At 56.1% G+C, this 46,753-nt stretch carries 53 protein-coding genes and 4 tRNA genes; 13 read left to right on the top strand and 44 right to left on the bottom strand.

The window, feature by feature from the left end; all coding sequences use genetic code 11:
* Positions 1-124: 124 nt before the first annotated feature.
* From EKM86_RS07875 to EKM86_RS07865, 3 genes are all read left to right on the top strand, one after another.
* Positions 125-1,405 carry a replication-associated recombination protein A gene (locus tag EKM86_RS07875; RefSeq protein ID WP_125756781.1) on the top strand — a complete coding sequence of 427 codons (1,281 nt, stop codon included), beginning with the start codon at positions 125-127 and terminating at the stop codon, positions 1,403-1,405.
* Positions 1,406-1,992: 587 nt separating this feature from the next.
* Entirely contained in the window at positions 1,993-2,271 is a 279-nt protein-coding gene (locus EKM86_RS07870; protein WP_125756779.1) for a hypothetical protein, read from the top strand.
* Positions 2,272-2,348: 77 nt separating this feature from the next.
* Positions 2,349-2,846 carry a universal stress protein gene (locus EKM86_RS07865; protein ID WP_125756777.1) on the top strand — a complete coding sequence of 166 codons (498 nt, stop codon included), beginning with the start codon at positions 2,349-2,351 and terminating at the stop codon, positions 2,844-2,846.
* Positions 2,847-2,909: 63 nt separating this feature from the next.
* On the opposite strand, the gene EKM86_RS07860 is transcribed toward EKM86_RS07865, so the two are convergent.
* From EKM86_RS07860 to EKM86_RS07710, 31 genes are all read right to left on the bottom strand, one after another.
* Positions 2,910-3,782, bottom strand: coding sequence for a helix-turn-helix domain-containing protein (locus EKM86_RS07860; RefSeq protein ID WP_125756775.1), 873 nt, complete (start codon positions 3,780-3,782; stop codon positions 2,910-2,912).
* Between the two features lie 268 nt (positions 3,783-4,050).
* On the bottom strand, positions 4,051-5,022 hold the full coding sequence (locus EKM86_RS07855) for a DUF2785 domain-containing protein (protein WP_125756773.1): 972 nt from the start codon (positions 5,020-5,022) through the stop codon (positions 4,051-4,053).
* A 12-nt stretch (positions 5,023-5,034) separates the two neighbouring features.
* Entirely contained in the window at positions 5,035-5,415 is a 381-nt protein-coding gene (locus EKM86_RS07850) for a DUF1694 domain-containing protein (protein WP_125756771.1), read from the bottom strand.
* Between the two features lie 131 nt (positions 5,416-5,546).
* Positions 5,547-6,983 (bottom strand): Fe-S cluster assembly protein SufB, encoded by a 1,437-nt coding sequence (gene sufB, locus EKM86_RS07845; protein WP_125756769.1) that lies wholly within the window; start codon positions 6,981-6,983, stop codon positions 5,547-5,549.
* Positions 6,976-7,419, bottom strand: a complete 444-nt coding sequence (gene sufU / locus EKM86_RS07840; RefSeq protein WP_125756767.1) for a Fe-S cluster assembly sulfur transfer protein SufU — start codon at positions 7,417-7,419, stop codon at positions 6,976-6,978. The genes sufB and sufU overlap by 8 nt, the downstream gene beginning before the upstream one ends.
* A complete protein-coding gene (locus EKM86_RS07835; protein WP_125756765.1) occupies positions 7,406-8,602 on the bottom strand; it encodes an aminotransferase class V-fold PLP-dependent enzyme in 1,197 nt (398 codons plus the stop codon). The genes sufU and EKM86_RS07835 overlap by 14 nt, the downstream gene beginning before the upstream one ends.
* Positions 8,595-9,617, bottom strand: a complete 1,023-nt coding sequence (locus EKM86_RS07830; RefSeq protein WP_125756763.1) for a SufD family Fe-S cluster assembly protein — start codon at positions 9,615-9,617, stop codon at positions 8,595-8,597. Before EKM86_RS07830 ends, EKM86_RS07835 begins: the two co-directional genes overlap by 8 nt.
* A complete protein-coding gene (gene sufC / locus EKM86_RS07825; RefSeq protein WP_125756761.1) occupies positions 9,610-10,377 on the bottom strand; it encodes a Fe-S cluster assembly ATPase SufC in 768 nt (255 codons plus the stop codon). Before sufC ends, EKM86_RS07830 begins: the two co-directional genes overlap by 8 nt.
* A 192-nt stretch (positions 10,378-10,569) precedes the next feature.
* Entirely contained in the window at positions 10,570-11,256 is a 687-nt protein-coding gene (locus EKM86_RS07820) for a methionine ABC transporter permease (RefSeq protein ID WP_125756759.1), read from the bottom strand.
* Complete coding sequence (locus EKM86_RS07815; protein WP_125756757.1) at positions 11,243-12,364, bottom strand: methionine ABC transporter ATP-binding protein; 1,122 nt, start codon at positions 12,362-12,364, stop codon at positions 11,243-11,245. Before EKM86_RS07815 ends, EKM86_RS07820 begins: the two co-directional genes overlap by 14 nt.
* 26 nt (positions 12,365-12,390) lie before the next feature.
* Positions 12,391-13,227 (bottom strand): MetQ/NlpA family ABC transporter substrate-binding protein, encoded by an 837-nt coding sequence (locus EKM86_RS07810; RefSeq protein ID WP_125756755.1) that lies wholly within the window; start codon positions 13,225-13,227, stop codon positions 12,391-12,393.
* Positions 13,228-13,626: 399 nt separating this feature from the next.
* Positions 13,627-14,841, bottom strand: a complete 1,215-nt coding sequence (locus EKM86_RS07805; RefSeq protein WP_125756753.1) for an FtsW/RodA/SpoVE family cell cycle protein — start codon at positions 14,839-14,841, stop codon at positions 13,627-13,629.
* Positions 14,842-14,896: 55 nt separating this feature from the next.
* The gene (locus EKM86_RS07800; RefSeq protein WP_125756751.1) at positions 14,897-15,124 is read right to left on the bottom strand and encodes a DUF2969 family protein; all 228 of its coding nucleotides are present in this window, start codon (positions 15,122-15,124) and stop codon (positions 14,897-14,899) included.
* Positions 15,125-15,133: 9 nt separating this feature from the next.
* Positions 15,134-15,403, bottom strand: coding sequence for a membrane protein insertion efficiency factor YidD (gene yidD / locus EKM86_RS07795; RefSeq protein WP_379909601.1), 270 nt, complete (start codon positions 15,401-15,403; stop codon positions 15,134-15,136).
* A 24-nt stretch (positions 15,404-15,427) separates the two neighbouring features.
* The gene (locus tag EKM86_RS07790) at positions 15,428-15,598 is read right to left on the bottom strand and encodes a DNA-directed RNA polymerase subunit beta (RefSeq protein ID WP_125756747.1); all 171 of its coding nucleotides are present in this window, start codon (positions 15,596-15,598) and stop codon (positions 15,428-15,430) included.
* Positions 15,599-15,611: 13 nt separating this feature from the next.
* Entirely contained in the window at positions 15,612-16,601 is a 990-nt protein-coding gene (gene mreB, locus EKM86_RS07785; protein WP_125756745.1) for a rod shape-determining protein, read from the bottom strand.
* Between the two features lie 60 nt (positions 16,602-16,661).
* Positions 16,662-16,892, bottom strand: coding sequence for a DUF1146 family protein (locus tag EKM86_RS07780; protein WP_054662028.1), 231 nt, complete (start codon positions 16,890-16,892; stop codon positions 16,662-16,664).
* 146 nt (positions 16,893-17,038) lie between these two features.
* The gene (locus EKM86_RS07775) at positions 17,039-17,479 is read right to left on the bottom strand and encodes a F0F1 ATP synthase subunit epsilon (protein WP_374706438.1); all 441 of its coding nucleotides are present in this window, start codon (positions 17,477-17,479) and stop codon (positions 17,039-17,041) included.
* Positions 17,480-17,491: 12 nt separating this feature from the next.
* Positions 17,492-18,958 (bottom strand): F0F1 ATP synthase subunit beta, encoded by a 1,467-nt coding sequence (atpD, locus tag EKM86_RS07770; RefSeq protein WP_125756741.1) that lies wholly within the window; start codon positions 18,956-18,958, stop codon positions 17,492-17,494.
* A gap of 24 nt (positions 18,959-18,982) precedes the next feature.
* Complete coding sequence (locus EKM86_RS07765) at positions 18,983-19,912, bottom strand: F0F1 ATP synthase subunit gamma (RefSeq protein ID WP_125756739.1); 930 nt, start codon at positions 19,910-19,912, stop codon at positions 18,983-18,985.
* Between the two features lie 11 nt (positions 19,913-19,923).
* The gene (gene atpA / locus EKM86_RS07760; RefSeq protein WP_125756737.1) at positions 19,924-21,438 is read right to left on the bottom strand and encodes a F0F1 ATP synthase subunit alpha; all 1,515 of its coding nucleotides are present in this window, start codon (positions 21,436-21,438) and stop codon (positions 19,924-19,926) included.
* A gap of 18 nt (positions 21,439-21,456) precedes the next feature.
* Positions 21,457-22,002 carry an ATP synthase F1 subunit delta gene (atpH, locus tag EKM86_RS07755; protein ID WP_125756735.1) on the bottom strand — a complete coding sequence of 182 codons (546 nt, stop codon included), beginning with the start codon at positions 22,000-22,002 and terminating at the stop codon, positions 21,457-21,459.
* Positions 21,989-22,480: a F0F1 ATP synthase subunit B gene (gene atpF, locus EKM86_RS07750; RefSeq protein WP_125756733.1), complete on the bottom strand. Its 492-nt coding sequence runs from the start codon at positions 22,478-22,480 to the stop codon at positions 21,989-21,991. The genes atpH and atpF overlap by 14 nt, the downstream gene beginning before the upstream one ends.
* A gap of 33 nt (positions 22,481-22,513) precedes the next feature.
* Positions 22,514-22,726, bottom strand: a complete 213-nt coding sequence (gene atpE, locus EKM86_RS07745) for a F0F1 ATP synthase subunit C (RefSeq protein WP_125585618.1) — start codon at positions 22,724-22,726, stop codon at positions 22,514-22,516.
* Between the two features lie 14 nt (positions 22,727-22,740).
* Complete coding sequence (atpB, locus tag EKM86_RS07740; RefSeq protein WP_125756731.1) at positions 22,741-23,463, bottom strand: F0F1 ATP synthase subunit A; 723 nt, start codon at positions 23,461-23,463, stop codon at positions 22,741-22,743.
* Between the two features lie 351 nt (positions 23,464-23,814).
* A complete protein-coding gene (gene upp / locus EKM86_RS07735; RefSeq protein WP_125756729.1) occupies positions 23,815-24,444 on the bottom strand; it encodes a uracil phosphoribosyltransferase in 630 nt (209 codons plus the stop codon).
* Between the two features lie 117 nt (positions 24,445-24,561).
* The gene (gene glyA, locus EKM86_RS07730) at positions 24,562-25,794 is read right to left on the bottom strand and encodes a serine hydroxymethyltransferase (protein WP_125756727.1); all 1,233 of its coding nucleotides are present in this window, start codon (positions 25,792-25,794) and stop codon (positions 24,562-24,564) included.
* Between the two features lie 171 nt (positions 25,795-25,965).
* Positions 25,966-26,985, bottom strand: a complete 1,020-nt coding sequence (locus EKM86_RS07725; RefSeq protein ID WP_125756725.1) for an L-threonylcarbamoyladenylate synthase — start codon at positions 26,983-26,985, stop codon at positions 25,966-25,968.
* Positions 26,986-27,007: 22 nt separating this feature from the next.
* Positions 27,008-27,838 carry a peptide chain release factor N(5)-glutamine methyltransferase gene (prmC, locus tag EKM86_RS07720; protein ID WP_125756723.1) on the bottom strand — a complete coding sequence of 277 codons (831 nt, stop codon included), beginning with the start codon at positions 27,836-27,838 and terminating at the stop codon, positions 27,008-27,010.
* Complete coding sequence (prfA, locus tag EKM86_RS07715) at positions 27,831-28,910, bottom strand: peptide chain release factor 1 (protein ID WP_125756721.1); 1,080 nt, start codon at positions 28,908-28,910, stop codon at positions 27,831-27,833. Before prfA ends, prmC begins: the two co-directional genes overlap by 8 nt.
* Positions 28,911-28,945: 35 nt before the next feature.
* Positions 28,946-29,527 (bottom strand): thymidine kinase, encoded by a 582-nt coding sequence (locus EKM86_RS07710; protein ID WP_125756719.1) that lies wholly within the window; start codon positions 29,525-29,527, stop codon positions 28,946-28,948.
* Positions 29,528-29,680: 153 nt separating this feature from the next.
* On the opposite strand from EKM86_RS07710, the gene EKM86_RS07705 reads away from it, so the two are divergent.
* Positions 29,681-31,039, top strand: coding sequence for a Mur ligase family protein (locus EKM86_RS07705; RefSeq protein WP_125756717.1), 1,359 nt, complete (start codon positions 29,681-29,683; stop codon positions 31,037-31,039).
* Positions 31,040-31,119: 80 nt separating this feature from the next.
* Here EKM86_RS07705 and manA read toward each other — a convergent pair whose 3' ends face one another.
* From manA to EKM86_RS07670, 7 genes are all read right to left on the bottom strand, one after another.
* Positions 31,120-32,091, bottom strand: a complete 972-nt coding sequence (gene manA / locus EKM86_RS07700) for a mannose-6-phosphate isomerase, class I (protein WP_125756715.1) — start codon at positions 32,089-32,091, stop codon at positions 31,120-31,122.
* A 68-nt stretch (positions 32,092-32,159) separates the two neighbouring features.
* Complete coding sequence (locus EKM86_RS07695; RefSeq protein WP_125756713.1) at positions 32,160-33,143, bottom strand: serine hydrolase domain-containing protein; 984 nt, start codon at positions 33,141-33,143, stop codon at positions 32,160-32,162.
* A gap of 69 nt (positions 33,144-33,212) precedes the next feature.
* Positions 33,213-34,067, bottom strand: a complete 855-nt coding sequence (locus EKM86_RS07690; protein ID WP_125756711.1) for a VOC family protein — start codon at positions 34,065-34,067, stop codon at positions 33,213-33,215.
* A 128-nt stretch (positions 34,068-34,195) separates the two neighbouring features.
* Positions 34,196-36,079: an ABC transporter ATP-binding protein gene (locus tag EKM86_RS07685; RefSeq protein WP_125756709.1), complete on the bottom strand. Its 1,884-nt coding sequence runs from the start codon at positions 36,077-36,079 to the stop codon at positions 34,196-34,198.
* Complete coding sequence (locus EKM86_RS07680; protein ID WP_125756707.1) at positions 36,079-37,809, bottom strand: ABC transporter ATP-binding protein; 1,731 nt, start codon at positions 37,807-37,809, stop codon at positions 36,079-36,081. Before EKM86_RS07680 ends, EKM86_RS07685 begins: the two co-directional genes overlap by 1 nt.
* The gene (locus EKM86_RS07675; protein ID WP_125756705.1) at positions 37,802-38,464 is read right to left on the bottom strand and encodes a TetR/AcrR family transcriptional regulator; all 663 of its coding nucleotides are present in this window, start codon (positions 38,462-38,464) and stop codon (positions 37,802-37,804) included. Before EKM86_RS07675 ends, EKM86_RS07680 begins: the two co-directional genes overlap by 8 nt.
* A 159-nt stretch (positions 38,465-38,623) precedes the next feature.
* Positions 38,624-39,325, bottom strand: a complete 702-nt coding sequence (locus EKM86_RS07670; RefSeq protein WP_125756703.1) for a histidine phosphatase family protein — start codon at positions 39,323-39,325, stop codon at positions 38,624-38,626.
* Between the two features lie 89 nt (positions 39,326-39,414).
* Here EKM86_RS07670 and EKM86_RS07665 point away from each other — a divergent pair, with 89 nt between their 5' ends.
* Together EKM86_RS07665 and EKM86_RS07660 are read left to right on the top strand one after the other, a co-directional pair.
* A complete protein-coding gene (locus EKM86_RS07665) occupies positions 39,415-39,735 on the top strand; it encodes a hypothetical protein (protein ID WP_125756701.1) in 321 nt (106 codons plus the stop codon).
* The gene (locus tag EKM86_RS07660; RefSeq protein ID WP_125756699.1) at positions 39,728-39,913 is read left to right on the top strand and encodes a hypothetical protein; all 186 of its coding nucleotides are present in this window, start codon (positions 39,728-39,730) and stop codon (positions 39,911-39,913) included. The genes EKM86_RS07665 and EKM86_RS07660 overlap by 8 nt, the downstream gene beginning before the upstream one ends.
* 25 nt (positions 39,914-39,938) lie before the next feature.
* Here EKM86_RS07660 and EKM86_RS07655 read toward each other — a convergent pair whose 3' ends face one another.
* Positions 39,939-40,136: a hypothetical protein gene (locus tag EKM86_RS07655; RefSeq protein WP_125756697.1), complete on the bottom strand. Its 198-nt coding sequence runs from the start codon at positions 40,134-40,136 to the stop codon at positions 39,939-39,941.
* A gap of 97 nt (positions 40,137-40,233) precedes the next feature.
* Between EKM86_RS07655 and EKM86_RS07650 the strand changes: the two genes are divergently transcribed.
* The gene (locus EKM86_RS07650; RefSeq protein WP_125756695.1) at positions 40,234-40,569 is read left to right on the top strand and encodes an ASCH domain-containing protein; all 336 of its coding nucleotides are present in this window, start codon (positions 40,234-40,236) and stop codon (positions 40,567-40,569) included.
* Between the two features lie 28 nt (positions 40,570-40,597).
* Here EKM86_RS07650 and EKM86_RS07645 read toward each other — a convergent pair whose 3' ends face one another.
* From EKM86_RS07645 to EKM86_RS07630, 4 genes are all read right to left on the bottom strand, one after another.
* A complete protein-coding gene (locus EKM86_RS07645; RefSeq protein ID WP_379909598.1) occupies positions 40,598-41,668 on the bottom strand; it encodes an FAD:protein FMN transferase in 1,071 nt (356 codons plus the stop codon).
* Between the two features lie 96 nt (positions 41,669-41,764).
* Positions 41,765-41,835: transfer RNA gene (locus tag EKM86_RS07640), tRNA-Gln, on the bottom strand.
* Between the two features lie 103 nt (positions 41,836-41,938).
* Positions 41,939-42,009 (bottom strand) — tRNA-Gln (locus EKM86_RS07635).
* Positions 42,010-42,112: 103 nt separating this feature from the next.
* A tRNA-Gln gene (locus EKM86_RS07630) sits at positions 42,113-42,183 on the bottom strand.
* Positions 42,184-42,355: 172 nt separating this feature from the next.
* On the opposite strand from EKM86_RS07630, the gene EKM86_RS07625 reads away from it, so the two are divergent.
* The 5 genes from EKM86_RS07625 to EKM86_RS07605 all read left to right on the top strand — a co-directional run bounded on the left by EKM86_RS07625 (position 42,356) and on the right by EKM86_RS07605 (position 45,972).
* Positions 42,356-43,789 carry a C69 family dipeptidase gene (locus tag EKM86_RS07625; RefSeq protein ID WP_125756691.1) on the top strand — a complete coding sequence of 478 codons (1,434 nt, stop codon included), beginning with the start codon at positions 42,356-42,358 and terminating at the stop codon, positions 43,787-43,789.
* An 80-nt stretch (positions 43,790-43,869) separates the two neighbouring features.
* Complete coding sequence (locus EKM86_RS07620; RefSeq protein WP_164506213.1) at positions 43,870-44,361, top strand: AAA family ATPase; 492 nt, start codon at positions 43,870-43,872, stop codon at positions 44,359-44,361.
* On the top strand, positions 44,354-45,004 hold the full coding sequence (locus tag EKM86_RS07615; protein WP_125756687.1) for a TMEM175 family protein: 651 nt from the start codon (positions 44,354-44,356) through the stop codon (positions 45,002-45,004). The genes EKM86_RS07620 and EKM86_RS07615 overlap by 8 nt, the downstream gene beginning before the upstream one ends.
* A gap of 46 nt (positions 45,005-45,050) precedes the next feature.
* Complete coding sequence (locus tag EKM86_RS07610) at positions 45,051-45,581, top strand: hypothetical protein (RefSeq protein ID WP_225419382.1); 531 nt, start codon at positions 45,051-45,053, stop codon at positions 45,579-45,581.
* 40 nt (positions 45,582-45,621) lie between these two features.
* Positions 45,622-45,972 carry a hypothetical protein gene (locus tag EKM86_RS07605; protein ID WP_125756685.1) on the top strand — a complete coding sequence of 117 codons (351 nt, stop codon included), beginning with the start codon at positions 45,622-45,624 and terminating at the stop codon, positions 45,970-45,972.
* A 128-nt stretch (positions 45,973-46,100) separates the two neighbouring features.
* On the opposite strand, the gene EKM86_RS07600 is transcribed toward EKM86_RS07605, so the two are convergent.
* Positions 46,101-46,172 (bottom strand) — tRNA-Glu (locus EKM86_RS07600).
* Positions 46,173-46,318: 146 nt separating this feature from the next.
* Here EKM86_RS07600 and EKM86_RS07595 point away from each other — a divergent pair.
* Positions 46,319-46,651, top strand: coding sequence for a DsrE family protein (locus EKM86_RS07595; protein ID WP_164506212.1), 333 nt, complete (start codon positions 46,319-46,321; stop codon positions 46,649-46,651).
* Positions 46,652-46,753 lie beyond the last annotated feature (102 nt).

Below are 46,753 nucleotides of genomic sequence, written 5' to 3'. Positions count from 1 at the left end.
TACCGATGCATGGCGTAACAGCCTAGACCACTATCAAGAATTCGTTATCATCGTTGCACTTGACTTGAAAATTGAGGTCCCCGAAAGAGCCTGCTAGACTGGAAGGATAGAAAGAAGGATGGATATGCAACAGCCACTCGCGTACCGCATGCGGCCGCGCAACTTGGATGAGGTCGTCGGCCAGCAACATCTAGTCGGGGAAGGTCAGATCATCCGCCGCATGGTCGTGGCCAAACGCCTGAGCTCGATGATTTTGTATGGTCCGCCCGGCACGGGCAAGACCAGCATCGCCAGCGCCATCGCCGGCGCGACCAAGTACGCCTTCCGCATGCTGAACGCCGCCACCGACACTAAGAAGGACCTGCAAATCGTCGCAGAGGAAGCGAAGATGAGTGGGACGGTCATCCTCTTGCTCGACGAGATCCATCGTCTCGATAAGACCAAGCAGGACTTTCTCCTGCCGCTGCTTGAATCGGGCCGAATCGTCATGATCGGCGCCACGACTGAAAATCCCTATATGAGTATCCAGCCCGCCATTCGCAGCCGCACCCAGATTTTTCAGGTGCATCCGCTGACCCCGGAAGACATTGGCACCGCCGTCGACCGGGCGTTGGCAGACGACGAACGCGGCTTAGGCAAGTATCCGGTCGTACTTGATGACAAGGCCCGCGACTACCTGACCACGGCAACCAACGGCGACCTGCGCTCGGCCCTCAATGCGCTGGAGCTCGCCACGCTGTCCACCCCTGAAAAAGCAGGCAAGATTCACCTCACCGCTGAAGTCATGCACCAGTCCCTTCAGCAGCGAGCGCTTGACGGTGACGCTGACGGTGATGCGCACTACGACCTGATCTCCGCCTTTCAAAAATCGATCCGCGGCTCGGACGTCGATGCCGCCCTGCACTACCTGGCCCGACTCATCGTCATTGGTGATTTGCCCAGCATTTTAAGGCGGCTGCTGGTGATTGCCTATGAAGATATCGGGCTTGCCAACCCGCAGACGGCCAGCCGCACGCTGACGGCGATTCAGGCCGCCGAGCGCCTCGGGCTACCCGAAGGCCGGATTCCATTGGCCAACGCGGTGATCGACCTGTGTCTGGCGCCCAAATCCAACTCCGCAATCAGCGCCATCGATGCGGCGATCGCGGATGTCACCGCAGGCAAGGCCGGCACGATTCCCGACGATCTGCGCGACGCCCACTACCAGGGCGCCAAAGCACTCGGCCACGGCGTCGGCTACAAGCTGCCCCACAACTACCCAGGCGGCTGGGTGAAACAGACCTACATGCCGGCTAACCTCAAAAACACCCATTACTACCAGCCGAAAACCACCGGCAAGTACGAGCAGGCCTTAAGTCAGCAACTCGCACGACTGCAGGCGCTGGCGCGTGGCAAAAAGGCGTGAGCGCAAGCGCTCACAACCGTGCTGCAGTGCATTTTACAGCGCTTTCTCTAGGCTGAATTCTTGCAAGTTTTGGCCGTCAGTGATAGAGTAAAAGCATGGAAGTACCTAAGGTGTTCGCGGTCCCCATCTATTAGTTGACCGAACAGTCTCAATACCTTGGGACCAGAAGTGGCAGGTGCCGTGCTGTTCTCTCACTGAATGGCTAACGCATTTGTCGTCCGGGCCCACTTGCCTAATCGCGGGTTTCAACAATTCGGGTACTCGACGGCACCATTTAGCCTTTCACAAAAGTCTTTGGACTTTGGCCGACGCAAATGTCGGTCTTTTTTTTCGTACCAAGGGGCGATGAACTGGCGGTTTGAGCGGAATCAGTGGCCTTGCTTCGGCCATTGCCGGGACATCACTGGCGCGACTCTAAGCGTGGATCGGCTGGTTCAAGCATCGAAAGCGACAAGTTGGCACGCGTGCAGCTAGCCGCCCTGCAGTGTCAGCCCGGCGCCCTGTGAGGCCAGGCTGTGAAAAATCCCCGCGCGGCCCCCGGCCAGATATGCTAGGATAGTACCATCAACAAGCAGAGGAGTGCCGTCATGTTCAGAATCATCTTCATCATCTTTGCCGTGATCTTATTCACCCTCGCCTATTACATCCGGACCCATCAGCGCCGAGGTTTTCTAGGCATCCCCAAGCTGGCTGAAGCCGCCCAGCGCGAACTGGGCCGGTTTGCGGTGCTGTTTGTCATCGCCGGGGTGTTGGCCGTGGCGGCGGCAATTTTCCTCACCGGCTGGCTGGAAGCGCTGGCCCTGATCATCGGCGCGCTGGCGGCAGGAATTTTGGGCTTGCGCGTACCACATTATTTGGCCGACTAGCCAAGCGCTTTGCCGGCGTGTGAAATCGTTTCACTTTGCCCCAGCATTCGGCTACAATGAAGTTAGAGGTGATGGGCATGTTACAACAATACAAGCACGTTCTAGTGGCGATCGATGGCTCCTATGAATCTGAGCTCGCCTTTCAAAAGGCGGTCGCTGTGACCAAACGCAATGGTGGCGAATTGTTCCTGATCCATATCGTGGATACCAGAGCCTTCAACAACGTCTCAAGCTTTGATTCTGCCATGGTCCAGCAAGTCGCAGACACGGCCAAGGAAACCATGGAGGGCTACATTGAGCAGGCGCACAAAGCGGGCCTCGACAAAGTCTCCTACTCCATCGAGTACGGCGCCCCGAAAACAATCATTGCGCGGGATATTCCAAAGCAGAAAAATATCGATTTGATCATGATTGGCGCCACCGGGCTGAATGCGGTGGAGCGCCTGCTGATCGGCAGTGTCACTGAGTACGTGACAAGAAACGCAAAGTGCGACGTACTCGTCGTGCGGACGGATCTGAACAATCAACCGGCGCTGTCTTCCACGAAGCGGCCAAAGGATAAATCAGCAAATTAGATAAAGGAACAGCGCCCAGCGATTCAATCGCCGGGCGCTGTTTTCGCCTGTCTTTGGTCGGACTTAAGCTGAAACCGCCGGATCAAGGTCACCCAAACTGGCAATGAGTTCGCTTTGATGGGTCACCCGCGCCAAGGCCAGCGCGATTGACTGCGACTGGGCGGCCTGCGCATCGGCCAGCCTAGTTTGGACGCGCGCCTGCAGCATGTAAAACTCCGCCAGCAAGAACAAACTGTCGTTGCGAACGGCCAGTCCGATTCCCAGCTGGGTGTTTTTCAGGGCGGCCGCGTCTTCGCCCAGCTCATAATAAATGCGACTGATGTGCCAATACACAGTGAGTTCCACATCTAAATACCGCTTTTCATTCAGCGGCCCGTCCTTCAGACGCGCGACGGCTTGATCCAGGTAAACTCGCGCCCGCTCGGCGCTGCCCTGTTCGGCATAGGCCAGGGCCAGCCCCAAAGTCGCCATGATTCCTGGCACGTCGCCGGCTGCCGCCCCGGTCCCATTAAGGACGCGACCAAAGTAATACACCGCTTCGTCCAGATTATGACTGACGAACAATTCGATCATGCCCGCAAAGTAAAAATAGTTACGCTGATCCTCGGCGCGGGTCACCCGTTTCTCATTGACCTTCTTCAATAGCGCCGCTGCCCCCTGGTAATCCCCGCGGCGAATTGTTTTCGAAACGGCACTGAGGGCCTGCTGAATGCGATCTTGATTTTCTACCACGACGTCGTCAAGCGTGATGCCCAGCCGGTTGACCAACCGGATCAGGATGTTCATGCTGGGTACCTTGTTGCGTTTCTCAATCAGGCTAATGGTGGCCTGCGTGCAAATACCTTCCGCTAGCTCGGCCTGACTCAGTCCGCGCAACTTGCGGATATGCCGGACGTTCTCCCCTTTGATACGTAATGCCGGCTGCAGCTTACTCATGTTTCCACTCCTTTGCTTGTTCCAGCGAGCAGCCCGTGCCGCTCCCCTGCAATGCCTTGATTATACTTGAAATTATGTTTTTTGACTACTTTTTACTGTTAGTGACCATTCAATTTATCTAATGTAACGAATGTAATGATTATAACAGTGTGAACATCTTCTCAAACGCTTAAATATATTTATTAAAAACGCCTGTCGGGAATCCCGACAGGCCAGAGTTTTGCTTACGTTCAGATGAATGAGAAAATCGTAACTATCATTAAATTTATCAATAAGCGTCAATGATTTTTTGCAGATAATCGACCACCACTTTGGGCAGATCAGCCCGCATCAGAAGGGCTTCAAGCAGCCGGGACCGATTGTACCAGCGCGTCCAAAAGGCCAAATCCTCCTGCGGTTTCAAGTTGCGCAGGCGCTGCTGCCAGGCGGTGAGGCACATAACCAAGGCATCCGCATAAAACTGGTTTTTGGTGGCCAAGTTCACCAGATAGGACGACACCCGCTGATCCTCGCCAAACACCAGCGAGTCGGCCACGGTTTGCCAGCCCTCAACCACCGTTGCCATCAACAGGAGTTTGTCGCCGCGGGTGAGGCTGGGCACCTGGCTAAGCTCATCTGCCAAGTTGCCGATATGCGTATACGCATGAGCCCAGCCCTTCTCTGCAACGTACCCGCGACCATCTTTTTCCAGGGTAATGTAGGCGCAGAGGTTGACCAACAAGTTTTCAAACTGCCGCGGCGTCAGCAGGTGATACCGGTTCAGATCGGCGTACACCAGACCTGACAGCAGCATGACTGCGAAACTGCGCAGGAACACGGCATCATTTTGCGGTTCGGTGATGTGAGCAAACAGGATGTCCTTGCGCTGCAATGTCGTGAACAGCCAGGCCACCTGCTTTTCCGTGAACGCGTCGGCTTGAAATAAGTCGGACAACAGAAAAAACACGCCTTTGTCGCGCACTGCTGGCGAAGTCGAGGCGAGGTGGCCGATCAGGTACCGCAGCTCGCTATCGCTGACCTGCATGGCCTTTTCGGCTTTCAGCCGCTCCTCGATCTCACCTATTTTGGCCAAGGCGGCCGCGTCGTCGTCGGGCAGCGTCACCGGTGTTGGGGCGGCAGGTTCAACGGCGGTGATGATTTGCCGCAGATCATTCGGCAAACTGCGAAACACCTTACCTTGATGCAACTGCCTGCGCAGGTCTCTAATTTTCTTAATGGTTGTTTCTACTTGCGAATCCACGAATCGCCCTCCTTAAAGTAGGATCGGCCGGTCAATTTTGTTTTTCGGGTCGGCCAGCACCCAGCCGAAATCATCGGCACTCGGGTCTTTTTTTACGCGCATGCCCGGCTGCGCCATGATCGTGAACGGGATGTCATGGGCCAGGGCCTGCTTCATGTAAAATGCCACCATTTCCTGCGGCATGCGGCCGTTGAGATACACCCGATACTGCGGGTATCGGCTCAGCACCTCGTCCAACAGGTTCGCAATGCGTTCATCGTGCAGCTGGCGAATGGTCACTGCCATGGCGACGCGCTCGCGAAAATTACCCAAAAACGCCCGCTTTTCGTCCGGCTTGATGGTCGAAAGGCCCAGTGCTTTGGCTTTGATGAAGTCGTTTAAGTCTTCGCTCATGACCCCACCTCCTGCGGTCATTATACCATTGCGACCTGCTTGCGAAACCCTTCGCCAGCCGATGACGCACCGCGCGGCCAAGAAAAAAGGCCGACCGCAGTCAGCCTGAATGCTGCGCGAGCCGGTCAGAATCACCCGACTGACCCGTCCATTTCCATCGAGATCAACCGGTTCAGCTCCACGGCGTACTCCATTGGCAGCTCCTTGGTGAACGGCTCCACAAAGCCCATGATGATCATTTCAGTGGCCTTGGCCTCGGGAATGCCTCGACTTTCTAGATAATACAGTTGCTCCTCAGAGACTTTGGACACTTTTGCCTCGTGCTCCATCGCGACATTGGCATTTTTGATCTCTGTGAACGGAATTGTGTCTGATGTCGACTTTTCGTCCATCAGGATTGTGTCACACTCCACATGGCAAAACGAGTTGTCTGCCTTTTTGGTGAAGCGCACGGTCCCCCGATAATCCACCGCGCCGCCGTCCTTGGCGATGGACTTAGACACGATGTTTGAGGACGTGTTTGGCGCGTTGTGAATCATGCGCGCCCCGTTATCCTGGTCGACCCCGGCGCCGGCCACGGCGATGGACAGCATCGTCCCCCGCGCGCCTTCCCCGTCCAGGTACACCGATGGATACTTCATCGTGGTCTTGCTGCCGAGGTTGCCATCGACCCACTCCATGGTCGCATTTTTCATCGCCTGCGCCCGCTTGGTTTCAAGCGAGAAGACGTTCTTGGACCAGTTCTGAATCGTCGTGTAGCGGCAGTACGCGTCATCTTGGACAAACACCTCGACCACCGCCGCGTGCAGCGAATCGCTGGAATAGTTCGGGGCCGTGCACCCTTCCACGTAGTTGATGTGCGCGCCGGGTTCCACAATGATCAGCGTGCGTTCGAACTGGCCGGAGTTTTCCGCGTTGATTCGGAAGTACGCCTGAATCGGCACGTCGGTTTGAACCCCTCTTGGCACGTAGATAAACGAGCCGCCTGACCACACCGCCCCGTTCAGCGCGGCAAACTTGTTGTCCGACGGGTGAACCAGCGTTCCGAAGTATTGGTGCACCAAGTCAGGATACTGCTTCAACGCCGAGTCCATGTCCATGAAAATAATGCCGAGTTTATCGAACTCTTTCTTGATGTTGTGGTAAACGACTTCAGACTCGTACTGCGCCGAGGCGCCGGCGAGGTACTTGCGCTCGGCCTGCGGCACGCCCAGGCGATCGAAGGTGCGCTTGATGTCGTCAGGCACGTCGGCCCAATCGCGGTAGGTCTTGTCGGTCGCCTTCTGGAAGTACAGCATTTTGTCCAAATTAAGATCCGACAGATCAGGACCGTAATCGGGGAATGGCAGCTTCTTGTAGGTCTTATACGCCGCCAGCCGATAGTCCAGCATCCACTGCGGCTCACCTTTTTCCGCGGAGATCTCCCGCACTTTCTGCTCGGTCAGCCCGCGGCCGGTCGAGTAAACCAGCTTGATGTCGTCCTTGAAGTCACCGGGGTTCTCATCATCGAGAAAATCGACCTGTGATGCCACGGCTTCATTATTTTTGGTGTTCTTGGTTTCAGTCATGTTGTTCACCTTCCGTTAATGCTTGAGCGGCCGCCTTCCACGCCAGCGTCGCACACTTGATGCGCGCCGGGAACTGGTGGACGCCCTTGAGGATCGAGGCCGACCCCAGCACTTTTTCATCCGGCACGCTGCCGTTGATCACCAAATCGGAAAACGTCTCGACCATCGTTGCCACTTCCGCCGGCGTTTTGCCGATGATCTGATCGGTCATGAGGCTGCCAGAGGCCTGCGAAATGGTGCAGCCAGAACCGGAAAACGCCGCGTCTGCGACCTTGCCATCCTTGAGCTGCAGCTGCAGCTTGAGCACATCCCCGCAGCTCGGATTACGCAGGGTCACTTGGCTGGTCGGGTCAGCCAACACGCCATGATGCCGCGGGTGGTTGGCTTCATCCAAAATCACCTGGCGGTATAGTTGATCCAGCTTAGTCAGACTCATGGAAAAACTGCCTCCCCTCGTCAACTGCGGCAATCAGCGCCTCGACGTCTTGAGGCGTATTATACACCCCAAAACTGGCCCGCACCGTTGCCGGCACCCCCAGCCGCGCCATCAGCGGCTGGGCGCAGTGATGGCCCGCCCGCACCGCGATATTGGCTTCATCGAGCACGGTTGCCAGGTCATGCGGGTGCACCCCGGCCAAGTTGAAGGACACGATGCCGATACTCTGGTCATCCCCGTACAGGGTAATGCCGGGAATCTTGGCCAGGCCGGCTCGCAGCTGCTGGACCAGCGCGTGGTCATGGGCTGACACGTTTGCCATGTTCAGGTGCGAGACGTAATCCAGCGCAGCTTTCAGGCCGAAGACGCCGGCGATGTTCGGCGTGCCGGCCTCAAACTTGAGCGGCACTGCCGCCCAAGTCGAAACCGCATCCTGCACCTCGTCGATCATCTCACCGCCAAACTGCACCGGCGGCATGGCCGCCAGCAGGTCCGCGCGCCCATACAGCACGCCGATCCCGGTTGGGCCGTACATCTTGTGCCCGGAAAACGCGTAAAAATCCGCCCCGAGCGCCTGCACGTCCACCTTCATATGAGCGACCGCCTGCGCGCCGTCGACGACCATGTAACCGCCTCGAGCGTGCACGAGGTCCGCCAGCGGACGAATGGCGACTGCCCCACCGGCCACATTGGTCACCTGCGCCAGCGCCAAGATTTTGGTGCGCGGCGTCAGCAGCCGTTCGATTGCGGCGGGATTCGTGTTGCCCGCTTTGGTCACTGGGGCCACCACAAATTTGGCCCCGGTGCGCTTGGCCAGCTGCTGCCAAGGAATAAAGTTGCTGTGGTGCTCGGCGCCGGACACCAGAATCTCGTCACCTTCGTGCACCGCCAGCGGGCCAAAACTTGAAGCGACCAGGTTCAACCCGTCCGTCGTGCTGCGGGTGAAAACAATTTGGTCAGCCGCGGGCGCGTTGATGAAGTGCGCCGCCTGCGCCCGCACCGCTTCGTAGGTTTCCGTGGTGTTGTAGGCCAGCTTGTACAAACCGCGGTGCACGTTCGCGTTTTCATCGGTGTAATACGCAGTTAACGCGTCGATTACGGCTTGCGGCTTTTGCGAAGTCGCCGCCGAGTCTAAATAGGTTAACTCCGGATGCTGCTTGAAAAAAGGAAATTCATCACTCATCTGTGGTCACCAAGGTTTCATCGATCTGCCTGAACAGATCAGCTTTCAGATCCTTATCCGTGATTTCCAGCAGTCCGGCCTCCAGAAAGCCGCGGATCACCAGCCGCTGGGCCAGCGCCTCCGGCAAGCCGCGACTCATCAGGTAATACATCTGCGCCTTGTCCACGCGCGTCACGGACGCGGCGTGGCCAGCGGTCACGTCGTTTTCATCGATCAACAAGATCGGATCGGCGTCGCCGCGTGAATCCTTACCCAGCATCAGCACCCGATTTTCCTGCTGATTATCGCTGCCGCGCGCGCCTTTGATGATGTGCCCGATGCCGTTAAAAATCAGGTGGGCCTTGCCGACAATCACGCCGCGCTGGTTGATGTGCCCCTTACTTTTACGGCCATAATTGGTCATAGCCGTGGTGTAGCCGACGTGCTGCCGCCCGCTGGCCAGAACCCCGACGTTGACAGTGGCCGAAGCACCAGTCCCGCGCAGGTTGACGTTGATCAAAGTCGCCCCCGAATTTTGGGCAAATCCGGCCAACGTCCAATTCAGCGTTGCGCGGTCGGCAAGCTCCGCCGTCCGCGACGCCAGCACCATGTTGGCCTGAAACCCGTCATAGGTGAGCCAGTCGACCTGCGCGTCCTCGCCGATGTCCACGAGGACGCCGACGCCAAGGTTGGTCCCGGTGCTCGCCCAGCGCTCTTGAAACGCCACATGGGCGCCAGCACCGACGTGAATCAATAGCAGCCCGCCGCCGTCTGTCGGCCCGGTCACCCGAAACGGCTCAGCGCTTGCATAGCCGGCAGGCACGGTAATCTCGGTGATTTGCTGCGGGCTGGCAGTTAGCCATTCGTCTAGCGAAATGCGACGCGGAAAACCGCTGGCCTCGGCCGGATGAGACACGGTAATCGCACTGGGGGCGGTCACGGTCATCGCGGCCACTGGCTGGCTGTCCTTTACTTCCTTCATGTAACGCGCAAGCGGGATCTTCGGGGTGTTCGCCAAAGGCAGCCGTTTAATCATTCCCGTCACCCGCCTTGAGGTGCTCGTAGCCGGTTTTCTCGAGCGTGTGGGCCAGCTCTGGACCGCCGGATTCGATAATGCGGCCATCCTTCATGACGTGCACCACGTCCGGCGTGATGTAATCCAGCAGGCGCTCGTAATGAGTGATGATCAAAGACGAAAAGTCATTACCGCGCATTGAGTTCACGCCATCGGCGACAATGCGCAGCGCATCAATGTCAAGACCTGAGTCAATTTCGTCCAGCAGCGCCCAGTGGGGGTGGATCATCATCAGCTGCAGGATCTCGTTGCGCTTTTTTTCACCCCCGGAAAAGCCCTGGTTCAAGTAACGATCCGCCATGTCCTCGGGCATTTTCAGCTGCGCCATGGTGTCATCGAGCTGATGCAGGAAATCCATGATTGGGATCTGGTCGTCATCGGGCCGGCGGGCATTGATCGCCGCCCGAATGAACTCCGCGTTCGTCACCCCGTTGATCTCAGCGGGATACTGCATGCCCAAAAACAGGCCCAAGCGCGCACGCTCATCGACGGCCATGCCGATGATGCTTTGCCCGTCGATCAAAATGTCGCCCTGGCTGACCACATAGCGCGGATTGCCCATGATGGTTTCAGCCAGCGTCGACTTGCCGTTGCCGTTAGGTCCCATCAGCGCGTGGATCTCCCCGGCATTAATGGTCAGATTGACCCCTTTTAAAATCTCGGGATGTTCGGGTTCGGCCTTCACTTTAACGTGCAGATCTTTGATTTCTAGTGTGCTCAAGATAGCGCCTCCTGGACTTTGTTTACTTTCATTGTACGGCAGGAATTGACCCCCTGCAAACCGCTTTCATGCGAGATAATTGTGGTCGGCCGACTGCCTTGTCCCAAGGACTTCACCCAGAAGCAGCCTTCGAGAGCCAGCAAAACCGGCGTCTCAAGAGATGAGGCACCGGTTTAGGTGAACCACTTGTGATTAATGTTGAAGGCGCCGCGCCAGCCAGTCGCCGACGAACTGAACGATGAAGACCAGAATCAAGATGAAAATCATCGCGACCCAGATCACATCGTTTTCGAAGCGCTGGTAGCCCACGGCGATGGCCAAATTCCCCAGGCCGCCGCCGCCGACCGCACCGGCCATCGCCGTCAGACCGATGATCGAGATGATGGTCAAAACACCGACGCGCACCAGCTCACCCAGGCCTTCACGCAGATAGACGCGAAAGACAATTTGAAGCGGCGACAGACCCATGGCCTCGGCTGCCTCGATGACCCCGGGGTCAACGGTGAGCAGCGCATTTTGCACCTGCCGGGCGAAAAATGGCGTCGTGCCCAGGACCAGCGGCACCAGTGCGGCGCGCGGCCCAATGCCGGTGCCAACAATGGCCCGAGTCACCGGATTCAGGACGGCCAGCAAAATGATGAACGGGATCGCCCGGAAGATATTAACCAGCTTGTCGACGACCCAGTACACCGGGTGATTCTCGGTCAGCCCGTGTTCGTCTGTCAGCACCAAGATGATGCCGATGATGATGCCTAATGTGAAGGCAATGATCGTCGTCCACCAGGTCATGTACAGTGTCTGGCCGATGGCCTCGGTCACGCCGCCGTCACCGCTCCAGATCGGCACAACGTTCGGGAAGAATTTTTCAATCAAATTCATGCGGTGTCGCTCCTTTCTCAGCGGTGGCAGACAAATGCTGCACGGTCACGTCGCTTTGCTTCAGGTAGTCAAACGCCCGGTTCAAGTCATCCTCAGTCCCGGACAGGACCACCAGCAGATTGCCGAACGGCGTGCCCTGTAAGATTTGAATGTCGCCAAACAAAATGTTGGCGGTGACGTTGTATTCCTTGAACAGCGTGGCCACCAGGGGCTGGTCAGTAGACGCGCCGACGTAGGTCAGGCGCACCAACTGGTCCGGCGCCTGGAGGTTGCGCACGGCAGGTTGATCGCGGACCGCCTCGATGGCCTCATCGATTTGAATCGTCGTGTCGATGAAGTCCTTGGTCAGCTGCTGCTGCGGCGCGGCGAAAATGTGGAGCAAATCGCCCCGTTCGATGATGCGGCCGTCGTCCATCACGGCGACCTTGTTGCAGACCTGCTTGACGGCTTCCATTTCATGGGTGATCAAAACGATGGTCAACCCCAGCCGCTGGTTCAAGCTGGCTAGCAGCTGCAAAATCGAGCTGGTGGTTTTGGGATCCAAGGCGGAGGTCGCTTCATCAGAGATCAGGATCTCCGGATCAGAGGCCAGTGCCCGGGCGATGCCAACCCGCTGCTTTTGGCCACCGGATAACTCGGTGGGATAAGCGGTGGCGCGCTCACTCAGGCCGACCAGCGCAAGCAAATCAGTCACCTTCTTGCTGATCTCCTGCTTGGTGATTTTACGCAAAATCTCGTTGCCGTCTTTGTCCTTGTCCTTCACCAACGTGCCCTTGAGCGGAAAGGCGACGTTACCGGCAATGGTCAGCGAGTTCATCAGGTTAAAATGCTGGAAAATCATTCCAATGCGCCGCCGCTCGCTGCGCAGGTCTGAAGCATTCAGGCTCAGCATGTCCTGGCCCAGCACGGTGACCTGACCGCTAGTCGGCCGCTGAAGCAGGTTAATCGTCCGCACCAGCGTCGATTTACCGGCGCCGGAATAGCCGACAATCCCGTAAATGTCGCCGCGCTCCACCGTCAGATCGACGTGATCGACCGCATGGACACTTTTGTTCTTCTCGCTGAAATTGACATCGACCTGCTTTAATGTGATCACCGGTTCTGCCATGACCAACCGCCTTTCTTTCTTAACGACTAATACTTACCAGTCCAGGCCGGTAGCACCGCACCCTTATAAACCTTCTTAAGCTGTTTTTCGGTTTCCTTGCTCTGGTAAGCCTTCACGATCTTCTTGTAAGTCTTGTTGCTCTTATCCGCTTTGGACTTAGCAGCAATGATGTTGATCCAAGGATGCGACTTCTTGCCGATTTTTTCAACTGCGATCGCGTCTTTTGGCTTCAGATTGGCCGCGGCCGCAATGTCGTTGTTGACGACCGCCGCGTCGACGTCGTTCAACGAACGGGCCGTTTGGGCGGCGTCCAGTTCCGTGAACTTCAGGTCCAGCTCGTTTTCGGTGATGTCGCGAATCGTCGGCGTGGCCACGTTCTTGACCTTGATAATGCCGTTAGCCGCGAGCAGGTCGAGGGCCCGACCTTCGTTAGACGCATCGTTTGGCAAGGAGACACTGTCGCCCTTCTTTAGGTCCTTCAGCGACTTGATCTTGTTGGAGTACGCGCGCATCGGGCCAATGTAGGTGTCACCGACCGAAACAATGTGGTTGTTGTGCTTCTCGTTCCAGGTTCCCAAAAATTCATAGTGCTGGAAGGAATTGAGCTGAATGTCGCCGTCTTCAAGCGCCTTGTTCGGCGTGTTGTAGTCGGTGAACTGCACCAGCTTGATGTTGACGTCCTGTTTCTTCAGCCGCTTTTGAATGTCCTTCCAGATGTCGACATCGGTGCTCATGATGCCAACCTTGACCGGCTTGCTGGCCGAACCCGTGCTAGCGTTGCTACTGCTGTTTCCACACGCCGCCAAAGCCAATACAGGCAGGGCCAATGCGGCCGTCAATGCCAATTGCTTAAACCACTTCATAACTATTCCCTCCAATTTTTGTCCTTGAACAAACAAAAACCGCTTCTAACCAAAGTTAGAAGCGGTTATCCCGCGGTACCATTCTAATTCACCAACGCCAAAAAGCGTCGGCCTCACTAACGGGCAATCACCCGCGTGCAAGATAATGGATGCCAGCCATTGACCCCTTGCCGAAGCTCAGCGTCACCGATCCGTGAGCCATTCTCGATCATCGCTGCTACCCCGCTCTCATCTACCCGGGTTTTCTGTGCAGTCCGCGACGGTCTCTCTCTCACATCGTTCGTTTGCTCAATTAAATTATCTCGAGTTTACCGAGTCTGCCAGACCCTGTCAAGTCCAATAGTTAAAAAAAGATGAGACCAGACCGCAAAACACGTCTGAGTCTCTCCAGCGTATTGGCTACTGCCGATTGAACTCCTCGCCTTCCTGACTGAACATGTAAGACTGGTGGTGATACCGCATGGACAGCAGCATCCCCACCGACAACATGTCGGCAAGCAGGAATGACCCCCCTTGGGAAATAAAGGGTAGCGGGATCCCGGTAATCGGCAGTAAGCCGACGTTCATGCCGATGTTTTCAAAGATATGAAACACGATCATCATGATGACCCCGGTGGCGATATAGGCGTAGAACTCATTTTGCGTGTCGAACACCACCCGCAGCATCTGCCAGATCAGCAGGAAGTACAGCAGGATCACCAGCGCACAGCCGATGAAGCCAAACGCCTCCCCAATGGTGGAAAACGCCATGTCGGATTCGCGCACCGGCACCGTGACGTGCAGGTTGTTGAACCCGCGGCCCGTCATTTCACCGGAGCCAATGGCCTTCATCGACTGCCACAACTGATAGGAGTCGGTGGTCGCGGCGCCGCTCGGGTTCAGCCACGAGTCGATTCGCTTGAACTGATACGCAGCAAACCCCAGCTTGCCCAGCAGATCACGCCCCCAGGTCTGTGTGACCAGCAAAATGGCCGCACTGCCCAGCGCCGCGGCCGCCGCGCCAATCGGCACAATGATCTTCCAAGTGATGCCTGAAACTAGTACTACCCCGGCAAAAATGGCCAGGAACACCAGCATCGTCCCGAAATCGTTTTGCAGTTCAAGCAGGACAATGATGGGCAAAGTCCACAGGAACATCTCCCCGATCAGGCGCCAGTCGTTGCTGGTGCTGTGAGCATACCTGACGTTATGATTGGTCACCACGCGGCCCAACATCAGAATGTAGGCCGGCTTCATCACCTCAGAGGGCTGAAACGTGAACGAACCAAACCCCAGCCAGCTTTTCGCGCCAGTGTTCACGAAAACGGCGCGATCATACGCGACCAGCACGACCACCAATAAAAAGATGCCTAGGCCGTACAAAATTGGGGTCACTCGCCATAGCTGCTCCGCGTCAAATTGCATGACGAAGAAAATGCCGATGCCGCCGATTACGTACCACAGCCCCTGCATGAAGAGTGCCCGGGTGGTGCTGCCGGCGTTAGGGTTGGTATCGTGGGAAACCGCCATGTAAATTGCCGCCATCCCGATCAACGCCAGCAGCATGACGGACAAAATAATGCCGTAGTCGATGCGGTCCTCACTGCGGCGCCGCGTCGAAACGTCTTTTGCCATAGAACTCTCCTAACTGGTCAAAACGCCACTTCCAGATGCGAAGTGGCGCGCGGCCTTAACCTTGGTGCAAATGATATTCGGACAAGAGAAACGCGACCGCCGCATCCATGGTTTTCTGCCGGTGCGGCTTGGCATCCCCGGCCAGATAGGCATTAAAGTGCTTGCCATCTTCCTCTGATTCGACGTAGCCAATCTCGTTTTTGCCCAGTGTCAGGACCGAAACCGTGTGCCCGTTGCGGGTCACGTCCTCCTGATTGACAGTAATTTTCTGTTCTTTTGGCATATGTTCTCCTTATCGGTGGAAGTCAAACTGCGCGCTTTCGGCCATGTTCTTTTGCGGATCCGAATTACGCCGCACGGTGAAAAAATCCGGCACCGGATCCAGGCCCCCTTTAACAAAGGGATTGCACCGCAAGATTCGCGCCAGGCCCATGATCAGCCCCTTGAAGAAGCCGTGCTTGGCCAAGGCCTGAATCATGTACGTCGAGCAGGTCGGATAATACCGGCAGCTGGGCGGCAGCAGCGGTGAGATAAAGCGCTGGTACCCTTTGACTAGCCACATCGCAACTTTGCGCAAGAATTCACCTTATTTCAAAAAATCCAGGATGTGCGTCCATGTTGACGGCACAAACACCTTGAATGGATTGCCGCCGTCGATTGCGTACCCGACCATGGCGCCTAGGATCAGCGCTGCGATCACTAACAATAAGCCGATCAGCAGCTTGCGCACCACGCGCATGGCATATTCTGAAGACATGACGTCCTCCCAATCAGTACTGCTTGTGGTGGGCGATGTTGTCCAGCAGCACGCCGGTCCCAAGGGCTACGGCATCCAGCGGCTCCTCCGCCAGCAGCACCGGCACCCGCAACTCGTGGGCAAACAGTTGGCTGATGCCCTTGAGCAACGCCCCACCGCCAGTCAGCATCACACCGCGGTCAATGATGTCGGCAGACAGTTCAGGTGGCGTCTTCTCAAGCACTTCTTTTGCCGCGGCCACAATTTGCATCATGGTGTCGTGCAGCGCTTCTTCGACCTCGACGGCCGTGACTTCGACTTCGCGTGGCAGGCCAGTCGCAATGTCGCGGCCGCGCACCTCCATGGTCTGCTTCGGGTCGGCTTCGTACACCGCCCCGATTTGAATTTTCAGCTGCTCAGCCGTGTGCTCACCGATCAACAGCTTGTGCTTGTTCTTCACGTAGGACACGATTGACGCATCCATCTTGTCACCGGCCAGGCGCAGCGAGCGGCTGGTGACCACTTCACCCATCGAAAGCACCGCCACATCCGAAGTGCCGCCGCCAATGTCGATGACCATGTTGCCCTGCGGCTGGAAAATGTCCAGGCCCGCGCCAACAGCGGCCACCTTGGGCTCAAACTCAAGGTAAACCTTACCGCCGCCCGATTTTTCTGCGGCCTCAATGATCGCCTTTTGCTCGATCGAGGTGATATTGGTCGGTGCGCAGATCAGGATGTTGGGCTTGGACATGAAGCCCTTAACGTTGAGCTTATTAATGAAGTACTCCAGCATCGCTTCGGTGATGTCAAAGTCGGCGATCACGCCGTCTTTCAGCGGCCGGATCGACTTAATGTTGCCAGGCGTGCGCCCAACCATTTTGTAAGCCTCGGTGCCGACGGCGAGGACTTTGCCGGTGGACGTATCGATCGCCACGACGGAAGGCTCGTTCAGCACGATGCCCTTCCCTTTCACGTTGATCAGGACGTTGGCCGTCCCCAGATCGATCCCAATATCTTTAGCCATGAATTTCTCTCCTCAATTGATTACTAACGATTGATTATACCACAGGGCCAGGCCCACCGCTCACAGCAAGTAAGTGAGGCTGTGCGCAGCGGTGAGCAGCGACAGGAAGAACTCACTGACGTTGTAGCCGATCGCGATGGCTAAAAACACCATCAGCAGCTGACTGTCCCGCACGTGGTTAGCCTTCAGCAGCTTGTCGAAGCGTAAGGCAAAGAGCAGCCTGAAGGTGATCATGATGAACACAAAGTGCGACACCAGCGTCACGGCGCCAGTGATTCCTAAATCTGTCATAGCAGCCTCCTTATGCCCTTTAAATTATACCGGCTTTTGCACAAGGCGGCGAGGTCCTTAACTGCAAATTAACAGTTTTACGCACTGCTGCCAATGGGTGAGGCGGACGCATCAAAAAAGCACCGTCGAAACGGTGCTTGAATGCCCTACTTGCCGAAGCGTCCTTGGCGAACGTTGATCCGGTTAATTGCGCGCTGCAAGGCGACTTGCGCCCGCTGGAGTTCGTCTTGGTCACGTTTGGCCTTGGCTTCCTCGATGCGGCGCTCGGCGCGCTTGCGTGCGGCTTCGGCCCGGGTCAGGTCGATGTCGCGCGCACGTTCGGCGGAATCGGCGACAATCGAACAGGTGTTGTCCGACATCTCCATGAACCCGCCGTTAACGGCGATCATGTCTTCGTGACCGGGATTATCAACGCGGCGAACGCGTACTTCCCCAATCATCAAAGGCGCGACCACGGGTTCGTGGTTGGCCATGATGCCCATGTCACCGGTCGTGGTTTTGACCACGACCAGCGTGGCATGGTGATCATAGACCAGCCCGTCTGGGGTCACGATGTTGACCGTCAGAACTTTGTCTGCCACGGTGATCGCTCCCTTCTGTTAGTTTGCAGCGGCTTGGGCCGGTGCAGCGTCTTCAGAAGAAGCGTCATCTGCCGGTGCAAACCCCATCTTCTTCGCCTTCTCAACGACTTCTTCGATTTTGCCGACGGAACGGAACGCATCTTCTGGATACTGATCCATCTTGCCGTCCAAAATCATCTTGAAGCCCTTGACCGTCTCTTCAACTGGGACATAGGCTCCTGGCATCCCGGTAAACCGTTCCGCCACGCTGAAGTTCTGGGACAAGAAGAATTGAATGCGGCGAGCCCGTGCAACTGTCACCTTTTCGTCGTCGGACAGTTCATCCATCCCAAGAATTGAGATGATATCCTGGAGTTCGCGGTAACGTTGCAGGATCTGCTGCACGTGGGTCGCCACTTCATAGTGCTCTTCGCCGACAATCTCCGGGGTCAACGCGCTGGAAGAAGATTCCAGCGGGTCAACAGCGGGGTAAATGCCCTGCTCAGTCAGGCTGCGTTCCAGGTTGGTGGTGGCATCCAAGTGAGCAAAGGTCGTCGCCGGCGCCGGGTCGGTGTAGTCATCGGCAGGCACGTAAACGGCCTGGATCGAGGTGACTGAGCCCTTCTTGGTGGACGTGATCCGCTCTTGAAGCTGGCCCATTTCAGTCGCCAGCGTTGGCTGATAGCCAACGGCTGAAGGAATCCGGCCAAGCAGCGCGGACACTTCAGAGCCGGCCTGCGTGAAGCGGAAGATGTTGTCGATAAACAGCAACACATCTTGGCCTTCAACGTCGCGGAAGTACTCCGCAATGGTCAACCCAGTCAGCGCCACGCGCATCCGGGCACCAGGCGGCTCGTTCATCTGACCAAACACCATGGCGGTATTCTTCAGAACACCTGATTCCTTCATTTCGAAGTACAGGTCGTTCCCTTCACGGGTCCGTTCGCCGACCCCGGTGAAGACTGAAATGCCGCCGTGTTCTTCGGCGATGTTGTGAATCAGTTCCTGGATCAAAACGGTTTTGCCGACCCCGGCACCCCCGAACAACCCGACTTTCCCCCCACGCAGGTAGGGTTCAAGCAGGTCGATAACTTTGATCCCGGTTTCGAGGATCTCTGAGCTGGTGCTCAGGTCTTCGAACTTAGGCGCATCTTTGTGGATGCTGTCGCGCCGGTGATCGGGTCCAAAAGCTGGACCGTCGTCGATCGGATCACCTAAAACGTTGAACACACGTCCCAATGTATCTTTCCCAACGGGAACGGAGATGGAACCGCCGGTATCTTTGGCTTCCATGCCCCGCGTGAGCCCGTCAGTGGAGTCCATCGCGATGGTGCGCAGCACGCCGTCGCCGAGTTCCAGGGTCACTTCGAGCACCAGTGCTCGGTTGCCATCCCCTTTATCGACGGTCAGCGCGTTGTTAATTTCAGGCAGATCCTTGTCGAGTGGAAACTCGACATCGACAACAGGGCCGATCACTTGCACGATTTTACCAGTAGAATTACTCAATGAAATCGTCCTCCCTGTTGATTACTACTCAAGTGCGTTGGCCCCGCCAACAATTTCGGTAATTTCCGTCGTGATCGCGGCCTGCCGAGCCCGGTTATAGGTCGTCGACATCTTATCGATCAAATCATTGGCATTATCGGTCGCACTCTTCATTGCCGTTGTGGAAGCGGCGTGTTCCGCGGTCTTCGCGTCCATAATCGCGCCGAAGATCAGACTTTCCGCGTACTGAGGCAGGATCGCCTCGAGCACGGCGTCTGGATCCGGCTCGGTCAGGTACTCGATCGGGTGATCTTCGACTTCACTTGCGTCAAGATCAGAGATCGGCAGCATTTTTTCGGCCCGGAATGCAGAGGTCAGTGAGTTGACGTGGTGGTTGTAGCACACGTACAGCTCATCAAACACTTTGTTGTCGAACATGGTCACGGCAGTCTTGACGATTTCCCGCACCTCGTTAAAGGTGGGAATATCGGACACGCCCCGGTACTCGTAGGCCAGGTTGATGCCGCGCTTCTTGAAGAAGTCGGCCCCAACGCCGCCCACCGCCATGATGACGTAATCCGAATCGTCCTGGTGGTCCTGCTGGATCATCTGCATCATGGCCTTGAGGACGTTGCTGTTATAGCCGCCGACCAGACCCCGGTCACTGGTGATGACCAGGTAGCCGGTTTTCTTGACCGGCCGCTGCTGCAGCAGTGAGGCGACCTGAAGCTGTTTCTTATCGACAGTGCCGGAGGTGATCTCCGCCATCTGCTGCCGTTCCAGCTCCAAGAGTTGGGCAGCCGCCAGGTGAGTGACGATCTGCCGGACGCGATCAGCGTAAATCTGATACGCCCCCGCCCGCCGCTCGATCTGAGTCAGCTTGGCGCCGGACACCATTTGCATGGCGTGCGTGATCTGACCCGTCTTTTTCGTCGAGGTGATCTGACGCTTGATGTCCATCAATGATTCAGCCATGCCGCACCTCCTTATTTCTTGGTGCTGCTGGTGAACCCATCAGCAAAGCCTTTGATGAGTGCATCAAGTTTGTCAGTATCTGGCAGATTGCCAGTGTCTTTGATGGTCTTCAGCAGATCCGCGCCGTTGGAATCGGCATAATCAAACAGCTCCTGCTGGAACTGCGAGATATCGTCGATCGCAATGGCATCAAGGTAACCATGCGTCAGGGCGTACAAGATCAGCACCTGATACTGGACTGGCAGCGGCTTGTGCACCGGCTGCTTCAGGACTTCAACGGTCCGCCGGCCGCGATTCAACTTGGCCTGCGTGGCCGCATCCAAGTCAGAACCGAACTGGGTGAAGGCTTCCAGCTCACGGAAGGACGCAAGGTCCAAACGCAAGGTCCCGGCAACCTTCTTCATCGCCTTGATCTGCGCATCGCCGCCGACTCGGGACACCGACGCCCCAGCGTCAACCGCCGGGCGAGTACCTGAGTAGAACAGATCGCTTTGCAGGAAGATCTGACCATCGGTGATCGAAATCACGTTGGTCGGGATGTAAGCCGAAATGTCGCCGGCCTGCGTTTCAATGATCGGCAAAGCCGTCATCGACCCGCCGCCCAACTTATCGGAAAGCTTGGCCGCGCGTTCAAGCAGGCGTGAGTGGGTGTAGAAAATATCCCCAGGGTAGGCTTCACGACCTGGTGCACGCCGCAGCAGCAAGGACAGTTCACGGTAGGCGTTGGCCTGTTTTGACAGGTCATCGTACACAATGAGCACGTGCTTGCCGTTGTACATGAACTCCTCGCCCATGGCCGCGCCGGCATACGGTGCAATGTAAAGCATTGGGGCAGGCTCAGACGGGCCCGCGGTCAGAACGATGGTGTAATCCATCGCCCCGTACTGCTTCAAGGTCTCGACCTGCGCACGCACCGTCGACTCTTTTTGGCCGATGGCGACGTAGACACAGATCATGTCCTGATCCTTCTGATTGATGATCGTGTCGATCGCAATTGAGGTTTTCCCAGTCTTGCGATCGCCAATGATCAATTCACGCTGGCCGCGGCCGATCGGGACCAAGGCGTCAACCGCCTTGAGCCCAGTCTGCAGGGGCTGCGTAACCGACTGACGCTGCATGACGCCAGGAGCCTTCACTTCAATGGGACGGGTGTGTTCGGTTTGAATCGGACCGTTGCCGTCGACGGGCTGCCCTAAGGCATTGACCACGCGGCCGATCATGTTCTCACCGACTGGGACTTCCATGATGCGACCGGTCCGCTTGACCGTGTCGCCTTCACGAATACCATCAAAATCCCCCAAAATAATGATACCAACATCATTATTTTCAAGGTTTTGCGCCATCCCGTATGAGCCGTTGCTGAACTGAAGCAATTCACTGGCCATGGCGTTCTTCAACCCCGTGGCACGTGCGATCCCATCACCCACGTAGGTAACGGTCCCAACTTCATCCACGTTCAGATCATCTTTATAATTTTCAAGTTGCTGCTTGATCAGAGAACTAATTTCCTCTGTCTTGGTGCTCATCCGGTTCACCTCTATTCGCTAATTGGTGAGCAGTTGCTGCCGCAATTTCGAAAGCCGGGTTTTCACGGTCCCGTCGATCACTAAATCGCTCGACTGGACCTTGACGCCGCCGATCACCGAGGGATCCACGACAGTCGTGATGCCCACGGTTTTGGCTTTCAGTTGCTTTGCAAGTGCTTGATTCATTGCCTGAGCTTGCGCCTCAGTCAGCGGCACGGCAGTGGTCACTGTCGCGTCCACATGCCCGGTCGCCTCATCGAAACGGTCCGAGAAGTCCTGAATCACTGCCGGCAGACCTAAAATACGGCCGTTTGCCATCAGGATTTGGACCAAGTGCTTGACGAGGTCGCCCGCGTCTTGCGTGAGCAGCCCCATCAACGTGGTCTTATCCGTTTGCGTGAGGTTATTGCTGGCCAAAGCCGGCATTAACTCAGGCGTTGCTTCGATCACAGCGTTGACTTGTGCCAGCTGCGCGGAAACGGCACTCAGAGCCTGTTGGTCCTGAGCGGCTTCGAACAGGGCTTTGCCGTAGCGCGGCGCCGCATCACGATCAGTGACTGCCATTGGCGTCACCTAATTCGTTGATGTACTGGTCGATCAAGTTCTGCTGTGTGCTGGGATCGAGCTCTTTGGCAATCAGCTTTTCAGCGATTGCCAAGGACAGGTCGGCGACGTCGTTTTTGGCAGCGGCCAGGGCATCGGCACGTTGCTGCTCGATGTCCTTGTTCGCGTTGGCCTTTAAGGTTGCGACTTCGCTTTGGGCCTGTTCAACGAGTGTGGCACGCTGTTTTTCGCCATTTTCCTTAGCGGTATTGACGATGTTGACAGCGTCTTCCTTTGAGCTCTTCAGCTCGGCTTCGCGCTGGTCCGCCATTTTCTGCGCCTCTTGGCGTTTGTTATCGGCGTAATCCAGGTCGGAGTCGATCTTGTCTTGACGCTCGGCCATGATCTTCGTGACCGGGTTCCAGGCAAAAATCCCAACGAGCACCAATAAAACAGCGAAGGCGGCGAGAAGAAAGAGCGTATCACCAAAAGTAGCCATTCAAGCCACTCCCTTCTTTATAATTGGTGCTGATTACTTCAGGACAAGCATGAAAGCAACAACGATCGACATGATCGGAACGGCTTCAATTAAGCCGACACCGATAAACATGGTGGAACGAAGGGTACCAGAAGCTTCTGGCTGACGTGCCATCCCTTCCAGAGCCTTGGAGATAACTTGACCGTTACCGTATGAAGCAGCCAGTGCGGCGAGCCCCGCGGCGATAGATGCAGCGATGTATTGCATGATATTTCCTCCTATTAATCAGATATAACCTTTTCCGAAATGTAAACTGTGGACAAGGTGACAAAAATATACGCTTGAATCGTACCAATGAAGACTGAGAACCCTTGCCAAATGACTTCAACTGCAAAGCCCCCAATAAAGGACACTCCGCCGAGTAAGCCGTGGCCAGAAAAGGCCAGCTCTCTAATCAACAGAAGTAACACTTCACCGGCATAAATGTTCCCATAAAGTCGCAGTGCCAAGGTGACAAAGTTCGTGATGTTCTCGATCAGGTTGATCGGCAGCAAGAATGACACCGGCGAAACATACTCTTTCATGTACCCCTTGAAGCCGTTGAACACGACCCCGAAGAAGTGGGAAAGCACCAAGACGACCATCGCCAAACTCATGGTGATGATGGGATCGGCAGTCGCCGACCGGAACCATGTCTTGCCGCCCACATCGACCTGAAAGAACAGGCCGAGCTGGTTGTTCACAAACACGAACAAGAACATGGTGAAGGCGAATAACCCGAAGCGCTTGCCTTCCTTACCAGGCATCGCCGACTTGACGATACCGTTGGTGAAATCGATCAGGTACTCCAGGGCGTTCTGCCTACCGTTGGGCCGAATTGTCGGCTTGCGGGCCAGCCAGAATACCAGGAAGAAAATGATCACACAGGAAACCAAAATTGCCAGGTCATTCGCCAAGTTAAAGCGCAGCCCCATGAAACTCACTATGGGATAGCTTTCGTTCACAGAATTCACCTCCTTACAACTCGCAAAAAGACGTATGTATAACTGCATGCGGATTAGGCGGGCCTAATATGTGGAATTGCCGGATACTCATCCTTCAAAACACACAGATTACTCTATCACCTTTACCCCCAAAAAACAAAACACACACGACACTTTTCACAACTTTTCACACCCGTTTTTCATAATTTTTTTCAAACGGAAAGCGCCGCCATGTCTCAAGTCTGCCAGATTTTCCAATCTGTCGCTCAAGCCCGCTCGTGCCACTTGGTAAACTTTTCAGGCTGGCCGCCGGTTTCTTCCAACCGCCCCATCAAAAAGGCGACCCGCAATGCTGGCCGCCTTTAGAAAAACTTATTTTGTTCCGAACAACCGGTCACCGGCATCACCGAGCCCCGGTACGATGTAGCCGTCTTCGTTCAGATGATCATCCAGCGCCGCCGCGTAGATGTCAACGTCTGGGTTGGCTTCCTGAACGGCTTTGACCCCTTCAGGCGCCGCCACCAGGACAACCAAGCGAATGCTTTGCGCGCCACGCTTCTTCAAGGCTTCAATCGCCATGTTGGCGGAACCGCCAGTGGCCAGCATCGGATCGACAATGATCATGTCACGCTGGTCAATGCCATCTGGCATCTTGACGAAGTACTCGTGCGGCTTCAGGGTCTTCTCATCGCGGTACATCCCAACGTGCCCAACTTTGGCGGCAGGGATCAGACGCAAAACGCCGTCGACCATGCCCAGTCCAGCGCGCAGGATCGGCACAACGACCAGCTTCTTGCCGGCCAGTTCCTTTTGGGTGGTCTTGCCCATCGGGGTTTCAATTTCAACGTCCTTCAGCGGTAAGTCACGCGTGATCTCGTAAACCATCAATTCAGCGATTTCGTTTGCGATCTCTCGGAACTCCTTGGTCCCCGCGTTCTTATCGCGGATCAAGGTCAGCTTGTGTTGAATCAACGGGTGATTCAAAACAGTAAATTTGCCCATGCAGAAAGGCCCTCCTTTTGATGTGGCGCATGCGGCCTTTGCCTAAAAAAATCACGACTCGGGGAGTCGTGATTACAGCGGGTTCCGCTTGCTTTCCGGCTTTCGCCGTAACCTTTCCTATGATAAAGGATGACGACCGGTCAGCGCAAGGGTAGATTGCCGAATCTGGTCAAGTTTTTCCTGATCATCCCGATTGGCAAGGGCCTTAGAGATGAGGTGCGCCACTTCAAGGCAATCCTCCTCGTTAAACCCGCGCGTGGTGATCGCCGCGGTACCAACCCGCAGGCCGGACGTCTTGAAGGGGCCGTTTTGCTCGCCAGGCACCTGATTCTTATTTGCGGTGATCATGACCGTATCCAGCAGATCCTGAACCTCGCGGCCGGTCATCCCGTACCCGGTGACATCCAGCAGCACCATATGGTTGTCGGAGCCGCCAGAGATCATTTTCAGGCGGGAATCTTCAGCAAATCCCCTGCACATCGCCTGCATGTTTTTAACAATTTGGGCGGCGTAATTCTTGAAGTCGGGCTGCAGGGCTTCGCCTAAAGCGACCGCCTTGGCGGCAATCACATGGTCGAGCGGTCCGCCCTGGATCCCCGGGAAGACCGCGGAGTTGATGGCCTTGCCGTACGCTGCCTTGGCAAGAATCATCCCGCCGCGCGGCCCGCGCAGCGTCTTGTGCGTGGTCGTGGTCACCACATCCGCGTAAGGCACCGGATTCATGTGCGCCCCACCGGCCACCAGGCCCGCGATGTGTGCCATATCGACCATCAAAAAGGCCCCAACGTGATCGGCGATATCGCGGAACTTGGCAAAATCGATTGCCCGGCTGTAGGCACTGGCACCAGCCACAATCAGGCGCGGCTGCACGGCTTCAGCCTGCTCAAGAATCTTGTCATAGTTCAGCCGACCAGTTTCCGGATCGAGGCCATAGTGATAAAAGTGATAGGTCTGGCCCGAGAAGCTGACCGGGCTGCCGTGCGTCAGGTGCCCGCCATCGGTCAGATCCATGGCCAGCACCTTATCGCCATCCTTGAGAAAGGCGCGGTACACGGCCATGTTCGCGCCGGAGCCGGAATGCGGCTGCACGTTGGCATACTCGGCACCGAACAGCTGCTTGGCGCGATCGATGGCCAGCTGCTCGATCTCATCGATGTACTGATTGCCGCCATAGTAGCGGTGCTTGGGGTACCCTTCGGAATATTTGTTGGTCAACACGCTGCCCTGCGCGGCGCGGACCGCGGGACTGACAATGTTTTCCGAGGCGATCAACTCAATGTTTTGCTGCTGGCGGCGTTCCTCGTTTTCAATTGCGCCGAAAACGGCTGGGTCATACTGTTTGAAATCCATGTGGCGGCTCCTCCTTATGGCGACTGCGGCGATTGGTCAAGACCAGTATACCAACCCCTAGAAGCGGCGTAAACATTCGGGACTCAACCCTTAATCCGATTTTTTTGAAATTTTCATGGTCCCTTCACTCAAAATTTCCGAACAAAAAAGCCGCACGTAGCGGCTGAAGACTCAGGCTGGCTGATCCGGATCAAAATGGTCGTTGCCCGCCGACTTGTTCAAGCGGTTCATGTACGCCGTACCCAGGCCCTCCTGACCAAACGCCTCGGCCAGGATGACCGTGACCGTCGGGTGCAGGTCAAACCACCGCAAACCGGCAAACAGGTTGTGCGTCGCCGAGGTGACATCCCGCCCCAAACTGTACGTCGGCACGGCAGAAGGGACATCCGTCAGCAGGTCGTCGGTGGCCAGAACGCCAAACGGCTGTCCTTGACGCTGTGCCCACTTGAGCGCTGCGGGAAAATCGGCAGGATGGTCCACAATCACGACCTGGGCGCTCGGTGCGTAATGCTTGTACTTCATCCCTGGCGCCTTTGGGGTCTCTTGGGCGCCGACCTTGTGGTGGTCGGACTGCACCTCACCGATTACCGGCGCCAGCAGCTCCGGAGTGATTTTCCCCGGACGCAGGATTGCCGGCGGGGTCACGGTCATGTCAATCACGGTCGACTCAACGCCCACGGTGGTCGGCCCATCGTCTAGGATCCCGGCGATTGCGCCGTCAAAATCGTGCAGCACATGTTCAGGGCGGGTCCCACTAGGCTTGCCAGAGATGTTCGCAGACGGGCCAACGATTGGCCGGCCGGCAAGCGTGATCATCTGCCGCGTCAGCGGGTTGGCCGGCATCCGAAACGCCGCCGTTTGCAGACCGCCGGTGACGACCATCGACAACTTGCCCGGCAAAATATTTAAGATGATGGTCAGCGGCCCTGGCCAAAACTCATCCATCAACTTTTGGGCTGCCGGCGTGATGGTCGCAAACTGGGCGACCATTTCCGGGCCGGCCACTGTCACGATCAAGGGATTGTCCGCCGGCCGGTGCTTGGCCTGAAAGACCTTTTCGGCCGCCTTGGGATCGGTCGCATCAGCGCCCAGCCCGTACACTGTCTCAGTGGGAAACGCGACCACTTCACCGGCCTTGATCAACGCCGCGGCTTGTGCCACTTCATCTTTTTCAAATACTTTGGTTTCCATCGTTGTGCTCCTTTAAACCCAATTAGAATTGAAACTTCACCATCCGCGGCTGCCCTGCCATGTCGTGTTTAAACGTCACCTGCACATGCGGCAGCCGCTCGCCAAACAGCCGCGCGAGTGCAGGCTGCTGACGATAGCCGAACTCAAGGTAAGCGGCACCCCCTGGCGTCACGTGTGCCTCAATCTGCTCGGCAAACCGCTGAAACAGTGCCAGCCCATCATCATCGGCGAATAACGCCAAGGCCGGCTCGTACTTCAGCGTGCTTTGATCCATCACTGGCGTCTCTGCCCGACTAATGTATGGCAGATTGCTGATCACAAAATCAAACCGCTTAGGCAAGGATGCAAATAAATCACTTTGAGCAAACTGCACAGGCCGGTCCAGCCTGGCCGCATTTTCATTGGCCACCGCAAGCGCAGCGGCGGAAACGTCGCTAAGCGTCATCGCGGTGTGCGGCAGCTGCTTGGCCAGCGTGAGGCCGATAGCGCCGGAACCGGTGCCCAAATCCAGCCCAGTGCGAGCCGTCCTCTGGTCCGCAGCCGCCCACGCGACCAACTCTTCCGTCTCAAACCGCGGAATTAACACTGCCGGCGTCACCTTGAACAGATCGCCGTAAAACGGTGCCACCCCAACAATGTACTGCGCTGGCTCGTTGCGCCCCAGCCGCGCGACATCTTGTTCAAACTGGGCAAGGGCTGGGGCTGGCAGCTCATCCCGGTCGTGAAGCCGCAACTGACTAGGGGTAAAATCAGCTCGCATTTCTAGCACATACCGCGCCCCATCCGGGTCAACGCCTTTGGCTGAAAGCACAGAAGACGCCCACCTGAGCGCCTCCCCGTATGTTTTACTCATCGATCTGTTCCATCTTGTTGGTCTGATCTTGAACGATCAGCGCGTCGATGATCTCATCGAGTTCGCCGTTCATGATCCGGTCCAGCTTGTTAAGGGTGAGGCCAATGCGATGATCCGTCACCCGGTTTTGCGGGTAATTGTAGGTCCGAATCCGCTCGGAGCGGTCTCCGGAGCCGATGGCAGTCTTGCGCTTTTCGGCGTACTCGCTTTCGTTTTGGCTTTCGTAGTAGTCATAAACCCGTGAGCGCAGGATCTGCATGGCCTTGACGCGATTCTGCTGCTGACTGCGCTGGTCCTGCATGGTCACCACAATTCCCGTCGGCAAATGCGTCATCCGGACGGCGGAGCTGGTTTTGTTAATGTGCTGGCCGCCGGCACCACTGGAGCGGTAGACGTCGGTGCGGATATCCTTGGGGTCGATTTCCAGATCGACCTCATCGTACTCGGGCATGACGCCCACCGTGGCGGTGGAGGTGTGCACCCGGCCGGCGCTTTCGGTCACAGGCACGCGCTGCACGCGGTGCGCCCCGTTTTCATACTTCAGCTTAGAGTACACGTTTTGCCCCTGAATCAGGACAGACACTTCTTTGTAGCCGCCAACTTCTGTGGGGTTCTCGTCGATGATCTCGGTCGTCCAGCCCTGACGCTCGGCGTACTTCATGTACATGGACAGGAGGTCGCCAGCAAACAGACTGGCCTCGTCGCCGCCAGCCGCGCCGCGAATTTCCATAATGATGTTCTTGTCATCATTGGGGTCCTTGGGCAGCATCAGCTTTTTGATCTCACCTTCCAGCTTTTCCAACTGAGGGTTAAGGTCATTCAGATCCTCTTTAGCCAGCTCGGTGAGGTCCTCATCCTTGCTTTCCCGCAACACTTCCTCGCTTTCGCTAATGTCCTGCTTCACTTGTTTGTATTTCTTGTAGGCGGCCACCACGTCGCGCATCCCGCCTTCCTCTTTGGAAAGCTCAAGGTAGCGCTTGGTGTCATTGATAACCGCCGGGTCGGAAAGCAGTTCTTCCAGTTCCTCATAGCGGCCAATCAGCCCGTCTAACTGGGTAAAAATCTTATCCATAAAATTCCTCCATTAAAATGACCACGACGCCTGGTCTAGGCTTTCAGCTTTTCCGGCGGGAAGTAGTAGTGGTGCCGGCAGACCGGAAAATAGGCCTCATTGCCGCCGATCATGATCTGCTCGCCTTCATACACCGGCTTGCCGGCATGCACCCGCAGGTTCATGGTCGCCTTTTTGGCGCAGAACCAGCAGATGGTTTTCATTTCCTCGATTTTATCCGCGTAAGTCAGCAGGTACTTGGACCCCTCGAACAGTTCGTTGCGAAAATCATTCTTCAGCCCAAATGCCATCACCGGAATGTGCAGCTCGTCGACGACCCGTGCGCACTCAAAGACGTGGTGCTTCTTCAAAAACTGCGCCTCGTCGATCAGCACGCAGTAAGCATGCGGATCGAGCTTGGACACCAGGTCGAAAATGTTCGTGTCATCGTCGATGGCCTTGGCCGGCCGCTCCAGGCCGATGCGGCTGGAGATGATGCCGACGCCTGAGCGGTCGTCCACCGCGGAGGTCAAGATGATGACGTTCTTGTGCTGCTCCTCATAGTTATGCGCGACCTTTAAGATCTCAATGCTTTTGCCTGAGTTCATCGCACCATAGCGGAAAAACAATTGTGCCATAAGGGCCTCCCTAGGCAGGAAACACCCTGCCGCTTAAAATTCACCTTATCCAGTATAACGGAATCTTTACCATAATAACATGGTCCCAGGCAGAATCGCGGGGCGGCTATGCTATGATAGTAGCTGCAAAACTAAAAGAGAGAGGCCTTCGACATGCCATCTTTAAAAAGCCAATTCGCGATCGCGGCCGGGCGTTTGAGCTACTGGTACCTGCATAAGTTCCGCCACGGCGGCTCTGCCTACCCGGGCAAGCTCGCAACCAAAATCGACCCGGACGTGCTCGCCAGTTTGGGCCAGGACCGCGACACCATCATCGTCACCGGCACCAACGGGAAAACCTTGACCACCGCTCTGATCGTTAAGGTCCTGGCCCAGCAGTACGACGACATTTTGACCAATCCCACCGGCTCGAACATGCTGCAAGGCATCATCGGCGCCTACTTTGCCCACAAGGAAATGCCTAACGCCAAGCGCAAAATCGCCGTCCTGGAGGTTGACGAGGCCAACGTGGCGCCGGTCGCCCGCTACCTGCACCCAAAGGCCTTCGTGATGACCAACATTTTCCGCGATCAGATGGACCGCTACGGTGAGTTTTACACCACCTACGCCAAGATTCTGCGCGGCGTGAAGGCCAACCCCAAGGCGATGGTCATTGCTAACGGCGACGCGCCCATTTTTTCCTCGCGGGAGCTGGAAAATCCGCTGCGCTATTACGGCTTTGCGCTCGCAGAAGACGCTGAGAAGGACATCAAGGCGCCAGCGAATACCGACGGTGTCCTGTGCCCGGTGTGTGAGCACATTTTACACTACCACGGCATCACCTACTCGAACCTGGGCAGCTTCTTCTGCCCGAACTGCGGCTTCAAGCGGCCGGTGCTGAATCACCAAGTCTCCGCGGTCACCGAGCAGACCCCGACGGCCTCAAAGTTTGAAATCGACGGCCACCCCTACCGCTTGTCGGTCGGCGGGACCTACAACATTTACAACGCCCTGGCCGCCTATGCGGTGGGCGCGGAGTTCGGCATCACCCCTGAGCAAGTCGCCAAGGCCTTCAGCTACGACGAAAAAGTCTTCGGCCGTCAAGAACAGATCAAGATTGGCCAAAAGAACGTCACCTTGATCTTGGTTAAAAATCCGGTCGGACTCAACGAGGTGCTGAGCATGATCCAGCGGCAAAATCAGCCGTTTGCCTTCGCCATGCTGCTCAATGCCAATTACGCAGACGGCACGGACACCTCCTGGATCTGGGATGGCAACTTGGAGCAGCTGGTTCAAAGCGGTCTGGCCACCTCTTACATGGTCGGCGGCGAGCGCTACAAGGACATCGCCTTTCGCATGCAGGTGGCAGGCGTTGACCCGGCGGTCTTGACCACCAAGCCCAACCTGGATGACGTCATCGCCTACCTGAAAAACGTCCAGGAAGACCAAATCTACCTGCTCGCCACCTACACGGCGGTCTTGCAGATGCGAGAAAAATTCAGCCAGGCCGGCTTGATCAAAGCGGGCTTCTAACTGTTAACACTCAAAAGCCCCGCTGCCAGCGTGCTTCCGAAATTCGGAACGCACTGACAGCGAGGCTTTTTAGGCGGCAATTATTCTTCTTCGCCCGGGGTGGAAGTGATCATCATCATCTTGCCGGTAAAGGTCCAAGACTTGATCTGGTTGGGAATGATGAAGTGGGTGCCCTTCTTGATCGGGTAGGACTGACCATCCGCTTCGATCGTCCCTTCACCGTCCAGCACAGAAACCAGGGTGTAAGGCGCCGTTGGGGTCTGGGTCAGCTTGCCATCCAAGTCGATCTTGTAAACGGAGAAGAACTTGGAGAGCGGCGCGGTGACAAACGTGGTGATCGTCGCGTCGTCCTTTTGCTCGCTGGTGATGTTGAGTTTCGGATCCTGGCTCGGCACGGTGGTGGTGTCAATGCTCTGCTGCAGGTGCAGTTCGCGCTTCTTGCCATCCTTGCCCACGCGGTCGTAATCGTACAGACGGTAGGTGGTGTCTGAGCTCTGCTGCGTCTCCAGCACCATGATGCCCTTGTTCAGCGCGTGAATGGTGCCACTTGGAACGTAGACAAAGTCGCCAGTTTTGACCGGCACCTTGCGCAAAAGTTTATCCCACTCGCCCTTGTGGATCATGTCAGCGAGCTCTTCGCGGGTCTTGGCGTGGTGGCCGTAAATCAGGTACGAGCCTGGTTCGGCAGAAATGACGTACCAGCATTCCGTCTTGCCGAGCTCGCCTGGGCGCTCGTGTGCCGCAGCGTAAGCATCATCCGGGTGGACTTGGACCGACAGGCTGTCGTTGGCGTCCAGGATCTTCGTCAGCAGCGGGAAGACCTTGGCCTTTTGATGGCCAAAGTAGTCCTGGTCTTCTTTCCACGCGACGTCGAGGGTCTTACCCTTCAGCGGGCCGTTAGCGATCACGTCAGGGCCGTTCGGATGCGCCGAAATGGCCCACAGCTCGCCGATCTTGCCATCCGGGATCTTGTAGCCAAACTCGGTTTCAAGCTTGCGCCCGCCCCAGATCTTTTCGTGAAATACGGGTTCTAGAAAAATTGGTTCCGTCAATGAAATTTCCTCCCCATTACATTTCTATCAATGCATTTATCGAATCCAGTTTAACACAGCGGCCGCCGTCATGAATGCGCCGCCATGAAATTCGCGACTAATTCGTCGCGCACGGTCAAAAACGCCAAGTTGGGCTGTGGGTGCACCCGGTTGGCCAACACGATCAGCGCCTCTTTTAGCTGCGGCTGAATCAGCCAGAACGTGCCGGTGTACCCGGTGTGATACAGCCAAAGCCGATGGCAGGCGTCCTCACGCAGGTCCCAGCCCAAACTGCGGCCGAGATGATTGGTGGTTTCGTCCTGCAAAATAGTCGCAAACGCGCGCGGCCAGGCGGCACTTTGACGCTGGCCAAACGCAAATTCAGTGAACCGGATCAAGTCATCCAGGCTGGCAAACAGGCCCGCTGAGCCGCTGTGCTCGCGGAGAATCGCGGCCTTGGGATCGTGCACGAGGCCTTGGCGCAAGCCGGCCTCAGGAGAATAAGTCGTCGGCACGCAGCGGCTGGGTGCGGGGCTGAAGGTCGCAGCCGTCAGCCCCAGGGGCGTCAGCACGCGCTGCTGAATCAGCGGCTGAATCGGCGCCTGGTAAATATTTTCCAGCGCCCAGCCGACTAAAAGCAAGTTCACATCGCGATAAACGACCTCTCGATCGCATTCGGTCGTCACCCTCAGCTGCGAGATCAGCGCCTGGCGCAGGGCCTTGGGCGAGAGTTCATCGCGGTGCGGAATGTAACCTTCTAGCCCCGAGGTGTGCGTGAGCGCCTGCCGGAAGGTCGTCGGCTGGTGAAATTCGGGCAGATACCGCCGGATTGGGTCATCAACGGCGACTCGCCCTTCGTCTACCGCCTGCAAAAAGACTGTCGTGGTGCCAATCACCTTGGTCAAAGACGCCAGGTCATAGAGTGCGCCCGACCTCAGCTGGGTGCGAGCCGGGACCCAGGTGGCCTCGCCTGCCACCATCAAAGTCTGAACGCCGCCATGCAGCCACGCGGCGCTTACCCCTGGCGCGGTTTGCTTTTCAATAATTGCCGATACTGCCTTCATTACGTCCATCAGTCCGCCTCCAATACGCCCTAGTATACCGCGCCTAACAAAAAGCCGACCAGTGTTGGTCGACTGTCGTCACGCGATTGAAAACCAGAGCGTCAGGTGATTCGGGCCATCGATCATCAGGTAATCATTGGCGGCATCGTACTTGAAATCCGTCCACCCGCGTGTTTGAAGGTTGAGCTTAAGCAGATTCATCATGCTGTGATTAGGAATGATCACACTGACATAATGGGCCCCGACAGCCTTGGCCGGCCTTGGTCCAATCGCGCTTTTGATGACCTCAATGCCAAAATGCATGGTGTTGTCGCCAATCGTCAGATAAGCCCAGCTGGCCGTTTTCTGTTGCAAGATAAACCCCAGCGTGTGTTGGACATGATCGACCGTTTCATCCAGCACCGGCGTTTCCACCACCAGCCGCCCGATGAACATCGGCGGCGGCAAAATTGGGGCGCGCGCAGGCGGCTTTGGCAAACGGGGCGAGGGCATGGGCTTGCCCGCCGCGTCTGTAAAATTGTACCCGTGCCCAACCACCAGGCGCGGCCCTTCATCGTACTCAAGAATGACCCCGGTCCCTTCCGGATCAGTCAACCGCACGCCGCGGCTAAAGCCCGTTTTAAACCACCCGCTGACCGGCACGCCCTGGGCCTTAAGCCACGCCACTTGCTTGAGCACCACCGGCAGCGTCGGCACAGACAGCGCAAAGGCACTGAGGCCCGCAGTCGGCTTACTCGCCATGGTGCCGCCGTCTTCCAGCAGTAACAGCACCCGATGATTGGCCTGAAGCCCCAGCAGCACCTGGTGGCGGCCGTCCTGCAAGATCTCCAGGCCCAACATTTTCACGTACCACGTCCGCATCACGCTCAGATCGTGCACTCGCAGCGCCACAAAGCCAATACGCGACGAGGGATTCAGCATCATCTGTGTCATCTGCTCACCTCCTGCCGATTTGGTTTATAGCATAAGCGAGTTTGCCAAAAAGGGCACGGATTTTGACTCGCAGCAAAAAACTCCCACCAAGCGGCTTGTTCGCTTGGTGGGAGTTATTCGTCCCTCATTTAAATTGTGGTACTGCCACTAAACTGACTGTTATACAGGTCAGCATAGAAGCCATTTTTCGCCATCAAGGTGTCGTGGTTACCAGTCTCAACAATCGAGCCGTGGTTCATCACGATAATGTTGTCGGCATCGCGAATCGTCGACAGCCGGTGGGCGACCACGAAGCTGGTGCGGCCCTTCAGCAGGCGACTCATCGCGTGCTGAATGTGCACTTCGGTCCGTGTATCAACCGAACTGGTGGCTTCATCAAGGATCAGGATCTCAGGATCGGCCACAAACGCCCGGGCAATGGTCAATAGCTGCCGTTGTCCTTGCGAAATGTTGGACGCGGATTCGTTCAAAACCGTGTCGTAGCCCTTTGGCAGCTGGCGAACAAAGCTGTCCACATGGGCCGCCTTAGCCGCATTGAGAATCTCTTCGTCAGTCGCGTCTTCGCGGCCGTACTTCAGGTTGTCCCAAATGGTGCCGGTGAAGAGCCAGGTGTCTTGCAGGACCATCGCGTAGTGCTTGCGGACATCCTCGCGCGTCATGTCACGAATGTCTGTGCCCCACATCCGAATGGAACCACCGCTCACATCGTAGAAGCGCTCGAGCATGTTGATGACCGTGGTCTTGCCGGCCCCGGTCGGCCCCACAATGGCGATCATCTGGCCCGGCTCAACGGTCAAGTTGTAATCTTTCATCAGAATTGGGCTGTTTTGGTAGCCAAACTTGACGTGATCCATGACCAGCGGGTGCTTGTCGCCTTCGATTGGCGTCACGCCAGACTCAATGTCTTCCATCTCTGGCTCGTCGATGACCTCAAAGACACGCTCAGCCGAAGCAATCGTGTTTTGAATGGTGTTGGCCAAGTTGGCCAATTGCGAAATTGGCTGGGAGAACTGCTGGGTGTACTGCAGGAAAGCCTGCACGTTCCCCAGGGTGACTGTCCCGTTAGAAACCGAGATGCCCCCGAAGATCGCCACAAACACGTACCCGAGGTTATTCAGGAACGTCATCAGCGGCATGATTATCCCAGAGACAAACTGCGCTTTCCAGGCCGAATCATAAAACGCCTGATTTTCCACTTCGAAGGCCTTCATCGCGTCTTCTTCGCGGTTGAACGACTTCACAATGACTTGGCCGGCGTAATTTTCTTCGACATAGTTGTTGAGCAGCCCAAGGGCCTTCTGCTGGCCGGCAAAATACTTCTGCGAACGCGGCGCAACAATGCCCACGATGACCAGACTCAGCGGGATCGTGACGAGCGCGATCAGCGTCAGCTTCCAGGAGATCGTCAGCATCATCCACAAGGTCCCAATGAACGTGAAGGTACTGGTGACCAGCTGGGTCAGACTCTGCTGCAGCGTCGAGGCGATGTTATCCATGTCGTTGATGGCACGGGACATGATATCCCCATTGCTGTGAGTGTCGTAGTAATTGATTGGCAGCCGCTGCATCTTGGCCTTGAGCTCCTTGCGCAGGTCGTAAACCGTGCGCTGAGAAATGCGGGTCATGATGAACTGCTGCATGAACGAGAACAGTGCCGACGCCAGGTACATGAAGATCACGAGGATCATGATGTCCTTGATCTTGTCAAAATTGATTGGGAACTGGCTCATCGGGATGCCCGCTTTTTGCTGCGCGACCCCTTTCATGTAGCCTTTAAAGATTTCCGTGGTCGCTTCCCCTAAAATCTTGGGCGTGCGGATCTGGAAAATCGTGGAGGCGATGGCAAAGAGCATGACCACCACAATCCCAATCAAGCGGGATTTCATATAACCAAACAGGCGGAAGGTGGTGCCCCAGAAATTCTTCGGCTTTTCGACCACGCCGCCGCGAGCGCCTGGTCCATGACCGCCGCCTGCTGGCCTGGTTGAAGTTGTGCGATTCGTTTCAGCCATTATTTTTCATCCCCTTCGCGAATTTGTGAGTTAACAATTTCCCGGTAAGTCTCGTTGTTGGCCTTCAGCTCGGCGTGCTTGCCGCGACCAACCATCTGGCCGTTGTCCAGCACGACGATCGTGTCGGCATCGGCAACCGTCGACACCCGCTGACCAACAATGACGACAACGCGCTGCGAAATCTTTTCGTCGTCCTTGAGCGCCTGCCGCAGCTCGGCGTCCGTCTTGAAGTCCAACGCGGAAAACGAATCATCGAAGACGTAAACTGCCGCGTCTTTGATCAGCGCTCGCGCAATCGCTAAACGCTGCTTTTGGCCACCAGAGAAGTTATCCCCGCCCTGTTCGACTTTGTAGTCCAACCCTTCCGGATTGGCCGCGATAAAGTCTTTGGCCTGGGCCACTTCCAGCGCGTGCCAGATCTCCTCGTCCGTCGCGTCATCGTTGCCGTACTGCATGTTGGAACGGACCGTCCCGGAAAAGAGGTTGGCCTTTTGCGGCACAAACGCAATTTTGCGGTGCAGTTCGGCCAGATCCACGTCCTTGACGTTCATTCCGTTCACTTTGACTGCCCCTTCTTCCACGTCATAGAACCGCGGAATCAGGTTAACCAAAGTACTTTTACCAGAACCGGTACCGCCAATAATGGCTAGTGTCTGGCCGGCCTTCATATCGAAATCAACGCCTTGCAGCGCCGGCTCCTCGGCCCCGTGGTAACGAAACTGCACGTGGTCAAACTGAAGCTCAGGAGTGGTCTCCGCAAAAGGTGTTGGGTTGGCCGGCGACTTGACCGTCGTCGTTTGGTCCAGCACTTCATTGATCCGGACCGCAGAAGCCTGCGCCCGGGGAATGAAGACGAAGATCATCGACAGCATCATGAAGCTCATCAGGATCTGCATCGCGTAGGTAATGAACGCGATCAGGTTCCCAGTTTGCATCGCTTGGGCGGCAATTAGATGGCCGCCCCACCAGTCGATGGCAATGTTGGTCCCGGACATGATCAGCGTCATGACCGGCATCATCATCGCCATGATGGAAAAGACCTTCACGGCGTTGTTGGTGTAATCCTGGTTGACCCCTTCAAACCGGTCCTGTTCGAATTGGTCCTGCCGAAACGCCCGGATGACCCGGACCCCGGTCAGGCCTTCACGAAAGACCAGGTTGATGTTATCGGTTTTTTGCTGCATGCCGCGGAACAGCGGTACGGCAAACTTCATCACAATCCCGATGAAAATCGCCATGATTGGCAGCACCACCAGAAAAATCAACGTCAGGGTGTGGTTCTTCTGGTAAGCCAGGAAACTCGCGCCGATCAGCATGATTGGCGCCATGATCATCATGCGCAAGATCATGACCCAGACGTTTTGAATCTGCGTCACGTCGTTGGTGGTTCGGGTGATCAGACTGCTGGTCCCAATTTGGTCCATTTCATCATGGGAGTAGTTGATGACCTTGCGATAAACGTCAGAGCGAATGCGCTGGCCCAGCTTCTGGGACACGCGCGCCGCCAGAAAGACGTTGCAGATGGCGGCTAAGGCACTGACGACCGCAAAGGCGATCATTTTGAACCCTTCCTGCCAGATGTAGTTAATGTTGCCGGTGGCGACCCCGTTGTTGACGATGTCGGCAGTCAAGTTAGGCAGGTAGAGGCTGGTGATGACCTGAATGATCATGAACACCACCGCCCCGGTGATCTGCGCGGCTGACACCCGGCCTTTGGCTAATTTAATCATGTACTTCCTCCTCTGCTATCGCGACGCCGTACTGGAGCCAGTCCAGCATCTTTGCCATTCGCGCCTTCAGAGCGGTCGTGGTCACGTTCTCGCCGTTTTTGCGGCGGCTGTAATAATAACCGATGGATTGCATAAAGACCCACATCACCTGCCGAAACAGCATCGCGACGTCCTCGTCGGATTTGACCTTCAGCTTGCTGCGATCGAGGTGGTCCAGCGTGTAGTCAAGAAACACTTTTTTATGCGGCTGCGCGGGTGCCGTCTTTTTGGGCATCGAGCTAAAATGTGCCGCGTTATGGAAGTCCATATACAAAAAGACGTTGGCATAAAACTCGCGGTGCGGCCCCTTCAGCAGCTTCTCGACGGCCTTGTCAAAGAAATCTGCCGCCATGCCAAACAAATCCCCGTCATGGGCTTGCATGACCTGCTTGTACAGGTCTTCAGTCTGCGTGCGGGTGCGGTCCAGCAAATAAAAAAAGATGTCGCTTTTATCTTCAAAATACTGGTAAAAACTGCCGCGCGGAATGCCGGCGTCCTTGATGATGTTCGAGATACTCGCGTCTTGGAACGACGCGCGAGAGAACTCATCATAGGCCGCCTTGATCAGCCGTTTGCGTTTCGGTTCCGCCAGCCGGAAAAATGTTGGTTTTGGCATACGGACTCCTTTCTCAAAAATGACATTATGTCATGTGACAACTTGTCATTATACGCGCTCCCGGTCAAAAAACAACCGTGATTTGACTCGTTTTCAGAAAATATTGGCAAAAAAACGCTCCACGGTCGCAGCACGCGCGATCGCGGAGCGGAGCAGAGGTTAAGCATGATCTGCGGGCAGTGCCGCCGGCCCGGCAAGCGCCAGAATCTGCTTTGGGGCGGTCAGGTTAACACCGCGCACCACCCACTGGTCGCCGGTCACATCAACCCGCGTGACAGACGTGTTTTTGAGCAGCGTCACCGGCAGCTGGTCTGGGGCCAGCTCGTAAATCAGCGCACTCAAACTAACACCGTGGGCCACAATCAACACATTGCTCTCAGGCTGATTGGCGGCGACAATTTCGGCGAAGGCTTGACGAACGCGGGCAATCAGCTCATCAAGTGTTTCCGCTTGGCCGGTGTCATCCATGGCGTGAAAGTTGCGCACCAGCGTGCGAAACTGCGGGGCATCCAGCCACATTTTGGCAAAGGCGCGCACGCCAAAGCGTTTCGTCGTTTTGCGCATCAATTTCATGTTGCTCATGCCTTCGTTGCCACCGAAGTAGTATTCGCGCAGCCCGGCCTTTTCCTGAAGCGCCGGCGCGTCCGCATGCTCCGCGAGGATCGCCTTGGCCGTTTCAATGGCGCGCCTGCGATCAGAGCTGTACGCTGCATCAAAGTGAATCGGCTTGAGCAGGTCACCCAGGGCCGCGGCGGCCTCCTCGCCTTTGGCAGTCAGCTTCGCATCAGTTACGCCTTGCAGCTTCTGGGCCCGGTTCATCTCGGTTTCACCGTGCCGCACCAGGTACAAATGAACGGTCATCTGAAGGCCCCCTTTCTATACTTTCCACTAGTTCCATGTTATCATATTCGGCAGTAATTCCACTCAGGCTGAAGACGGAGGTAGCTGGTTTGGACCTGGCAACGCAAGTGCTCACATACATCAATACACATCCGCAGCAAACCACCATCATTCGCCGCGGCTACCAAAACACGATTGGCTTCCGGCTCAAAGACACGCTGATTTTTCCCGGCCTGCACGAATGGTTCCCGGAAAATCGGCTGAATGCCTTCCCGCTGCCAAGCGAGTTCCTGTCGCATCACCGCCGCTTGGTGCATTGGCTGGCCGAAGTGATCGATCCGGACGAGCCGCCTGAGCCCAAGGCGATCTGGCTGACTTTCAGCCACGTGACTGCCGCCAAATTCCTGTACGTTGAGGTCTCCTTTGAATAAGCAGATTGCGGCGCTGCGCACGCGCTCCGTGCAGGCAGCGATTATGGCGATGCTGCTTTGGGCCATGCGCGTCTTACTCAATTGGCCGTGGCTGCTGTTCGTGGTTCTGGCCGCCATTGTGTATGGGCTCTTCTGTCTCGGCTACGCGATTTTCCTGTGGACGATTGGGAAAAAATAAGATTCAGGCCACTGGGGTCTGAATCTTATTTTTTTGCCTTCTTTTTGCGCCCTAAGAAGACGTAATCGGCAAGTGAAATCAGCAGCGCGACCACAATCAAGATCTTGGTCCAAGTGGGTCCGAGCGACCCTCGCATGAGCCACACCACGATCAACAGCACTAAGGCGATGATTTGGTCGATAAACTGCTGTACGTAATGGTTCGGGTCTTGTTGATTGGCCATGACCAGCCTCCTCATTTTATCTTCAGTATTTTAGCACGGATGAACGCCCGTTGTCTGCCGCTGGCGGTATACTACAAGCAAACGGGAGGCGATTTGAATGAACATAGCGATCACACACGACCAGTTTCAGCTGATCAAAGCTGGCACCAAAACCATCGAGGTGCGGTTAAATGATGCCAAACGGCGCCAGCTGCGGCCAGGTAACCACATTACATTCACCGATTTGACCACGGGGGCAGAGCTGCGCGTGCAGGTGTCCGCCATTGATCACTTCGCCAGCTTCACGGCACTTTACACGGCTTTTCCCGGCCCTCAGGTCGGCGCGGCCGTCAATGATTCAGTGGCCAAGATGACGCAGGACACGTATCAGCACTATACCCCAGCGCAGGAACGGGCCACCGGCGTGCTGGCCATCCATATCAGTCTAAACTGAGCCGCCGGCCAAACCCGAGGCGGCAAGTTCAGGCCTTGAAATTGCCCGACCGATACTTGGTGCCCTTGACCAGTTTGAAGTCGGACTTCAACCCGTTGGTGATGTACACCTTATTGTTATTGGTGACAAAAATTGCTTCAATGTCTTGATGGCGCTTCTTGTTCATATAGGCGAGCCCACCATTCAGCCCCTTGTCAAACGCGGCATTGGACAGCGCGTCGCCGTCGACGCTTTGCTTTGACACAATGGTGACCGAGGCGAGATTATTCTCGTAGGGATACCCGGTTTTGGCGTTAAACAAGTAAATGTACTTATGGCCGTGCGACATAAGGTACTGCTCGTATGTCCCGGCGGTCACCACTGACATGTTGGCCGCGTGAATCGTGCCCAGCGGGGTGCCGCGGCTGGCCTTGGGGTCTTGAATCCCCACGGTCCACTTGCGGCCCGGGGCCTTAGGCGAGTGTCCCATGACGATGACGTTGCCACCCAGGTCAATAATGGCCGTGGTGACACCGTCTTTTTTCAGCGTCCGCCGCACTTCATCTGCGACCCAGCCCTTGGCGATCCCGCCAAAATCCAGGCGCATCCCTTTTTTCGTCAGATAAACCGTCCGCTGCTTGGCGTTGAACTGAACGTCTCGCCAGTTGACCAGGGGCAGTGCCGCGGTGATTTCCGCGGGCTTGGGAACTCGGGCGCCAGGCAGACCAATTTTCCAAAGATTGGTCACCGCCCCGATGGCCATGTCGAAGCTGCCGTTGGAATTCTCGGAAAAATACTGGGCCTTTTTCAGCAGCGGCCAAAAGTCCTTGGGCACCCGCACCGGTTTGATCCCGGCGTTGGCATTGATCTTGTCCAATACCGAGCCACTGCGGGTCAAAGTGGCCTCACTGTCGATATGACGGATTGTTTTCAGCCCGTCCTTGACCGCTCCTTGCTTGCCGCTGTCGTACACCGTGACCTTGCAGATGGTGCCCAGCGAAAACTCACTGTCCGTGTACGGATTGTTGGGCCGCAGCTTGGGCGCGGCCTGCTTCTGACCGCAGCCGGTCAGCAGCAGGCCTGCCACCCCTGCGGCCAATAACGCCGCGCAACGTTTGATTTTGATCATGCTGATCCCTTCTCACTCACAAGTCTAACCGCCGGCATCCCCGTCCTCGCCAGCATTAAAAAAGCCGGACAACGTTGTCCGGCGGGATTGGGTAGATAGGGATCGAACCTATGATTATGGATTCAGAGTCCATTGCGTTACCACTTCGCTACTACCCAATAACTTTGAGCACAAAGTCTAGTCTAAAAAAACCGCCTGCACTTGTCAACTAGGCTGCCGGAAAAATAAAAAAGACGCTCAGCAGCCTACTGAACGCCTTTATTGGGTAGATAGGGATCGAACCTATGATTATGGATTCAGAGTCCATTGCGTTACCACTTCGCTACTACCCAATAACTTTGAGCACAAAGTCTAGTCTAAAAAAACCGCCTGCACTTGTCAACTAGGCTGCCGGAAAAATAAAAAAGACGCTCAGCAGCCTACTGAACGCCTTTATTGGGTAGATAGGGATCGAACCTATGATTATGGATTCAGAGTCCATTGCGTTACCACTTCGCTACTACCCAATAACTTAGCAACGAGTAATATCTTACGAAAAATGCCGGCCCCTGTCAATTAAATCCGGGAAAAATTTTCTCGCCGGCTAACTTGAAGGTGACCGGGCCTGTTCGCCACTACTGCAAAGCCCGAATGTTTGGCGTACACTAGGTGTACAGTCATTAGAAATGAGGGGTAAGAATGAAAATCGAATCTGCTTGCACGTCAATCCTGGTGGGGAAAAAAGCCAGCATTGACGGCAGCACCATGATCTCGCGCAATGACGACACCTTCCAGGTGCTGGCACCGCACCGCTTCTACATGCACCCGGCCTGGCACGGCGAAAAGGGGCTGCACGTCAAGTCCCCGCTCAACGGGTTTGAAGCCGACCTGCCGGAAAACGGCTATCGCTACAACGCCGTACCAAACGTCGACACCGAACACGGCGGCGACTACGAAGAATCCGGGATCAACGAAAAGAACGTCGCGATGTCGGCGACCGAATCCACGTACGGCAACGAGCGGGCCTTGGCCTTTGATCCCCTGGTCAAAGATGGTCTGGACGAGGACCTGATCGTCAACATGACGCTGCCTTTCGTCGAAAGCGCCCGGCACGCAGTCGAATACCTCGGCCAGCTGATCAAACAATACGGCTCTCCTGCCGGTAACTCGGTCTTGTTTTCCGATAAGGATAACGTCTGGTACATGGAAATCGTCACTGGCCACCACTGGGTCGCCCAGCGCATCCCCGACGATGCCTACGCCGTCGCCGCTAACGAGGTCGCAATTCAGCAAGTCGACTTCACCGACAGCGACAATTTCATCTGGAGCGATGGCATTCAGGACTTCGTCGACCAGCATCACCTGAACCCGGACCAAAAGGGCTGGAACTTCCGCCACATTTTTGGCACGTTCAACGAAAAGGACCGCCACTACAACACACCGCGTGTGTGGTACGCGCATCACATCCTGAACCCAGAAGTCGCAGAGGAGCCGGAATCTGGCGAGCTGCCCTTCATCATGCACACTGATCACAAGATCACCCGCGAAGACATTGCCCAAATCCTTGGCTCGCACTACAACGAGACCCCGTACGATCCCTTTGCCAAGGATTCGACCGACGCGGACCGTCTCCGCTACCGGCCGATTGGCCTCAATCGCACCCAGAACTCTCACATCCTGCAGCTGAGAAACGACGTTGACTTTGGCCACGCCGCCATCATGTGGTTGAACATCGGCATCCCGACCTTCAGTCCTTACGTGCCGTTCTACTGCAACGCCGATGACACCGACCCGTCGTACTCCCAGACACCGATGACACTGGATGTCGATCAAGACTCCGCCTACTGGCTGCACCGCAGCCTGGGCATGCTGGTGGAAAGCCACTACAGCAAGTTTATCCAGCAAAACCGCGACTATCTGACCGAGCAGTACCGGCTGTATCGGGTTCACATCGCAGAAACTGACGCGGCCACCAAAGACCTGACCGGCCAGGCGCTGACCGACGCGCTGACCCAGGCCAATTACAAACTGGTCGCTGCGGTCAAGGCCGAAGCCAAGAAACAAATCGCCAGCATGCTGATGCAAGGCATGGAACTTTCCAAGCTGACGTTCAACATGGACAAAAACCTGTAATCAATACAGTCACTCGCCAATCACTGGCGAGTGTTTTTTTACCCCAATTGCGGCATACCAGTCAAAAAGGGAGTGGGAACGTGACGGCAAAACTGATTATTCTCCGCGGCAATTCTGCAAGCGGCAAGACGACCCTGGCAAACAAGCTCGCCGCAAAGCTGCCAGAAAGCCAAACCCTGGTCCTTCATCAGGACATGCTGCGACGTGACCTCCTGCACGCCAGCGACCACGAAGGCACCCTAGCAGTCCCTTTGATCAAAACACTGGCTGAGTTCGGTCGCCAACATTACCAGTACACAATCATTGAAGGTATCCTGCGCCGCGATGTGTACGGCCCAATGCTCAAGGACGTGGCGGCCACATTCGCGCCCAGCGTTTGGCAATATTATCTCGACCTGCCGTTTGAAGAAACCGCCCGGCGGGACCGGGCCAAAGCGGTTCCCTTTGGCGAAGCGACCCTCCGCAGCTGGTGGCGGGATCAGGACCAGCTGGCTGGCGACGAGGTCCTAGGTGGTCACTCGACCTCCGACCTAGCCGAACAAATTTATCGCGAGGTGATGACACATGAGTAAATCGCGGATCGACGCACTAAGCGATGGTGTTTTTGCGATTTTGCTGACGATTCTGATTCTGGAATTCCAGCCGGAAACGATTAAACCTGGATCGTTGAACCAGGTCGTGCTGCACCAAGCGCCCCTGTTTTTGATGTATCTGTTGTCTTACTTCTACGTAGGAACCAGCTGGCTTTTTCACCATGACTATTTTCAGTACGTCAAACGCACCAATCGAACCTTGAACGTCCTCAACCTGTTCGTCCTCTTCACCGTGACGCTGGTTAACTACGCGATGGTACTGCTGATTGAGGCGCTGTCCGACGGCAATACCAGCGACATCCGGCTGGCATTCATCGTGTATGATTTAGTGGCCTTGCTGATTTCACTCTCATTTTTGCTCCTGTACCGTTACTTGGAGCATCATCCCGAGCTGCAAACGGTTGAGCGCAGCGGCATCACCAGCCACTACGAGCGCATCCGGCTCGATCCCGCGCGCAGCGTCAGCATTTACCTGCTGTCCATGATCGCCACCAGCTTCTCGAACCTGGTGGCCGGCATCCTGTTGATCGCCGGCGTGGTCTTTCACTTTATCGCCTATCTTCGTTTTTCCCGCGTCGTTCACATCGCGACCAATGAAAAAACAAACAATCTTACCAAATAGCCCCGCCTGAACGTTCTATAATAGTGGATATATAAGGAGTGATTTGATGCGAGAAGCAAGACGACGGAGTCAGAAAAAACCGCGGGCCAGGCGCAAGCGCCGCTGGCCACGGGTCATCGCGATCCTGTTAGGCCTCATTGTCGTGTTAGGGGTGCTGGCGGTAGTCTTCTTTACGCCGCTGAACAACACCTACCGGAATGTTACCGGAAACGACACCCCGGCTGACAGCGCCGTGAAAGCCCAGCTGGTCAAGCAGATCGAAAAGCGTAAAACAGGTGATCCTACGACCGACGCGGTACTCGACCAAGCCGCAACCACACTGGACAACACGAAAATGAGCACCATCGTTCAGGCGGCGGGCAATCAGGATAAGTTTTCGCACCTGCTTCAATCGACCACCGGCGTGCCGGCGGCTCAGGCGAATACTGCGGCGGCCGCCGTATTTTCCACAAGTGAGTTGACCCCGCTGCGCGAAGCCGTGGCGGAAGGCAACTACGTCAAAGCCTACCAGGAATATCAGGCGTTGAGCGCAACCGCGAAGGCGCAGGCATCCAGCCTGTTGAGCACCTATAAATGAGGCGGCGAAACGCTGATTTTGGTGAAATGGAGAAATTGTGGTGACGGAAAACTTTCACAGCGCCGACGGGCGGCGGTACCGGGAGCCCAAGTTAAATCAACTGATGGCCCAATACGGCGGCCAGCCGCACATCGAGCGCAAGCAAGGAAAATATTTAACGCTGCTGATCATCGCGACAGTCGCGTTGATCCTGATGCACATCTTCTACGCCTCACTCGAGGTCGTGCCGGTGCTGTTCATGTTCGTGTTTGCTGGCCTCTACCTGCTGCGCGATGAGTACATTGTTGAACCGGGTGGCACCACAATGACCCTTTCCTTCTTTGACGTGGACATTATCAAAGGCAGACATGGCCAGCGGCCAATCGTGTTTGTGCCCAATGAGAAAGCGTAACAAATCAATCCTGCGCGGACCGCGCGGGATTTTTTTTTGCGGCCTTGTGACGTGCGCCCAGTTAAAAACTGGCGCCGCCAAACAAAAAGCCGCCAAACGCTGATGTAACAACGTTTAGCGGCATCTGATCACCCGTACGGGATTCGAACCCGTGTTTCCTGGCTGAGAACCAGGCGTCTTAACCCCTTGACTAACGGGCAATGTCTTTAAAGCACGTTTATAAGTTTACAGGATTCAGCGCGGATGTCAACCACCAAGCCGACAATTTCTAACGGCACCACCAAGCCGACAATTTCTAACGGCCGCGGGCCATTCGCGGTATAATCTCGGCAAGGAGATGACACACATGGACACGATTTTTCACCTTGACGAGGCGACCAAGTGGCCGACTGTCTTGAGCAATATCCCCAACTACTTGGCCGCGGCCAAAGAAGCGGGCGTCAGCGGCCAAGTCGAGCTGCTGATCAACGGCGCGCCGGTGGTCGACGCCACCATCGGCAGTACCATCGACCTCAAGCCACTGGTGGCCGCGGGCGTCACTGTCGCAATTTGCCACAACGCAATGGCTAGCCACCACGTTGCGGAAGCGGATCTGCAGCCAGGCTTGACCGTGGTGCCGGCCGGCGTGTTCGAATTGGCCAAAAGACAACACGAGGGGTATGCCTACATCAAGCCGTGACTAACTGGCTGACAGTTTTCACCGCACAAAATCTACTAAGCTTAGAGGCGTACACAAGACTCGACGGAGTCTGTGTACGCCTCTATTACTTTATAGTGGTAG

The organism is Lacticaseibacillus hegangensis (assembly GCF_003946465.1).
GTDB lineage: Bacteria > Bacillota > Bacilli > Lactobacillales > Lactobacillaceae > Lacticaseibacillus > Lacticaseibacillus hegangensis.
Note: the sequence above shows the minus strand (reverse complement) of the source record. Positions and strands in the feature narration are given on the sequence as shown.

Excerpts from the sequence above, each read along its gene's own strand:
- EKM86_RS07875 (WP_125756781.1), top strand. The coding sequence starts at position 125 with ATGCAACAGCCACTCGCGTACCGCATGCGGCCGCGCAACTTGGATGAG.
- EKM86_RS07870 (WP_125756779.1), top strand. The coding sequence starts at position 1,993 with ATGTTCAGAATCATCTTCATCATCTTTGCCGTGATCTTATTCACCCTC.
- EKM86_RS07865 (WP_125756777.1), top strand. The coding sequence starts at position 2,349 with ATGTTACAACAATACAAGCACGTTCTAGTGGCGATCGATGGCTCCTAT.
- EKM86_RS07860 (WP_125756775.1), bottom strand. The coding sequence starts at position 3,782 with ATGAGTAAGCTGCAGCCGGCATTACGTATCAAAGGGGAGAACGTCCGG.
- EKM86_RS07850 (WP_125756771.1), bottom strand. The coding sequence starts at position 5,415 with ATGAGCGAAGACTTAAACGACTTCATCAAAGCCAAAGCACTGGGCCTT.
- sufB (WP_125756769.1), bottom strand. The coding sequence starts at position 6,983 with ATGACTGAAACCAAGAACACCAAAAATAATGAAGCCGTGGCATCACAG.
- sufU (WP_125756767.1), bottom strand. The coding sequence starts at position 7,419 with ATGAGTCTGACTAAGCTGGATCAACTATACCGCCAGGTGATTTTGGAT.
- EKM86_RS07835 (WP_125756765.1), bottom strand. The coding sequence starts at position 8,602 with ATGAGTGATGAATTTCCTTTTTTCAAGCAGCATCCGGAGTTAACCTAT.
- EKM86_RS07830 (WP_125756763.1), bottom strand. The coding sequence starts at position 9,617 with ATGATTAAACGGCTGCCTTTGGCGAACACCCCGAAGATCCCGCTTGCG.
- EKM86_RS07820 (WP_125756759.1), bottom strand. The coding sequence starts at position 11,256 with ATGAATTTGATTGAAAAATTCTTCCCGAACGTTGTGCCGATCTGGAGC.
- EKM86_RS07815 (WP_125756757.1), bottom strand. The coding sequence starts at position 12,364 with ATGGCAGAACCGGTGATCACATTAAAGCAGGTCGATGTCAATTTCAGC.
- EKM86_RS07810 (WP_125756755.1), bottom strand. The coding sequence starts at position 13,227 with ATGAAGTGGTTTAAGCAATTGGCATTGACGGCCGCATTGGCCCTGCCT.
- EKM86_RS07805 (WP_125756753.1), bottom strand. The coding sequence starts at position 14,841 with ATGGCAAAAGACGTTTCGACGCGGCGCCGCAGTGAGGACCGCATCGAC.
- EKM86_RS07800 (WP_125756751.1), bottom strand. The coding sequence starts at position 15,124 with ATGCCAAAAGAACAGAAAATTACTGTCAATCAGGAGGACGTGACCCGC.
- yidD (WP_379909601.1), bottom strand. The coding sequence starts at position 15,403 with ATGTGGCTAGTCAAAGGGTACCAGCGCTTTATCTCACCGCTGCTGCCG.
- EKM86_RS07790 (WP_125756747.1), bottom strand. The coding sequence starts at position 15,598 with ATGTCTTCAGAATATGCCATGCGCGTGGTGCGCAAGCTGCTGATCGGC.
- mreB (WP_125756745.1), bottom strand. The coding sequence starts at position 16,601 with ATGGCTAAAGATATTGGGATCGATCTGGGGACGGCCAACGTCCTGATC.
- EKM86_RS07780 (WP_054662028.1), bottom strand. The coding sequence starts at position 16,892 with ATGACAGATTTAGGAATCACTGGCGCCGTGACGCTGGTGTCGCACTTT.
- EKM86_RS07765 (WP_125756739.1), bottom strand. The coding sequence starts at position 19,912 with ATGGCTGAATCATTGATGGACATCAAGCGTCAGATCACCTCGACGAAA.
- atpA (WP_125756737.1), bottom strand. The coding sequence starts at position 21,438 with ATGAGCACCAAGACAGAGGAAATTAGTTCTCTGATCAAGCAGCAACTT.
- atpH (WP_125756735.1), bottom strand. The coding sequence starts at position 22,002 with ATGGCAGTCACTGATCGTGATGCGGCGCCGCGCTACGGCAAAGCCCTG.
- atpF (WP_125756733.1), bottom strand. The coding sequence starts at position 22,480 with ATGGCTACTTTTGGTGATACGCTCTTTCTTCTCGCCGCCTTCGCTGTT.
- atpE (WP_125585618.1), bottom strand. The coding sequence starts at position 22,726 with ATGCAATACATCGCTGCATCTATCGCCGCGGGGCTCGCCGCACTGGCT.
- upp (WP_125756729.1), bottom strand. The coding sequence starts at position 24,444 with ATGGGCAAATTTACTGTTTTGAATCACCCGTTGATTCAACACAAGCTG.
- glyA (WP_125756727.1), bottom strand. The coding sequence starts at position 25,794 with ATGGATTTCAAACAGTATGACCCAGCCGTTTTCGGCGCAATTGAAAAC.
- EKM86_RS07725 (WP_125756725.1), bottom strand. The coding sequence starts at position 26,985 with ATGGAAACCAAAGTATTTGAAAAAGATGAAGTGGCACAAGCCGCGGCG.
- prmC (WP_125756723.1), bottom strand. The coding sequence starts at position 27,838 with ATGAGTAAAACATACGGGGAGGCGCTCAGGTGGGCGTCTTCTGTGCTT.
- prfA (WP_125756721.1), bottom strand. The coding sequence starts at position 28,910 with ATGGATAAGATTTTTACCCAGTTAGACGGGCTGATTGGCCGCTATGAG.
- EKM86_RS07710 (WP_125756719.1), bottom strand. The coding sequence starts at position 29,527 with ATGGCACAATTGTTTTTCCGCTATGGTGCGATGAACTCAGGCAAAAGC.
- EKM86_RS07705 (WP_125756717.1), top strand. The coding sequence starts at position 29,681 with ATGCCATCTTTAAAAAGCCAATTCGCGATCGCGGCCGGGCGTTTGAGC.
- EKM86_RS07695 (WP_125756713.1), bottom strand. The coding sequence starts at position 33,143 with ATGGACGTAATGAAGGCAGTATCGGCAATTATTGAAAAGCAAACCGCG.
- EKM86_RS07690 (WP_125756711.1), bottom strand. The coding sequence starts at position 34,067 with ATGACACAGATGATGCTGAATCCCTCGTCGCGTATTGGCTTTGTGGCG.
- EKM86_RS07685 (WP_125756709.1), bottom strand. The coding sequence starts at position 36,079 with ATGGCTGAAACGAATCGCACAACTTCAACCAGGCCAGCAGGCGGCGGT.
- EKM86_RS07680 (WP_125756707.1), bottom strand. The coding sequence starts at position 37,809 with ATGATTAAATTAGCCAAAGGCCGGGTGTCAGCCGCGCAGATCACCGGG.
- EKM86_RS07675 (WP_125756705.1), bottom strand. The coding sequence starts at position 38,464 with ATGCCAAAACCAACATTTTTCCGGCTGGCGGAACCGAAACGCAAACGG.
- EKM86_RS07670 (WP_125756703.1), bottom strand. The coding sequence starts at position 39,325 with ATGACCGTTCATTTGTACCTGGTGCGGCACGGTGAAACCGAGATGAAC.
- EKM86_RS07655 (WP_125756697.1), bottom strand. The coding sequence starts at position 40,136 with ATGGCCAATCAACAAGACCCGAACCATTACGTACAGCAGTTTATCGAC.
- EKM86_RS07650 (WP_125756695.1), top strand. The coding sequence starts at position 40,234 with ATGAACATAGCGATCACACACGACCAGTTTCAGCTGATCAAAGCTGGC.
- EKM86_RS07625 (WP_125756691.1), top strand. The coding sequence starts at position 42,356 with ATGAAAATCGAATCTGCTTGCACGTCAATCCTGGTGGGGAAAAAAGCC.
- EKM86_RS07615 (WP_125756687.1), top strand. The coding sequence starts at position 44,354 with ATGAGTAAATCGCGGATCGACGCACTAAGCGATGGTGTTTTTGCGATT.
- EKM86_RS07610 (WP_225419382.1), top strand. The coding sequence starts at position 45,051 with ATGCGAGAAGCAAGACGACGGAGTCAGAAAAAACCGCGGGCCAGGCGC.
- EKM86_RS07595 (WP_164506212.1), top strand. The coding sequence starts at position 46,319 with ATGGACACGATTTTTCACCTTGACGAGGCGACCAAGTGGCCGACTGTC.